Annotated in this window: 47 protein-coding genes (2 of these 47 only partly in view); 24 read left to right on the forward strand and 23 right to left on the reverse strand. The window is 71.2% G+C overall.

Annotated elements, in window-relative coordinates; all coding sequences use genetic code 11:
- From EJV46_RS23065 to ilvD, 3 genes are all read left to right on the forward strand, one after another.
- Positions 1 to 737: the 3' portion of an iron ABC transporter permease gene (locus EJV46_RS23065; protein WP_206020807.1), read on the forward strand. 232 nt of this gene lie to the left of the window's left edge; only the last 737 of its 969 coding nucleotides appear in the window; its start codon lies beyond the left edge, outside the window; it ends in the stop codon at positions 735 to 737.
- A gap of 4 nt (positions 738 to 741) precedes the next feature.
- The gene (locus EJV46_RS13440) at positions 742 to 1,491 is read left to right on the forward strand and encodes an ABC transporter ATP-binding protein (RefSeq protein ID WP_408893550.1); all 750 of its coding nucleotides are present in this window, start codon (positions 742 to 744) and stop codon (positions 1,489 to 1,491) included.
- Positions 1,492 to 1,556: 65 nt separating this feature from the next.
- Positions 1,557 to 3,413 carry a dihydroxy-acid dehydratase gene (gene ilvD / locus EJV46_RS13445; RefSeq protein ID WP_131549147.1) on the forward strand — a complete coding sequence of 619 codons (1,857 nt, stop codon included), beginning with the start codon at positions 1,557 to 1,559 and terminating at the stop codon, positions 3,411 to 3,413.
- Positions 3,414 to 3,505: 92 nt separating this feature from the next.
- On the opposite strand, the gene EJV46_RS13450 is transcribed toward ilvD, so the two are convergent.
- From EJV46_RS13450 to EJV46_RS13470, 5 genes are all read right to left on the reverse strand, one after another.
- Entirely contained in the window at positions 3,506 to 4,252 is a 747-nt protein-coding gene (locus EJV46_RS13450) for a hypothetical protein (RefSeq protein WP_131549148.1), read from the reverse strand.
- A 10-nt stretch (positions 4,253 to 4,262) separates the two neighbouring features.
- A complete protein-coding gene (locus EJV46_RS13455; RefSeq protein WP_131549149.1) occupies positions 4,263 to 5,834 on the reverse strand; it encodes an MDR family MFS transporter in 1,572 nt (523 codons plus the stop codon).
- 8 nt (positions 5,835 to 5,842) lie between these two features.
- The gene (locus tag EJV46_RS13460; RefSeq protein ID WP_165585519.1) at positions 5,843 to 6,943 is read right to left on the reverse strand and encodes an HlyD family secretion protein; all 1,101 of its coding nucleotides are present in this window, start codon (positions 6,941 to 6,943) and stop codon (positions 5,843 to 5,845) included.
- A gap of 172 nt (positions 6,944 to 7,115) precedes the next feature.
- Positions 7,116 to 7,334, reverse strand: coding sequence for a hypothetical protein (locus tag EJV46_RS13465; protein ID WP_131549151.1), 219 nt, complete (start codon positions 7,332 to 7,334; stop codon positions 7,116 to 7,118).
- A gap of 33 nt (positions 7,335 to 7,367) precedes the next feature.
- Positions 7,368 to 9,266, reverse strand: a complete 1,899-nt coding sequence (locus EJV46_RS13470; protein WP_165585520.1) for a molybdopterin-dependent oxidoreductase — start codon at positions 9,264 to 9,266, stop codon at positions 7,368 to 7,370.
- Between the two features lie 119 nt (positions 9,267 to 9,385).
- Here EJV46_RS13470 and EJV46_RS13475 point away from each other — a divergent pair, with 119 nt between their 5' ends.
- From EJV46_RS13475 to EJV46_RS13490, 4 genes are all read left to right on the forward strand, one after another.
- Positions 9,386 to 10,252, forward strand: a complete 867-nt coding sequence (locus EJV46_RS13475) for a hypothetical protein (protein ID WP_131549153.1) — start codon at positions 9,386 to 9,388, stop codon at positions 10,250 to 10,252.
- A 53-nt stretch (positions 10,253 to 10,305) separates the two neighbouring features.
- Entirely contained in the window at positions 10,306 to 10,692 is a 387-nt protein-coding gene (locus EJV46_RS13480) for a YciI family protein (RefSeq protein ID WP_131549154.1), read from the forward strand.
- Positions 10,689 to 11,939, forward strand: coding sequence for an RNA polymerase sigma factor (locus EJV46_RS13485; protein ID WP_131549155.1), 1,251 nt, complete (start codon positions 10,689 to 10,691; stop codon positions 11,937 to 11,939). Before EJV46_RS13480 ends, EJV46_RS13485 begins: the two co-directional genes overlap by 4 nt.
- A 76-nt stretch (positions 11,940 to 12,015) precedes the next feature.
- Positions 12,016 to 12,420: a glyoxalase/bleomycin resistance/extradiol dioxygenase family protein gene (locus EJV46_RS13490; protein WP_131549156.1), complete on the forward strand. Its 405-nt coding sequence runs from the start codon at positions 12,016 to 12,018 to the stop codon at positions 12,418 to 12,420.
- A 1-nt stretch (position 12,421) separates the two neighbouring features.
- Here the strand turns inward: EJV46_RS13490 and EJV46_RS13495 are convergent, their stop codons facing one another.
- On the reverse strand, positions 12,422 to 15,661 hold the full coding sequence (locus EJV46_RS13495; RefSeq protein ID WP_131549157.1) for a PAS domain-containing protein: 3,240 nt from the start codon (positions 15,659 to 15,661) through the stop codon (positions 12,422 to 12,424).
- A 205-nt stretch (positions 15,662 to 15,866) separates the two neighbouring features.
- Here EJV46_RS13495 and EJV46_RS13500 point away from each other — a divergent pair, with 205 nt between their 5' ends.
- Positions 15,867 to 17,171, forward strand: a complete 1,305-nt coding sequence (locus EJV46_RS13500; protein WP_131549158.1) for an NAD(P)/FAD-dependent oxidoreductase — start codon at positions 15,867 to 15,869, stop codon at positions 17,169 to 17,171.
- 126 nt (positions 17,172 to 17,297) lie between these two features.
- Here EJV46_RS13500 and EJV46_RS13505 read toward each other — a convergent pair whose 3' ends face one another.
- The 8 genes from EJV46_RS13505 to exbB all read right to left on the reverse strand — a co-directional run bounded on the left by EJV46_RS13505 (position 17,298) and on the right by exbB (position 29,401).
- Complete coding sequence (locus EJV46_RS13505) at positions 17,298 to 20,390, reverse strand: efflux RND transporter permease subunit (protein ID WP_131549159.1); 3,093 nt, start codon at positions 20,388 to 20,390, stop codon at positions 17,298 to 17,300.
- A gap of 1 nt (position 20,391) precedes the next feature.
- Entirely contained in the window at positions 20,392 to 23,586 is a 3,195-nt protein-coding gene (locus tag EJV46_RS13510; protein WP_131549160.1) for an efflux RND transporter permease subunit, read from the reverse strand.
- The gene (locus EJV46_RS13515) at positions 23,583 to 25,061 is read right to left on the reverse strand and encodes an efflux RND transporter periplasmic adaptor subunit (RefSeq protein ID WP_131549161.1); all 1,479 of its coding nucleotides are present in this window, start codon (positions 25,059 to 25,061) and stop codon (positions 23,583 to 23,585) included. The genes EJV46_RS13510 and EJV46_RS13515 overlap by 4 nt, the downstream gene beginning before the upstream one ends.
- Before the next feature lie 19 nt (positions 25,062 to 25,080).
- Complete coding sequence (locus EJV46_RS13520) at positions 25,081 to 26,499, reverse strand: efflux transporter outer membrane subunit (RefSeq protein ID WP_131549162.1); 1,419 nt, start codon at positions 26,497 to 26,499, stop codon at positions 25,081 to 25,083.
- 209 nt (positions 26,500 to 26,708) lie between these two features.
- Positions 26,709 to 27,332, reverse strand: coding sequence for a pyridoxamine 5'-phosphate oxidase family protein (locus EJV46_RS13525; protein WP_131549163.1), 624 nt, complete (start codon positions 27,330 to 27,332; stop codon positions 26,709 to 26,711).
- Positions 27,333 to 27,374: 42 nt separating this feature from the next.
- Positions 27,375 to 28,151 carry an energy transducer TonB gene (locus tag EJV46_RS13530; protein ID WP_131549164.1) on the reverse strand — a complete coding sequence of 259 codons (777 nt, stop codon included), beginning with the start codon at positions 28,149 to 28,151 and terminating at the stop codon, positions 27,375 to 27,377.
- Positions 28,148 to 28,573: a TonB system transport protein ExbD gene (gene exbD, locus EJV46_RS13535; protein ID WP_131549165.1), complete on the reverse strand. Its 426-nt coding sequence runs from the start codon at positions 28,571 to 28,573 to the stop codon at positions 28,148 to 28,150. The genes EJV46_RS13530 and exbD overlap by 4 nt, the downstream gene beginning before the upstream one ends.
- A gap of 6 nt (positions 28,574 to 28,579) precedes the next feature.
- The gene (gene exbB / locus EJV46_RS13540) at positions 28,580 to 29,401 is read right to left on the reverse strand and encodes a tonB-system energizer ExbB (protein WP_131549166.1); all 822 of its coding nucleotides are present in this window, start codon (positions 29,399 to 29,401) and stop codon (positions 28,580 to 28,582) included.
- Positions 29,402 to 29,771: 370 nt separating this feature from the next.
- On the opposite strand from exbB, the gene EJV46_RS13545 reads away from it, so the two are divergent.
- Positions 29,772 to 30,170, forward strand: coding sequence for a RidA family protein (locus EJV46_RS13545; RefSeq protein WP_131549167.1), 399 nt, complete (start codon positions 29,772 to 29,774; stop codon positions 30,168 to 30,170).
- 5 nt (positions 30,171 to 30,175) lie between these two features.
- Positions 30,176 to 31,129, forward strand: coding sequence for a tripartite tricarboxylate transporter substrate binding protein (locus EJV46_RS13550; protein ID WP_131549168.1), 954 nt, complete (start codon positions 30,176 to 30,178; stop codon positions 31,127 to 31,129).
- A gap of 32 nt (positions 31,130 to 31,161) precedes the next feature.
- Here EJV46_RS13550 and EJV46_RS13555 read toward each other — a convergent pair whose 3' ends face one another.
- Positions 31,162 to 31,557: a carboxymuconolactone decarboxylase family protein gene (locus EJV46_RS13555; RefSeq protein ID WP_131549169.1), complete on the reverse strand. Its 396-nt coding sequence runs from the start codon at positions 31,555 to 31,557 to the stop codon at positions 31,162 to 31,164.
- Between the two features lie 203 nt (positions 31,558 to 31,760).
- Between EJV46_RS13555 and wrbA the strand changes: the two genes are divergently transcribed.
- From wrbA to EJV46_RS13595, 8 genes are all read left to right on the forward strand, one after another.
- Complete coding sequence (wrbA, locus tag EJV46_RS13560) at positions 31,761 to 32,360, forward strand: NAD(P)H:quinone oxidoreductase (RefSeq protein WP_131549170.1); 600 nt, start codon at positions 31,761 to 31,763, stop codon at positions 32,358 to 32,360.
- 111 nt (positions 32,361 to 32,471) lie between these two features.
- Positions 32,472 to 33,929: an amidase gene (locus EJV46_RS13565; RefSeq protein WP_131549171.1), complete on the forward strand. Its 1,458-nt coding sequence runs from the start codon at positions 32,472 to 32,474 to the stop codon at positions 33,927 to 33,929.
- Between the two features lie 75 nt (positions 33,930 to 34,004).
- The gene (locus EJV46_RS13570; protein WP_165585521.1) at positions 34,005 to 34,703 is read left to right on the forward strand and encodes a class I SAM-dependent methyltransferase; all 699 of its coding nucleotides are present in this window, start codon (positions 34,005 to 34,007) and stop codon (positions 34,701 to 34,703) included.
- Positions 34,704 to 34,861: 158 nt separating this feature from the next.
- Positions 34,862 to 35,815 (forward strand): tripartite tricarboxylate transporter substrate binding protein, encoded by a 954-nt coding sequence (locus EJV46_RS13575; RefSeq protein ID WP_240782566.1) that lies wholly within the window; start codon positions 34,862 to 34,864, stop codon positions 35,813 to 35,815.
- Positions 35,812 to 36,282 carry a tripartite tricarboxylate transporter TctB family protein gene (locus EJV46_RS13580; RefSeq protein ID WP_165585522.1) on the forward strand — a complete coding sequence of 157 codons (471 nt, stop codon included), beginning with the start codon at positions 35,812 to 35,814 and terminating at the stop codon, positions 36,280 to 36,282. Before EJV46_RS13575 ends, EJV46_RS13580 begins: the two co-directional genes overlap by 4 nt.
- Before the next feature lie 4 nt (positions 36,283 to 36,286).
- Entirely contained in the window at positions 36,287 to 37,792 is a 1,506-nt protein-coding gene (locus EJV46_RS13585; RefSeq protein ID WP_131549175.1) for a tripartite tricarboxylate transporter permease, read from the forward strand.
- Between the two features lie 63 nt (positions 37,793 to 37,855).
- The gene (locus EJV46_RS13590) at positions 37,856 to 39,208 is read left to right on the forward strand and encodes an LLM class flavin-dependent oxidoreductase (RefSeq protein ID WP_131549176.1); all 1,353 of its coding nucleotides are present in this window, start codon (positions 37,856 to 37,858) and stop codon (positions 39,206 to 39,208) included.
- A gap of 9 nt (positions 39,209 to 39,217) precedes the next feature.
- Positions 39,218 to 40,576 carry an LLM class flavin-dependent oxidoreductase gene (locus EJV46_RS13595; RefSeq protein WP_131549177.1) on the forward strand — a complete coding sequence of 453 codons (1,359 nt, stop codon included), beginning with the start codon at positions 39,218 to 39,220 and terminating at the stop codon, positions 40,574 to 40,576.
- A gap of 205 nt (positions 40,577 to 40,781) precedes the next feature.
- Here the strand turns inward: EJV46_RS13595 and EJV46_RS13600 are convergent, their stop codons facing one another.
- The 3 genes from EJV46_RS13600 to EJV46_RS13610 all read right to left on the reverse strand — a co-directional run bounded on the left by EJV46_RS13600 (position 40,782) and on the right by EJV46_RS13610 (position 43,242).
- A complete protein-coding gene (locus tag EJV46_RS13600; protein WP_131549178.1) occupies positions 40,782 to 42,110 on the reverse strand; it encodes a sorbosone dehydrogenase family protein in 1,329 nt (442 codons plus the stop codon).
- Complete coding sequence (locus tag EJV46_RS13605; protein WP_240782545.1) at positions 42,107 to 42,661, reverse strand: DUF2231 domain-containing protein; 555 nt, start codon at positions 42,659 to 42,661, stop codon at positions 42,107 to 42,109. The genes EJV46_RS13600 and EJV46_RS13605 overlap by 4 nt, the downstream gene beginning before the upstream one ends.
- Before the next feature lie 74 nt (positions 42,662 to 42,735).
- Positions 42,736 to 43,242 (reverse strand): hypothetical protein, encoded by a 507-nt coding sequence (locus EJV46_RS13610; RefSeq protein ID WP_131549179.1) that lies wholly within the window; start codon positions 43,240 to 43,242, stop codon positions 42,736 to 42,738.
- Positions 43,243 to 43,500: 258 nt separating this feature from the next.
- Here EJV46_RS13610 and EJV46_RS13615 point away from each other — a divergent pair, with 258 nt between their 5' ends.
- A complete protein-coding gene (locus EJV46_RS13615; RefSeq protein ID WP_165585523.1) occupies positions 43,501 to 44,100 on the forward strand; it encodes a nitroreductase in 600 nt (199 codons plus the stop codon).
- A 145-nt stretch (positions 44,101 to 44,245) separates the two neighbouring features.
- Positions 44,246 to 44,794, forward strand: a complete 549-nt coding sequence (locus EJV46_RS13620; protein ID WP_165585524.1) for a Yip1 family protein — start codon at positions 44,246 to 44,248, stop codon at positions 44,792 to 44,794.
- On the opposite strand, the gene modA is transcribed toward EJV46_RS13620, so the two are convergent.
- Both modA and EJV46_RS13630 read right to left on the reverse strand, forming a co-directional pair.
- Positions 44,788 to 45,570 (reverse strand): molybdate ABC transporter substrate-binding protein, encoded by a 783-nt coding sequence (modA, locus tag EJV46_RS13625; protein WP_131549182.1) that lies wholly within the window; start codon positions 45,568 to 45,570, stop codon positions 44,788 to 44,790. The two genes, EJV46_RS13620 and modA, sit on opposite strands and share 7 nt — an antisense overlap.
- 61 nt (positions 45,571 to 45,631) lie before the next feature.
- Complete coding sequence (locus EJV46_RS13630; RefSeq protein WP_206020808.1) at positions 45,632 to 45,967, reverse strand: winged helix-turn-helix domain-containing protein; 336 nt, start codon at positions 45,965 to 45,967, stop codon at positions 45,632 to 45,634.
- 165 nt (positions 45,968 to 46,132) lie between these two features.
- Here EJV46_RS13630 and EJV46_RS13635 point away from each other — a divergent pair, with 165 nt between their 5' ends.
- The 3 genes from EJV46_RS13635 (at position 46,133) to EJV46_RS13645 (ending at position 51,399) form a co-directional block, all read left to right on the forward strand.
- On the forward strand, positions 46,133 to 48,250 hold the full coding sequence (locus tag EJV46_RS13635; protein WP_131549183.1) for a molybdopterin-dependent oxidoreductase: 2,118 nt from the start codon (positions 46,133 to 46,135) through the stop codon (positions 48,248 to 48,250).
- An 87-nt stretch (positions 48,251 to 48,337) separates the two neighbouring features.
- Positions 48,338 to 50,860: a heavy metal translocating P-type ATPase gene (locus EJV46_RS13640; protein WP_131549184.1), complete on the forward strand. Its 2,523-nt coding sequence runs from the start codon at positions 48,338 to 48,340 to the stop codon at positions 50,858 to 50,860.
- Positions 50,861 to 50,904: 44 nt separating this feature from the next.
- On the forward strand, positions 50,905 to 51,399 hold the full coding sequence (locus EJV46_RS13645) for a CinA family protein (protein ID WP_131549185.1): 495 nt from the start codon (positions 50,905 to 50,907) through the stop codon (positions 51,397 to 51,399).
- Position 51,400: 1 nt separating this feature from the next.
- On the opposite strand, the gene EJV46_RS13650 is transcribed toward EJV46_RS13645, so the two are convergent.
- Positions 51,401 to 53,533, reverse strand: coding sequence for a heavy metal translocating P-type ATPase (locus EJV46_RS13650; protein ID WP_240782546.1), 2,133 nt, complete (start codon positions 53,531 to 53,533; stop codon positions 51,401 to 51,403).
- Positions 53,534 to 53,724: 191 nt separating this feature from the next.
- Between EJV46_RS13650 and EJV46_RS13655 the strand changes: the two genes are divergently transcribed.
- Entirely contained in the window at positions 53,725 to 54,699 is a 975-nt protein-coding gene (locus tag EJV46_RS13655) for a tripartite tricarboxylate transporter substrate binding protein (protein WP_131549186.1), read from the forward strand.
- A gap of 66 nt (positions 54,700 to 54,765) precedes the next feature.
- Here EJV46_RS13655 and EJV46_RS13660 read toward each other — a convergent pair whose 3' ends face one another.
- Together EJV46_RS13660 and EJV46_RS13665 are read right to left on the reverse strand one after the other, a co-directional pair.
- Positions 54,766 to 56,367 (reverse strand): amidohydrolase, encoded by a 1,602-nt coding sequence (locus EJV46_RS13660; RefSeq protein ID WP_131549187.1) that lies wholly within the window; start codon positions 56,365 to 56,367, stop codon positions 54,766 to 54,768.
- 66 nt (positions 56,368 to 56,433) lie between these two features.
- On the reverse strand, positions 56,434 to 57,671 hold the 3' portion of the coding sequence (locus EJV46_RS13665; protein ID WP_131549188.1) for an ABC transporter substrate-binding protein. Its footprint extends 358 nt past the window's final position; the window shows 1,238 of its 1,596 coding nt (coding positions 359-1,596); its start codon lies beyond the right edge, outside the window — the gene reads right to left on this strand; the stop codon is at positions 56,434 to 56,436.

Below are 57,671 nucleotides of genomic sequence, written 5' to 3' on the forward strand. Positions count from 1 at the left end.
ATCTGCTCGGCAGCGCGGGCGGGGCGGCGGTGGGCGCGACCGTCGCGCTGCTGGTCGTGCTGCCCGTCCCGGCCGCGCTGGCCCTGCCGCTGCTCGCCTTCCTGGGCGCCTGGGGCGCGACCTGGCTGGTGCTGGCCATGGCGCGGCTGACGGGGCGCGCCTCCATCGCGGCGCTGCTGCTGGCCGGCGTCGCGGTCGCGGCCGTGCTGGCGGCGCTGCGCTCGTTCCTCATGCTTGCGCTGTCCGACGAGACGGTGAGCCTGCAGGCGGTGCTCTCCTGGGCATTGGGCGGGGTGCAGACCCCCTCCTGGCCGGAGCTCGCGCTGCTGGCGGCGCTGACGGTCGCGGCGGTGGCGCTGGGCCAGTCGCTGTCGCGCGGGCTGGACCTGCTCGGCCTCGGCGAAGGCGTGGCGGAGAGCTTCGGCCTGCCGGTGCGGCGCTTCGTGGCGCTGGCCGTGCTGGCGGCCGCCTTCATCGTCGCGGTCTCGACGGTCTGGGGCGGGCTGGTCGGCTTCGTGGGGCTGATGGCGCCGCATATCGCGCGCTGGCGGCACGGGCCGCTGCATCGCGGGCTGATGCCGCGCGCGGCGGCGATCGGGGCGGGGCTCGTGATGCTCTGCGACGGGCTGGCGCGGGCCGTGCTGCCGCCGGCGGAGATCCCGCTCGGGCTGGTGACGGCGCTGATCGGCGGGCCCTTCTTCCTCCTCGTCCTGGCGCGCGAGGTGCGGCGTGGCTGAGGTGGTGCTGGAGGGCAGGGGGCTCCACTTCACGGCCGGCGGCTCGCCCCTGGTGCATGGCGTCTCGACGGCGCTGGCGCGCGGTGCGGTGCTCGGCATCATCGGCCCCAACGGCGCCGGGAAGTCCACGCTGGTGAAGCTGCTCATCGGCCAGCTCTCGCCCGCTTCCGGTGGCGTCACGTTGATGGGCCGCCCGCTGCCGGACTGGCCGCGCCGCGAGCGCGCCGCCCTGATCGGCCATCTGCCGCAGCATTTCGAGCCGCATTGGGATTACCGGGTCGACGAATTGCTGCGCCTCGGCCTGGACCGCGCCGGCCGGAACGCGCCGGGGCTGGAGGCGCTCGCCGGGCATTTCGGCCTGGGCGCCATCCTGAAGCGCCACTGGTCCACCCTCTCCGGCGGCGAGCGCGCGCGGGCGCTGGCCGCCGCCGTGCTGGCGCCCGACCCGCCCGTGGTCCTGGCCGACGAGCCGGCCGCGGCCCTCGATGTGGGGCAGGCGGCGTCCCTGATGGCCCGGCTGCGCCGGCTCGCGGATGGCGGCGCGGCGGTGGCCGTCGTGGTGCACGACCTCAACCTCGCGGCCCGCTGGTGCGACCGGCTGCTGCTCATGGAATCCGGCCGGGCGGTGATCGAGGCGGACCCGGCCGAGGTGCTGCAAAGCCCCGAGCTGGACCGCGTCTTCGCCACCCGCTTCCAGCGCATCCCGCTGCCCGACGGCGGCATGGTCCTCGCCCCTGGCGAGTCCACCGGATAGCCCTGGCCAGCGGGCATCGCTATATGAATCGGCTGATCCAAGACAACGCCAGGACTTTGCCCCGCATGCCCCAGTATCGTTCGCGCACCACCACCCATGGCCGCAACATGGCCGGCGCCCGCGGCCTCTGGCGCGCCACCGGCATGAAGGACGGCGATTTCGGCAAGCCCATCATCGCCATCGCCAACAGCTTCACGCAGTTCGTCCCGGGCCATGTCCATCTGAAGGACCTGGGCCAGCTGGTCGCGCGCGAGATCGAGGCGGCCGGCGGCGTCGCCAAGGAATTCAACACCATCGCGGTCGATGACGGCATCGCCATGGGCCATGACGGCATGCTCTACAGCCTGCCCTCGCGCGAGCTCATCGCCGATGCCGTCGAGTACATGGTCAACGCCCATTGCGCCGACGCGTTGGTCTGCATCTCCAATTGCGACAAGATCACGCCCGGCATGCTGATGGCCGCGATGCGCCTCAACATCCCCACCATCTTCGTCTCCGGTGGCCCGATGGAGGCCGGCAAGCTCGTGCATCGCGGCAAGAAGCGGAAGGTGGACCTGATCGACGCCATGATCGTCGCCGCCGACAGCAGCGTCACCGACGAGGAGGTGGAGGCCATGGAGCGCTCCGCCTGCCCGACCTGCGGCTCCTGCTCGGGCATGTTCACCGCCAATTCCATGAACTGCCTGACCGAGGCGCTGGGCCTGGCGCTGCCTGGCAACGGCACGGTGCTGGCCACGCATGCCGACCGCAAGCGCCTCTTCCTCGAGGCCGGCCGCCGCATCGTCGAGATCACGCGGCGCCACTACGAGACCGATGACTTCTCCGTGCTCCCGCGCGAGATCGCGACCGTCGCGGCCTTCGAGAACGCGATGACGCTCGACATCGCCATGGGCGGCTCCACCAACACGGTGCTGCACCTGCTGGCCGCCGCGCATGAGGGCGAGGTGCCCTTCTCCATGGCCGATATCGACCGGCTCTCGCGCCGCGTGCCGGTGCTGTGCAAGGTCGCGCCCTCGGTCGCCGACGTGCATGTCGAGGACGTGCACCATGCGGGCGGCATCATGGCCATCCTGGGCGAGCTGGAGCGCGGCGGGCTGATCGACACCACCGTCAGCCGCGTGGACGCGCCGACGCTCGGCGAGGCTCTGGAGAGCTGGGACGTCCGCCGCACGGTGGACAACACGGTGCCGGAGTTCTTCTGCGCGGCGCCCGGCGGCGTGCCGACCCAGGTCGCCTTCTCGCAGTCCGAGCGCTGGGAAGAGGTGGACATGGACCGCGAGACCGGCGTCATCCGCGACATGGAGCACGCCTTCTCGAAGGATGGCGGCCTCGCCGTGCTCTACGGCAACATCGCGGCCGAGGGCTGCATCGTGAAGACGGCCGGCGTGGACGCCGCGATCCTGAAGTTCACCGGCCCCGCGAGGGTCTTCGAGAGCCAGGATGCGGCGGTCGAAGGCATTCTGGGCGGCGCGGTGAAGGCCGGCGAGGTCGTGGTGGTGATCTACGAAGGGCCGCGCGGAGGGCCGGGCATGCAGGAGATGCTCTATCCGACGAGCTACCTGAAGTCGAAGGGTCTCGGGAAGGTCTGCGCGCTGGTGACGGACGGGCGGTTCTCGGGCGGCTCGTCGGGCCTGTCGATCGGGCATGTTTCGCCGGAAGCCGCCGAGGGCGGGCCGATCGGGCTCGTCGAGACCGGCGACCTGATCGAGATCGACATTCCCTCGCGGACCATTCAGCTCGCGGTGTCCGACGAGGAGATGGCGCATCGCCGGGCGAAGATGGAAGCGAAGGGCGAGGCGGCCTGGCACCCGACCGAGCCGCGCAAGCGCAACGTGACGACGGCGCTCAAGGCCTATGCCGCGCTGGCGAGCAGCGCGGCGAGGGGTGCGGTGCGCGATCTGTCGGCGCTCAAGCGGCGCTGAGAGCGCGCGGCTCGGCTCCTGCGCGTGGTGCGGCGATTAGGGCTTGGTTGTTGAGGTGCGCGCTGAAACGTCCCACCGTTATCGTGGCGCCTTCAGCGCTTCCCGAGCTGTTCCATGACCTTGCGAACTGCGTGGAAGATGATTTCTTGATCAGACGAGCCGCCGGAACGAGGTGGGGTATTCGCAAGCCGCTCCACCGACACAGGAGGGAACCGACGTCGATGCAGCGGGTTCTCGCCGTTCCAATAGACGAGCCATAAGCTACTACCCACGCGGTCCAGGAAGCGGATAATCCGCTGCATCTCGATGAGATTTGTTGCTGCGAATAGCTCCGCCGCTTCTGCTCTCGCGGCGATGCTGTGGGCATAGACCTGGTTGCGGATGGGACGGTAAATCGCTTCAAATCGTCGCCGGTAGTGATCGCAGGCCCGACGGAGCGCGCGGAAATCCTTCGGCAACGGGACGTAGATGTTCTTGAGGTAATCACAGAGCCATTCATCCGCGTTGGCACTTCCTCGTCGCTTCCGGTCAGCTAAGCGGGATTCGGCGAATATTGCACCACTGTTGCTCTGCGCGCCCTTAACCAGCTTGTCGAGAGAGAAGCGAGCGTCCGTTTGGTCGAGAATGCGACCGAGCGTGATGAACAGCGTCGTCTGATTGGTTGCCTGCACGAGGTTCCAGAACTCGGGCGCATGGTTCAGCCGCTCGAGGAGCGTGGAGTCTTGCGAGGCGAAGCGATTGATCGCCGTCATTGCAAAAAAGCAACGCGTGACCACTACCACATTCGCCTGATAGGCGCTGAGCTGTGCCTCAAACTCGGCTTCATCGGGCGGGGCCAAGGAGATCACGTTAGCGGACCCGCGCCCCCGGTGGCTTCTGCCTGAGCGTCAGCCCCGGCAGCACCGCCAGCAGGCAGGCCAGCCCCACCGCGACGAAGGCGTCGCGGAAGCCCATCAGCCCCGCCTGCGCCTCCACCATCCGCATGAGGAAGTCGTGCGCGGCGTCGCGCCGCACCACCTCCGGCAGCCCGCCCTGCGTGTAGAGGTTTTCGAGCAGCCGCCGGACCTCCATCGTCGCGGTCCCGCCATCGATATAGGCGTTCAGGCCCTCGGCGTGCAGCTGCGTGCGCCGCTCCAGGTAGACGGCCAGCAGGTTCGTCCCGAAGGCGCCGCCCAGCATGCGGAAGAAGTTGATGCTGCCCGCGCCCTGGCCGAGCAGCGAGGGCGGCAACGCCCGCATCGCTCCCACGTTCATGTTGGGCATGGTCAGCCCGAGCCCGACGCGCCCGATCAGGATCCAGATCGCGAGCTGCCAGAAGGAGCTGTCCGTGCCGACGCCCGAGATCAGCCAGCTCGAATAGGCGAAGAGCAGAAGGCCGAGGCACACCGGGAGCCAGGGAGGCAGGAAATCCGCCAGCCGCCCGGCGAGGAGAAAGGCGAAGGCCACGGCGAAGCCCGCCGGCATCAGGATCAGCCCGGAGCGCGTGGGCGTATAGCCCTGCACCACCTGCACCAGCAGCGGCAGCAGGTAGGTCGAGCCGAAGATCGCGCCGCCGTAGATGAAGGCGACCATCGCCGCGCCGGTGAAGCCCCAGTGGCGGAACAGCCGCAGATCCATCAGCGGCGAGCGCGCGAAGCCCTGCCAGGTGACGAAGGCCAGCGCCGAGAAGCCCGCGATCGTGAGCTCGACCGTCACGCGGTCCGAGCCCCAGCCGTGCTGCTGGCCGTTGGTGAGGCCCGAGAGCAGCGTCGTCATGGCGAGGGCCAGCAGGATCGCGCCCGGCCAGTCGAAGGCGCGCGTCCCGGCCGAGAGGCGGCCGGGCATGAAGGCCATGCCCATGACCAGCCCCAGCAGCGCCGTCGGCAGCGAGAGGAAGAACACCGCATGCCAGGAATAGTGGTCCACCAGCACGCCGCCGAGCGTCGGCCCGATGGCGGGCGCCATCACCACGCCGAAGCTGAACAGCCCCATCGCCGTGCCGCGTCGCTCGGGCGGGAAGACGAGGAAGATGATCTGCATGGAGAGCGGCTGCAGCAGCCCCGCCGAGCCGCCCTGCAGCACGCGGCAGACGACCATGACGGTCGTGTCCGTCGCGAAGCCGGCGAGCAGGGAGGTGACCACGAAGATCGCGATGGAGCCGACATAGGTGATCTTGAAGCCGAAGCGGTCCACGGCCCAGGCGTTCACCAGCATGAAGCCGGTATTGGCGGCCAGGAAGCCGGTCGCGAGGAGCTGCCCTTCCTCCTGTCCCATGCCCAGCGCGCCCATGATGTCGGGCAGCGCAACGACCACGATGGTGGAGGAGAGGATGCAGGAGATGGTGCCCGTCAGCGCCGTCAGCGTCACGTACCAGCGGTAGGCGGGGCCGAAGCGAGCGAACATGGCCTCGATGGAGGCGCCGCCGCGGGCCGGTTCACTCACGCGCGCCCCTATTCATTGGCCTCGGCCTCCACCCGGACCAGCATGCCGGGGCGCAGCACGCCTGCCGGAGGCGGCGGGTCGAGCCGCACGCGGACCGGCAGGCGCTGGGTGATGCGGGTGAAGTTGCCGCTCGGATTGGGGCTCGGCAGCAGGGCGAACTCGCTGGTCGCGGCCTCGATGACGCGGTCCACCACGCCAGGAAACTCGCGCCCGGGCCAGGCGTCCACCGTCACGCGCACCGGCGTGCCCGGACGGAAGAAGCGGACCTCCGTCTCCTTCACATTGGCCTCGATGCGGATCTGCGCGGGGTTGTGCACCAGGATGATGCGCTGCCCGGCCAGGACGTATTCGCCTGGGTCCACGAAGATGCGGTCCACCACGCCGTCGAAGGGCATGCGCATGGTGCGGTCGGCAAGGTCCAGCGCGGCGCGGTCGCGCGTCGCGGTCAGCTCGCGCTCCTGTGGGCCGAGCGCCTCGAGCTGGCGGGCGATGACCTGCATCTCCTCGCGGGCGGCCAGTGCCGCGGCCATCAGCGCATCGGCGTTGCGGATCTCGGCGGCGGCGGAGATCACCCGCTGGCGGGAGGTGTCGAGGCCGGCGCGCAGCCGCTCCACGCTTTGCCGCGTTCCGCTGCCGCTGGCGATGAGGCTCTGGGCGCGGGCCAGCTCCGCCTCGGCGAAGACGCGCTCCGCCTCGGCGGCGGGCAGGGCGGCCCGGGCGGAGTCCAGCTTGGCGATGGCGGCCTCATGCGCGCTGGCGCTGGTGCGGTCCACCATGGCGAGGCGCGCCTCCAGCTCGGCCCGGCGGGCGCCGATGCCGGCGATGCGGGCGTTCAGCTCCTCGACGGCCAGCGCGGATTCGCGGCCGTCCATCTGCACGAGGAGCGCGCCCTCGCGCAGGCTGTCGCCGGCGACGGGCGGGATCTGCGTCACCCAGCCGGGCACGCGGCTGGCGAGGGTGATCATGTCCGAGGCCACGCGGGCGTCGTCGAGCACGACATGGTGGAACTGCCAGTGCAGCCAGCGGAAGCTCAGGCCCAGGCCGGCGAGCACGACCAGAACGAAGGCCGCTGCCCGAAACAGGCGACGCCGCGGTCTGTCCCGCCTCACCTGATCGACGCCTTCCTGCGCAGCGCGCTTGGGCGGCCCGATATCCATCTTCGACGTTTCCCAGCCTCCGGCAGTCCGGCGGCAACTCGAGTTCGTGAGCATAGGATGAAATTTCGTGGGCCGCCAATCCGTTGGCGGGTTACCTCGCCGTCAGGTCACGCGCCGCGCCGGCTCAGCCTCCCGCGGGAATGAGCTCCATCCGGCAGGGGATGGCGCCGGTGTTCACCGAGCCGCTGATCGGGTCCGCGGGCCCGGTGTAGGACAGCGCGGCGTTCACGTTCACCTCCAGCACGCCGAATTCCGGCCCGGGCCGCTCCGGCAGCCACCAGCCCACGCCGGTGGTGAGCACGCCGGGCTGTGTGCGGTCCGAGACCTGCACGCGCAGCCGCACCGGCCCCTTGCCGCCCTGCGTCTCGACCTTGATTTAGTCCTCCTCGGCGAGGCCGTATTCCGCGGCCGTCACCGGGTTCACATAGACCTTGGGATCCGGCGAGACCTTCCGGGCCCAGGCCTGCTCGCGGAAGCGGGAGTGGTGATAGGTCTTCTCCCGGATCCCGGTCTGCAGCCGCAGCGGGAAGTCGGGATCTTTCTCCACCACGCGGTCGAGCGGGGGCATGTAGTCGGGCAGGGGATCGAGGCCGAAGCGCTCCAGCAGGGTGGACCAGAGCTCGATCTTGCCGGTCGGCGTCGCGAACTTCTGGTTCTCGAAATCGCCCATGCGGTAGGGGAATTCGAGGAATCCCTTCTCCTTCAGCGCGTCGAGATCGATGTTGGAATCGCCGATGAGGAAGCGGTTGAACGCCTCGGGGGTCTTCCAGGGCAGCAGCTCGGCCTCGACGGCGCCCAGCGCGCGCATGCGGTCCAGCAGGCCCGCCGCGATGGTCAGGTCGCAGCGCGCCTCGCCCTGTGGCGCGCCCACGGCGGCCGTGTAGGTGATGCATGGCCCCTTGGCGGTGAGCGTGACCTCCTCCTCCTCCAGCCCGGTGGTCTTGGGCAGGACGAGGTCGGCCATGGCGGCGGTGGGCGTCATGGTCTGGGCGGCGACGGCGAAGAAGTCGAGCGAGCGCAGCGCGTCCAGCGTGCGCCGCGTGTCGGGATACATCACCGTGATGTTCACCCCGCTCGCATAGAGCGCGCGCACCGGATAGGGCTCGCCGGTCAGCATGGCGTCGAGGACGGAGCTGTTGTGGCAGGCCGTCTGCCAGCCCAGCGGCCCGGCCCAGAGCGGGTACTTGTCGGCGCCGATGGTCTGCTTCTCGACCTCCTCGGGAAGGCGGAAGCGGCTGTCGTGGATCAGGTCCATCCAGGTCCGGAAGCCGGCCGGCCGCTTGGCGCGGCGATTGCCGCCGGGCCGGTCGAGATTGCCGCTGATGGCCACCAGCGCATGGAAGGCGCGGAAGGTCTGCACGCCGTTGCTGGCGGCGTCGATCCCATGGCCGGAGACGAAGCAGGAGGGGCCGTCGGCGTACATCTCCGCCGCGCGCTGGATGTCGGCGGCCGGGCAGCCGGTGATGTCCGCGGCCACCTCGGGCGTATAGCGCGTCGCGCGTTCGGCCAGCTTCTCGAAGCCGTGGGTGTAGCGCGCCACGAAGTCGCGGGCGTAGAGGCCGTTCAAGATGAGGTGGCGGACCATCGCCATGGCGATGGCGCCGTCCGTGCCCGGCTCCGGCCGGAGCCAGAGGTCGGCGATCTCGGCCGCCTGGGTGCGGAAGGGGTCGATCACGATGATCTTCCCGCCGCGCGCCTGCATTTTCTTCACCTCGATCCATTGCGGCGGATCGGCCATGGCCGGGTTGCGGCCGACGATGAGCAGGCAGCGGGCGGCCTCCACCTCCTCGCCCCCCTGGATGGAGAGGCCGGTGACCTTGTCGCTCACCCCGCGGCATCCGCCGCAGAGATCCTGATTGATCATCCAGTTGGGCGAGCCCAGCGAGCGCATCAGCAGCGCCATGATCGGCCCGCGACTGAAGGCGGCGCCGCTGACCGCGCCGACGAGCGACTTCGGGCCGTATTTGCCGCGGACCTCGGCCATCCGCCGCGCCATCTCGTCCAGCGCGGAGTCCCAGCTCACCTGCTCCCATTGGCCGGAGCCGCGCGGACCCACCCGGCGCAGCGGGTGGCGCAGGCGGCTGTCCTGGTAGGTCTGCTCGGGAAGCGCCCTGATGCCCTTGACGCAGAAGGCCCCGCGCGAGACGGGGCTGGCCGGGTTCGGCGCCACCTTCACCACCCGGCCGGCATCGTCGACGGTGAGGATCGAGCCGCAATAGGCGGAGCATTCCCAGCAGGTGCTGTGGACGGTCCTGGGGGAGGCGATCTGGTTCATCGGACAGCTTCCTGCGAAGGCTTCGTACATTGCGGCACGTCGCGCGGGCATGGGCAAGCAGCTTGCGATCCGGCGGGCCGGAGGCGATCCTGGCCGGAGAAGATCCCCGGGAGGCTGGCGTGCTCAGGACGGTGCGGCGACTGGCGATGACCGCCGCGCCATTGCTCTGCCTTCTCGCCGCGGAGGCCCGGGCGACGCCGGAGGTCGCGGCGGCCTATCGGGCCATGGAGCCGCTCTGGCGGCAGGTCCTCGCCGCTTCACTGCGTCGGGCTACCTGGTCCGCGCGGCGCGCGGAGTTGGAGGACGAGGCGCACTGGGCCACCCTCTCGCCGGGGGATCGCCTCGCCGTGCTCGCGACCGAGACCGAGCGGCTGCGGCGGGAGCTGGCCCATCGCCGCGCCGTCCCGTCCCGGACCGAGCGCCTCGGCGAGGGATGCGTCGGCCCCTTGCGCGGCTGCCGCGTCCTGGCCGGCGGGGTGCTGCGCGGCGAGGACGGGATGGAGCTGCGATGGCAGTTCCAGCGCGGCTTCACGCCCGAGACGGGCACCACTGGCGGCCTGCTGGTCTTCGAACGGCGCGGCCGGGAGCTGCACCCGCTCACCTGGTCCTTCGAGGGCTACGACTGGCAGGCGCCCCGGCTCGTCGAGCATGACGACGGCCTTCTCCTGGCCGCGAACGGCTTCCGGGCCGGCAGCGGGCACGGCAATGCGGACCTGCTCTATCGCCGGTCCGGCGACGCCTGGCGCGAGGTCGAGCTGGAAAGCTGGAAGCTGGCCCTGCCGCGGCACCTGCCCGCGGGACTCGGCGTCCTGAAGGGCGTCGACTACGATTTCGCCCGCATGACCGCGCGCATGTCGCTCTGGCGCGACGCCGACGGCCATTGCTGCCCGACCGGCGGCCAGGCCCTCGCCGATCTGCGCCTCGACGGCGACCGGCTCGTGCTGGTCCGTCTCCGGCGGATCGGCCTTGACGATTTTCCCGGATGAGGATGTCGGCGCGCGGCCTCCTCCTCCGTCCTTGAGCCAGGAGGCCCCGCCGCATGCTCTATGCCATTCTCTGCTACGATTCCGAGGACGTGGTCTGGGCCTGGACCAAGGAGGAGGAGGCCGCCGCCATGGCCCGCCTCGGCACGGTGCAGGAGAAGCTGGCCGCGCAGGGGCGGCTCGGCCCCGTCGCGCGGCTGCTGCCCACGACCTCGGCCATGACGCTGCGCAAGGGGCGGGAACAGCTCGTCATCGACGGTCCCTTCGCCGAGACGAAGGAGCAGCTGCTCGGCTTCTACATCGTGGATTGCACGGATCTGGAGCAGGCGCTGGAGACGGCGAGGGAGCTGGCCGCCGCCAGCGGCACGGCTGGCGCCTTCGAGATCCGGCCGCTCGCGATCTTCCGGCCCGGAGGCCAGGTGAAAGGAATGGAGGGCGGGTGACGGACCTCGCCTGGATCGAAGCCGCGCTGGTCTCGGCCCGCCCCAAGGCGGTGGGCGCGCTGCTGCGCCACTTCCGCGACCTGGACACGGCCGAGGAGGCCTTCCAGGACGCCTCGCTGCGGGCGCTGAAGCACTGGCCGGTGAACGGCCCGCCGCGCGACCCGACGGCCTGGCTCATCATGGTCGCCCGCAACGCCGCGATCGACGGCAAGCGGCGGCGGGCGCGCGAGGCGCCGCTGCCCGAGGACGAACGGCTCTCCGACCTGGAGGACGCGGAGTCCCCGCTCGCGGAACGCCTTGACGAATCCGACTACCGCGACGACGTGCTGCGCCTGCTCTTCATCTGCTGCCATCCGGCGCTGACCCTGGCGCAGCAGATCCCGCTCGCGCTCCGCATCGTCTCCGGCGTGCCGGTGCGCGAGATCGCCCGCGCCTTCCTCGTGGGCGAGGCCGCCATGGAGCAGCGCATCACCCGGGCCAAGGCCCGCATCGCCGCCGCCGCGCTGCCCTTCGAGACGCCGGGCGCGGCGGAGCGCGCCGAACGCCTCGGTGCCGTCGCGACCATGGTCTATCTCATCTTCAACGAGGGCTATTCCGCCGCCGGGCACGATCGCGCGGCAAGCGATCGGGCCGCCCTGGCCGGCGAGGCCATCCGTCTCGCGCGGCTGCTGCTGCGGCTGTTCCCGACCGAGCCCGAGATCATGGGCCTGACCGCGCTGCTCCTGCTGCAGCAGGCCCGCACGCCGGCCCGCTTCGACGCGGGGGGCGCCGTGATCCTGCTGGAGGAGCAGGATCGCGGCCTGTGGAACCGCGCCATGATCGCCGAGGGCCTCGCCCTCATCGACAAGGCGATGCGCCACCGCGCGCCCGCGCCCTACCAGGTCCAGGCCGCCATCGCCGCCCTGCACGCCCGCGCGGCGCGGCCGGAGGAGACGGACTGGCCGCAGATCGACCGGCTCTATGCCGCGCTGGAGCGCATGCAGCCCTCGCCGGTGGTGACGCTGAATCGCGCCGTTGCGGTGTCGAAGACGCGGGGCGCAGCGGCGGCGCTGGAGATGGTGGAGCCGCTGGGCGACCGGCTGTCCGGCTACTTCCCCTTCCATGGGCTCAAGGGCGCGCTGCTGCGCGAGCTCGGCCGCATCGACGAGGCGCGCAGCGCCTTCGGGCGGGCGATCGCCCTGGCCGGCACGCTGGCCGAGGCCGCGCATATCCGCACGCATCTCGACCGGCTGGCGAAAGATTCCTGACCCGGGATGTCGGATCGGGACCCCTCGCCGCGTCCTTGGGCACGGCGCCGGAAGCCCGGACACAAAGGAGAAGACCATGAATGACGGCCAAAGACTGCCCGAGGTGAAGGGCGGCATCGCCCCCTATCTGATGGTGGAGGGCGCCATGAAGGCCGCCGAATTCTACCGGACGGCCCTGGGCGCCGAGATCGCCGGCGCCATGCCGCCCGACGGGAGCGGCCGCACCATGCATGTCCACCTCTACATCAACGGCGGCTCGCTGATGATGACCGACCCCTGGCCCGAGCACGGCCATCCCGCGAAGGAGCACCACGGCACCACGCTGCACCTCCAGGTGGAGGATGTCGATTTCTGGTGGGAGCGCGCCGTCGAGGCGGGAATGACGATCACCATGCCGCTGGCCGTCCAGTTCTGGGGCGACCGCTACGGCCAGCTCAGGGACCCCTTCGGCGTGAGCTGGAGCCTGGCCTCGCGCGGCTGACTCAGCCCGGCTTCTTCCGCGCCGCCTCCAGCACCCGCGTGATCTCGGCGCCGCCATAGGGCTTGCTCAGGAGGTGGACATTGGCCTGGCCGGCCATGGCGGGCCGCTCGTTGTAGCCGGTCGCGAAGATGACCCCGATCTCCGGCCGCGCCGCGCGCACAAGGGCCGCGACCTCCGTGCCCGGCATGCCGGGCAGCCCGATATCGGTGAAGAGCACGTCGAGCGGCGCGCCCCTCTCGATGACGGCCAGCGCCTGCTTGCCGTCGCCGGCCTCCAGCACCTCGTGGCCGAGCTTGCGAAGGAGCTCGGCGGTGCTCATGCGGATGATGAGGTCGTCCTCCACCAGCAGGATCCGCAGGCCGTCGGCCCCCTTCGAGGACGCCTCGGCGGCGCGGCGGGCCGGCTCCGGCCTTCGCGGCGGCCGGCTCGACAGCACCTGCCGCACCTTCCGGGCCAGCGCGTCGAGCGTATAGGGCTTGGACAGCAGCTCCACCCCCGGATCGAGCCGGCCGCCATGGACGATGGCGTTGTCGGTGTAGCCGGAGGTGAAGATCACCGCGATGTCGGGCTGGCGCTCGGCGGCCTTGCGCGCCAGCTCGGTGCTCTTCATCGGCCCCGGCATCACCACGTCGGTGAAGAGCAGGTCCACCTTGATGCCGCTCTCGATCACCGTGAAGGCACTGGCCGCATCGCGCGCCTTCAGCACGCGGTAGCCGAGGTTGGTCAGCACGGCGACGGTGGTCTCCAGCACCTGCTCGTCGTCCTCGGCGACGAGGATGGTCTCCGTCCCGCCGGCGACCGGGCCGTGGTCGCTGCCGGGCACGATGTCCTCGCGCTGGTCGGCGCGCGGCAAATAGAGCTTCACGGTCGTGCCCTGGCCGAGCTCCGAATAGATCTTCACATGCCCGCCGGACTGCTTCACGAAGCCGTAGACCATGGAAAGGCCGAGGCCGGTGCCCTTGCCTTCGGGCTTGGTCGAGAAGAAGGGCTCGAAGGCCTGCTGCGCGACCTCGGCCGGCATGCCGGAGCCGGTGTCGGTCACCGCCAGCACCACGTATTGCCCCGGCTCCACCTCGTCGTTGTGGCGGACGTAATAGTCGTCCAGGAAGGCATTTCCGGCCTCGATGGTGAGCTTGCCCCCGCCCTCCATCGCGTCGCGCGCGTTGATGGCGAGGTTGAGCAGCGCGGTCTCGATCTGCGTCGGATCGATCATCGTGTTCCACAGCCCGCCGGAGACGACGGTTTCGACCTCCACCGTCTCGCCCAGCGCGCGGCGCAGCATGTCGTCCATGCCGGTGATCAGCCGGCCGATGTTCATCACCTTGGGCGCCAGGGGCTGCCGGCGGCCAAAGGCCAGCAGCTGGCTGGCGAGCTTGGAACCGCGCGCGACGCCGGCCAGCGCGTTGCCGACGAGGCGGCCGGCCCGCTGGTCCTCGCCGATCTCGCGCGCCAGCAGCTCGAGGTTGCCCGAGATGACCTGCAGCAGGTTGTTGAAGTCGTGCGCGACGCCGCCGGTGAGCTTGCCGATGGTCTCCATCTTCTGCGACTGCTGCAGCGCCGCCTCGGAGGCCTTCAGCGCGGCCGCGGCCTCATGCTCCGCCGTCACGTCCCGGCCGACGCCGTGGATCAGCCCGCCATCGGGGACGGCGGTCCAGGAGAGGATGCAGGTGCCGCCCGCCTTCACCCGGAAGCGGTTCTGGAAGCCGATGGTCCGCGCCCCGGCCGCGAGGCGGTCCATCTGGCCGATGGTGGGCGCCCGGTCCTCCGGATGCACGAAATCCAGCAGCGGATGGCCCAGCGCCTCCTGCTCGGTCCAGCCGAGCAGGCTCGTCCAGGCGGGGTTCACGGCCAGGATCGTGCCGTCGAAGCGCACCACGATCATGAGGTCGGTCGAGAGGCGCCACATGCGGTCGCGCTCGGCGGTGCGCTGCTCGACCTGCTGCTCCAGCGTGTCGGCGAGGTCGGACAGCGCCTCGCCCGCGGCGCGCTCGTCCTCGATGTCGGTGTTGGTGCCGATCCAGCGCCGGACCTGCCCGTCCTCGCCGCGGATCGGCAGGGCGCGCGACAGGTGCCACCGCCAGGTCCCGTCGGCGCGGCGGAGCCGGAACTGGGTCTCGTAGATCTCCTCCGAGGCGACGGCCTCGGCCCAGCGCTCCTCGGCGCCGGCCATGTCCTCCGGATGGACGATGCCGGCCCAGCCCTTGCCGTCCAGCGAGCCGGGCGCGGCGCCGCTGTATTCGTAGACCTTGACGTTGAACCAATCGAGCCGGCCGTCCGGCAGCGCGGTCCAGACGTGGTTCGGCATGGCCTGGGCGAAGGTCTCGAACTGCGCCTCGCTGGCGCGCGCCGCCCGCTCGGCGGCCACCCGGTCCGTCGCGTCGAGCCCCTGGACGAAGAGGCCGAAGATCGCCCCCGCCCCATCGCGCAGCGGCTGGTAGACGAGGTCGACATGCCGCAGCTGCGGGGCGGCGCCGGGCCTGCGCTGGAGCCGCATCGCGAGGCCGGCGCCGGAATAGGCCACGCCCGAGGCATAGACCTGATCCATCAGGCCGAAGAAGCCCTGGCCCTCCAGCTCCGGCAGCGCCTCGCGGATCGGCAGGCCCACCACCTCGCGATGGCCGACGAGCTGCTGGAAGGCAGGGTTCGCGAGCTCGAAAACATGGCGCTCGCCGGTCAGCACGGCGATGAAGCCGGGGGCCTGCTCGAACATCTGCCGCAGCCGCTCGCGCTCGCCGCTGAGCCAGCGGGCGGCGCGCACCTTCCCGCTGGTCTCGACGAGGTGGCAGATGACGCCGCCGGGCCGGCCGCTCTCGTCGATCACCGGCGAGTAGTAGAGGTTCATCCAGACCTGCTCGGCGGTGCCGTGGCGGTACAGGACGAGCTCCCGGTCCTCGTATTCCAGCGTGCCGCCGGCGAGGCCGACCTTCATGACGTTGTCGTTGAAGGCCGCGACCTCAGGCCAGCCCTCGCGCACCTTGGAGCCCAGCAGCTCCGGGTGGCGCCGCCCCGCGAAGCCGGCATAGGCGTCGTTGTAGATCATGACGCCGTCCTCGCCCCAGAGCAGGACCATGGCGATGGGCGAGCGCAGCATGAGCGAGACGGTGCTGCGCAGGCTCTGCGGCCAGCCGGCGATGGGCCCGATGGCGCTGGCGGCCCATTCGAAGCGCTCCACCAGATTCCCCATCTCGCCACCACCGGCGAGGAAGTTGTGGTCGGCGATGTCCGGACGTTCTTCCGCCATACGGGGGGTCAGAGCCTTTGCGCGAGTTTGCCGCTCTCCCCGCGGCGCGGCGACAAGCTGGATCGGCATGGGAATTCGCGCAAGCCGGAGGCGGTGTCCAGGAGGCGCGTCGAGGCGCTTCCCGGTTTCCTTTCCATGAAGCCCCGGCCCGGAGCATCTTTCCCCGGGGCCGCCGCCACGCCATCTGCGGGACTGGAGGTTCCTCATGCATCGCATCGTCATCGTCGGCGGGGGCGCGGCCGGGCTCGAGTTGGCCACGCGGCTCGGCAGGCAGTACGGCCGGGGCGACCGCGCCGGCATCACGCTGGTGGAGCGCGCGCGGACGCATCTGTGGAAGCCGCTGCTGCACGAGGTCGCCGCCGGCAGCCTGGACCGGGCGCAGAACGAGCTCGACTACCTCGCCCAGGCGCACTGGAACCACTTCACCTACCGCTTCGGCGAGATGACCGGCCTGGACCGCGAGGCCCGGGAGATCGAGCTCGGCCCCACCTTCGACGAGGAGGGGCGCGAGATCACGCCCGCGACCCGCCTGGGCTACGACACGCTCGTCATGGCCGTGGGCAGCGTCACCAATGATTTCGGCACGCCGGGCGCGGCCCGGTACGCCATCCCGCTCGACACGACGGATCAGGCGAGCCGCTTCCACCGCCGCCTCATCAACGCCTGCCTGCGCGCCAATGCCCAGGAGGAGCCCGTGCGGCCGGGGCAGCTCCATGTCGCCGTCATCGGCGCCGGGGCCACCGGCACGGAGCTGGCGGCCGAGCTCCACCGGACCGTGCGCGCGGTGGTGGCCTATGGGCTCGACCACATCGTGCCGGAGCGCGACATCCGGATCGTCCTGGTGGAGGCGGCGCCGCGCATCCTGCCCGCCCTGCCCGAGCGCATCGCCGGCGAGACCATGCGCCTGCTGCGCGAGCTGGGCGTGGAAGTCCGCACCGGCACCCGCGTCGCCGAGGTGCGCGCGGAAGGGATCGTGCTGGCCGATGGCGGCTTCCTCCCCGCGGAGCTCATCGTCTGGGCGGCGGGGGTGAAGGGGCCCGACTTCCTGCAGGGGATCGGCGGGCTCGAGACCAACCGCATCAACCAGCTCGTGGTGGAGCAGACGCTGCGGACGACGCGCGACCCCGCCATCTTCGCGATCGGCGACTGCGCCGCCTGCCCGCAGCCGGGCCGCGACCAGCCCGTGCCGCCGCGGGCCCAGGCGGCGCACCAGATGGCGTCGCACATGATCGGGCTGGTGGAGCGAATCCTGGAGGGGAAGCCGCTGGAGCCCTTCGTCTATCGCGACTTCGGCTCGCTCGTGTCGCTGGGGAGGTACAGCACCGTGGGAAGCCTCATGGGCGGGCTGCTGGGGCGCAGCTTCTTCGTCGAGGGGCTTTTCGCCCGGCTGATGTACCGGTCGCTGTACCAGATGCATCTGGCGGCCCTGCTCGGCAAGGCGCCGACCCTGTGGCGCTACTGGCTGTCGCTCTTCTCGCAGCGCCCGGCGCCGACGGTGAAGCTGCACTGATTTGTGCCCTCAGGCGCCGGGCGCGGGCCCGCCGCCTCGGCTTCGCCGCGCCACTGGAACACCAGGCCTGGCTGTGGTGTGGGCGGCGCCGGCCGTTTTGCGGCCGGATCAGGAAGGAAGGGCCTGCTACTCCGCCGGCAAGGGCGGCGCGGCGATCCGCTCGCGCTTCCCGCCCGCCAGGCTCTCCAGCGCCAGGTACACCACGGGCGTCGTGTAGAGCGTCAGCAGCTGCGACAGCGCCAGGCCGCCGATGATCGCGATGCCGAGCGGCTGGCGCAGCTCGCTGCCCGGCCCGGTGCCGATCGCCAGCGGAATGGCGCCCAGCAGGGCGGCGAGCGTCGTCATCAGGATGGGGCGGAAGCGCTCGCGGCAGGCCTCCAGGATGGCCTGCTCGCCCGGCTCGCCGCCCTCGCGCTCGTGCTGGAGCGCGAAGTCCACCATCATGATTGCGTTCTTCTTCACGATGCCCATCAGAAGGATCACGCCGATCAGCGCGATCACCGTGAAGGGCGTGTTCGTCAGGATCAGGGCCAGCAGCGCGCCGATGCCGGCCGTCGGCAGGGTGGAGATGATGGTCAGCGGGTGGATCAGGCTCTCGTAGAGAATGCCGAGCACCAGGTAGATGCTGACCAGCGCCGCGAGGATGAGCAGGGTCTGGCCGGTCTGGAAGGAGCGGAAGACGCGCGCATTGCCGGCGAACTCGCCGCGCACGGTGGCCGGCATGCCGATGGCGCGCTGCGCCTGCTCGACCAGCGCCGCCGCCTCGCCCAGCGCCACGCCGGGCGCGAGGTTGAAGGTGATGGTCGAGGCCGGGAACTGCCCCTGGTGCATGATGGAGAGCGGCGCGCTCGACCGCTCCAGCCGCGTGACCGCGCTGAGCGGCACCTGGCCGCCGCTGCCGGACACGTAGATGTCGTCCAGCTGGCGGGGATCCTCGGTCAGGCGCGGGTCGATCTCCATGATGACGCGGTACTGGTTGCGCGTGCGGTAGATCACGCTCACCTGCCGCTGCGCGAAGGCATTGTTGAGCGTCTGGTTGATCGCCTGGATGCTGAGGCCGAGGCGCGCGGCGGCGTCGCGGTCCACCACCAGCCGCGAGACCAGCCCCGCGCGCTCCTGGTCCGAGGAGACGTCGGCGAGCTGCGGCACGGTCCGCAGCTGCCGCACCAGCCGTTCCGACCAGGTCTGCAACTCGTCGAGGTCGGGCGCCAGCAGCGCGTATTGGAAGGAGGCATTGCCGGCGCGGCCGCCCACGTTGATGTCCTGCACCGAGCGCATGAAGGTCTGCGCCCCGGGGATTCGGTTGAGCGGCCCGCGCAGCCGGTTGATGATGTCGTTGGCCGTGACGCCCGGCCTTTCGGATTCCGGCTTCAGCGAGATGAACATCCGGGCCGTGCTGCCGGAACCGCCGCCGCCGCCGCCCACCGAGACGCCGAGCGAGGCGACGCCCGGATCGGCCATGATGATGTCCACCGCCCTTTGCTGGAGGCCCATCATGGTCTGGAAGGAGGTGTCGGGCGCCGCCTGCACGGTGCCGGCGATCAGCCCGGTATCCTGCGCCGGGAAGAAGTCCTTGGGCACGATGATGTAGAGCCAGACCGTGAGGCCGACGAGGCTCACCGTGAAGAGCAGCATGATCGCGCGGAACCGCAGCACGACCTTCAGGCTCGCCATGTAGCCCTCGATCGTCGCGGCCATGACCCATTCGAAGGCGCGGCCGAACCAGCCCGGCCTGCGCTCCACGCCGGAAGCCATGCGCGCGGCGACCATGGGCGTGACGGTCAGCGAGATGACCGCCGAGAAGGCGACGGCGACGGCCAGCGTGACGGAGAATTCGCGGAACATCCGCCCCACGATGCCCGGCATGAAGAGCAGCGGGATGAAGACCGCGATCAGCGAGAGGGTGATGGAGACGACCGTGAAGCCGATCTGCCGCGCGCCCTCGAGGGCGGCTTCCATGGCGGGCATGCCCTTCTCGCGCAATCGGGTCATGTTCTCGATCATGACGATGGCGTCGTCCACGACGAAGCCGACCGAGATGGTCAACGCCATCAGCGAGAGGTTGTCGAGCGAGTAGCCCAGCAGCCACATCACCGCGAGGGTGCCCAGCAGCGAGAGCGGCACGGAGATGGCCGCGGCGAAGACCGCGGCCCGGCGGCGCAGGAAGGCCGCCACGACCAGGACGACCAGGACGATCGAGATGACGAGCGTGAACTGCACCTCCTCCACGCTGGCGCGGATGGTCTCGGAACGGTCGCGGATGGTGTGGACGTGCACGCCGTTCGGCAGCCAGCGCTGCAGGTCGGGCAGCAGCTTCTGGATGTTGTCCACCACCTCGATCACATTGGCGTCGGGCTGCTTGTAGATGACGGCGATGACGGCCGGCCGGCCATTGTAGCTGCCGCCCTGCCGCCGGTCGCGCACGCCGAGCTCGACATGGGCGATGTGGGAGAGGCGCATGATCGCGCCGTCCTGCGCGCGTAGGATGAGGTTGGCGTAGTCCTGCGCCTGGTCGATCCGGTCGTTGATCGAGATGGCGCCGCCCTGCTCGGTGCCGTCGATGAGGCCGGTCGGCTGGGTGATGTTGGATCTGGTGACGGTGCTGCGGATGTTCTCCAGCGAGATCCCGGCCGAGGCCGCGGCGGCGGGGTCCACCTGGATCCGGATGGCCGGCTGCTCCGCCCCGGTCACCTGCACCTGCGCCACGCCGTCGATCCGGGCGATGCGCGGCGAGACGATGCTGTCCACCGCGTCGTAGACCGCGCCCGGCGCCAGGGTGTCGGAGGTGACGGCGAGGATCAGGATGGGCGCGTCGGCGGGATTGGCCTTGCGGAAGGTGGGCGGGTTCGGCAGGCCGGCGGGCAGGTCGGTCCCGGCGGCGTTGATCGCCGCCTGCACGTCCTTCGCCGCGTCGGAGACCGAGCGGTTCAGGTCGAACTGCACGACGACCGAGGTGCTGCCGAGCGAGGAGCGCGAGGTCATCTCCGAGACCCCGGCGATGGCGCCCAGCCGCCGCTCCAGCGGCGCCGCGACGGAGGAGGCCATGACCGCGGGATCGGCGCCCGGCTGGCTCGCCGAGACCACGATGGTCGGCAGGTCCATGCGCGGCAGCGGCGCGACCGGCAGGCCGAAATAGGCGACCATCCCGGCCAGCGCCAGGCCCACCGAGAGCATCACCGTCGCGATGGGCCGCCGGATGAAGGGCTCGGAGATCGACATGCTATTCCGCCGGCGCGCCGTGCGGGGCCGGCGGCGCGGCGGCCGGCCGGCCTTGCAGGCGGGTGCGGAGCTGCTCCAGCGCCAGGTAGATCACCGGCGTGGTGTAGAGCGTGATGACCTGGCTCAGCAGCAGGCCGCCGATCACCGAGACGCCGAGCGGCAGGCGCAGCTCGCTGCCCGGCCCGCCGCCCAGCACCAGGGGCACGGCGCCGAGGAGGGCGGCCATGGTCGTCATCATGATCGGGCGGAAGCGCAGCACGCTCGCCTCGTAGATCGCGTCGCGCGGGGAGCGGCCGTGATCGCGCTGCGCCTCCAGGGCGAAGTCGATCATCATGATGGCGTTCTTCTTCACGATGCCCATCAGCAGCACGATGCCGATGAGCCCCACCACCGAGAGGTCCAGCCCCATGCCCCAGAGCGCCAGCAGCGCCCCGATGCCGGCCGAGGGCAGGGTGGAGAGGATGGTGATCGGATGGATCACGCTTTCGTAGAGGATGCCCAGCACCAGGTAGATCACGACCACCGCGGCCAGGATCAGGTAGGGCGAGCTGCGCAGCGAGGTGTTGAACTCCGCCGCGTCGCCGGAGAACTCGCCGGTGATGGTGTCGGGCAGGCCCATGGCGCGCTCGATCCGCTCGATCTCCTGCACCGCGTCGCCCAGCGAATAGCCGGGCGCCAGGTCGAAGCCGATGGTGACGGCGGGGAACTGGTCCTGGCGGGTGACGGTGAGCGGGCCGGCGCGGCGACTGATGGTGGCGATGGCGCTGAGCGGCACCTGGTAGTTGCCGGCGGCGCTGGCCGAGGTGGCGGTCACGGTGGCGCCCGAGGTCACCTGGGTGGCGCCGGTGCTGCCGCCCTGGCCGCTGGAACTGCCGGGCACGCGCAGCAGGCCGATCAGCGAGGGATCGTCGCGGATCTCGGGCGTCGTCTCCAGCACCACGCGGTACTGGTTGGACTGCGCGTAGATGGTGGAGATCTGCCGCTGGCCGAAGGCGTCGTAGAGGATGTCGTCCACCGCCTGCATGGTGACGCCGAGCTGCGCCGCGCGGTCGCGGTCGACCTCGACATGCACGCGCAGCCCGCCGTCGCGCTGGTCGCTGGTGAGGTGGCGCAGCGCCGGCGCCTGGGCCAGCCGCTCCACGAGCCGCGGCGCCCATTCGCGGAGCTGGACGGGGTCGGAATCGGTGAGCGTGTAGAGGTATTGCGTGCTGGCGATGCGGGCGCCGATCTGGATGTCCTGCACGGCCTGGATTCGCGTGTCGACGCCCGCTATGGCGGCCAGGCGCGGCGCCAGCCGGTCGGCGATCTGCTGGGCATTGGCATCGCGGTCGGCGCGCGGCTTCAGGATGGCGGTGATGCGCCCGGCATTCGCCGCCGTGTTCACCGTCCCCGCGCCCGCGACGGAGGTGACGCCCGCCACGTCCGGATCCTGCTGCACCGCCGCTGCCACCTGCTGCTGAAGGGCGACGACCCGGGCGAAGGAGGCGTCCTGCGGCGCCTCGGTGGTGATCACCAGCAGCCCGGTGTCCTGCGCGGGGAGGAAGCCCTTGGGCATGACGATGTAGAGGCCGACCGTGCCGGCGATGGTCGCCGCCGTCAGCGCCAGCATCAGCCCCTCGTGCCGCAGCACCCAGCGCAGGCTGGTGGCGTAATGCTCGCGCATCCAGTCGAAGCCGCGCTCGAACTGGCGCGAGAGCCAGCCCGGCCGGTCCTCCCCGGCCGGGCGCAGCATGCGGCCCGTCATCATCGGCGTCAGCGTGAGCGAGACCACCATCGAGACGATCACGGCGATGGTCAGCGTGAGCGCGAATTCGCGGAAGAGGCGGCCGACCACGCCGGACATGAACAGCAGCGGGATGAAGACGGCGATCAGCGAGACGGTCAGCGAGACGATGGTGAAGCCGATCTGCTTCGCGCCCTTGTAGGCGGCGGCGAGGGGGGATTCGCCCTCCTCGATCAGGCGCACGATGTTCTCGATCATCACGATGGCGTCGTCGACCACGAAGCCCGTCGCGATGGTCAGCGCCATCAGCGACAGGTTGTCCATGGAGAAGCCGCAGACCGCCATGACGCCGAAGGTGCCGATGATCGACAGCGGCAGGGCCACGCCGGGGATGAGCGTCGCGCGCGCCGAGCGCAGGAAGAGGTAGATCACCGCCACCACGAGGATCACCGAGAGCACCAGGTGGAACTGCACCTCGTGCACCGAGGCGCGGATGGTCTCCGTCCGGTCGGCGACGACGGTGAGCGTGATGCCGCCCGGCAGCGCGCCCTGCAGCTGCTCGAGCTGCGCGCGCACGCGGTCCACGGTCTCCACGATATTGGCGCCGGGCTGGCGCTGCACGTCGATGAGCACGGCGCGCTGCCCGTTGAACCAGGCGGCGTTCAGCGTGTTCTCGAGACCGTCCACCACGGCGCCCACGTCGGAGAGCCGCACGGGCGCGCCGTTGCGGTAGGCGATCACGAGATGGGCGAAGGCGGCGGCCGAGCTGATCTGGTCGTTCGCCATCACGGTCGAGGCCTGGTGCGGCCCGTCCAGCGAGCCCTTGGGCCCCGCCTGGTTCGCGCCCACGACGGTGCTGCGGATATCCTCCAGCGACAGTCCGTAGGAGGCGAGCCGGCGCGGGTCGGCCTGGATGCGCACGGCCGGGCGCATATTGCCCTGCACCGTCACCCGGCCGACGCCGGTCACCTGCGAGAGCCGCTGGGCCAGCAGCGAATCCGCGGAATCCGAGACGCGGTAGATGGGGATGGAATCCGAGGTCAGCGCCAGCGTCATGATCGGCGGATCGGCCGGGTTCACCTTCGCATAGGTGGGCGGGTAGGGCAGGTTCTGCGGCAGGGTGCCGCGCGCGGCGTTGATCGCGGCCTGCACGTCCTGCGCGGCGTCGTCGATGTTGCGGTCCAGGTTGAACTGCAGGGTGATGCGGCTGGTGCCCGGGCCGCTGATCGAGGTGACGGAGGTCAGCCCCGAGATCTGGTTGAGCTGCCGCTCCAGCGAGGCCGCGATCTGCAGCGAGATGGTCTCGGGCGAGGCGCCGGGAAGCTGGGTGCTCACCTCGATCGTCGGGAAGTCCACCTCCGGCAGGGCGGAGACGGGCAGCTTCATGTAGCCGAAGAGCCCGGCCAGCAGCACCGCCACCGCGAGGAGCGAGGTGGCGACGGGCCGGGTGATGAAGGGCGCGGAGACGTTCACGGCGTCGTCGCGGCCGGGCGCTGCCCGCCCTGCGGCGGGGCCTGTCGGCCCTCGCCCGAAGTCCCGTCGCCGCGGCGGCCCTGGCGGGCCTCGCCCGAGGCGGGGTTGCCGGCGCCGGCCTGGCCTGGAGGCCCGCCGGCCGCGGGGCGCTGTCCAGCCTGGCCGCCGGGGAAGCGGCGGCCGCGCGTCGGCGCCACATAGGCCGGCACCACGGGCTCGATCACCTGCACCTGTGCCCCGGCATTCAGCCGCAGCGCGCCGGAGGTGACCACCTTCTCGTCCGGCTGCAGGCCGCGCGTCACCACGGCGTCCGTTGCGTTGATGAAGCCCGTCGTGATCGGGCGCTGCTCGACCGTGTTGTCGTCCTTCAGCACGAAGGCATAGGTGCCGTCCGGCCCACGCTGCACCGCGACGAGCGGGATCGTCAGGGCTTCGCGGATGGTGGCGGCCAGCATCCGCACGTTCACGAAGGCGCCGGGCCAGAGAAGCCGCTCGGGATTGGGGAAGGTGGCCTTCAGCTTGATGGTGCCGGTGGTCTGGTCCACCTGGTTGTCGGGCGTGAGCAGCGTGCCGGTGGCCCGCGTCGAGCCGTCGGCCGCGACGACGATCACCTCGACCGGCCCTTCGCGCATGGCGGTCAGGATGCGCGGCAGGTCCTGTTGCGGCAGGGTGAAGAGGACGCTGATCGGGTCGACCTGCGTCACGACCACGAGTCCGTTGGCGTCGCCCGAGCGCACGAGGTTGCCCTGGTCCACCTGGCGCAGGCCGACGCGCCCGTCCACCGGCGAGCGGATCGTCGTGTAGTCGAGCTGGATGCGCGCGGTGTCGACCGCCGCCTGGTCGGCCTGCACCAGCGCCTCGTTCTGGGCGACGAGGGCGCGCTGCGTGTCGAGCTGCTGGCGCGAGGCGCCGTTGTTGCGCGAGAGGTCGACATAGCGCTGCAGGTCGAGCCGAGAATTGGCCAGCACCGCCTGGTCCTGCGCCAGCTTGGCCTCGGCCTGGGCGACGGCGGCGGCATAGGTGCGCGGGTCGATGCGGGCCAGCACGTCGCCGCGGCGGACCTCCTGGCCCTCGGTGAAGGCAACCTCGACCAGGATGCCGTCCACCTGCGAGCGCACGGTGATGGTGTTGAGCGCCTGCACGGTGCCGAGCGCGTCGAGCAGGACGGGCAGGTCCTTCCGCGTGGCCGGCGCCACGGTGACCGGGACGGCGCCGCCGCCGAAGCGGCCGCGCGCGCCGCCGGGCCCCTGCTGGGCCGGCTGGCCGGAGAACTTGGCGGAGAGCTGCGGCCAGTAGTACCAGGCCGCGCCGCCGGCGCTGCCCAGGATCAGCAGCCAGACGAGCCAGCCCACCCAGCGGCGGCGCGGCCGTGCCGGCGGCCCGGCCTCCGGATGGTCGGGAGCGGGCAGGGCCGGGCGGACCGGCGGCGCGGGCAGCGCCTTCACGGGCTCGATGGGGAGGGGCGTATCGGGCATGGGTGGCTTCCCTGGGGCCTCAGGACCATCCGCCGCCGAGCGCGCGGAAGAGTCCGACCGCCGCCTGGAGCTTCAGGAGCCGAACCTGCGTGAGCTGGTTGCGGGTGTTGAAGAGGGCCTGCTGCGTGTTCAGCAGGGTCAGGAGGTCGATCGTCCCCGCGCGCAGCTGCGCCTCGGAGATGGCATAGGCGCGCTCGGCGCTGCGGGTCGCCGAGGCCTGGAGGGCTTCCTGGTCCGTCGTCTCGCGCAACGCCACGATCGCGCTCTCCACATCCACCAGCGCGGCGACGATCGCCAGCCGGTAGTTCTCCAGGATCTCCTCGGCCTGGGCCTGGGTCAGCCGGTACTGCGCCCGGAGCTGGCCGAGCTGGAAGATGGGCTGGGTGAGCCCCGTGGCCAAGGAATACAGCGCCGAGCCCGGCCGCAGCAGGTTCTCGATCGCGATGTTCTGGAAGCCGCCGCTGGCGGTCAGCGTGATGGAGGGGAACATGGCCGTGCGGGCCTGCTCCACGCTGGCCTGGACGGCGGCGAGCGTGGCCTCGGCCAGCCAGACGTCGGGCCGGCGCTGCATCACCTCGGAGGGAAGGCCGGGCCGTGGGGCCGGCACGCGGATATCGGCCAGGGCCATTCTCGGCCGCGCCACGAGCTCCGGGGTCTGCCCGGTGAGGGTACCCAGCGAGTAGGTGTTCTGGTCGATCGACTGGCGCAGCGGCGGGATCGCGGCGCGCTGCTGCTCCACCAGGGTCTGCTGCTGCGCGATGTCGAGCCCCGTGCCCGTGCCGGCGGCGAGCCGCTGCTGCAGCAGCGTCAGAATGCGCTGCGCCGCCTCCAGGTTGGCCTGCTGGATGGCGAGCTGCTCGCGCGAGGCGAGGATCTGGAAATAGGTGTTTGCGACCGAGGCCTCGGTGGTCACCGCGACGGCGGCCACGTCGAAGCGGCTGGCCCGTGCGTTCTGCTCGGCCGAGACCACCCCGGCGCGGTTCTTGCCCCAGAAGTCGATCTCGTAGCTGGCCTGCAGGCCGGTCTGGAACAGCTCGCGCTGGACGAAGCGGCGGCCGCCCGAGCCGGACAGGTTGACCGCCGTCGCGGTCTGCACGGGCGACTGGCTGCGCGTGGCGCTGCCGGTCAGGTTCCCGGAGGGCAGCAGCGCCTGGCCGGCGATGCGGACCTGGGCATCGGCCTGCCGGACGCGCGCGATGGCGGCGCGGATGTCGAAATTGGCCAGCACCGCGCGCTCCATGAGGGCGTCGAGTTCGGGCGAGCCGAAGCCGCGCCACCAGAGCGGATCGGGCCAGTTGGCCGGCTCGGCCGTCGCCGAGGCGAGCTGCGGGGGCAAAGGGATTCCGGAATCGGGACGGGGCCGGAAGGTCGAGCAGCCGGCAAGCGGCAAGACCGCAAGCGCCAGCGAGGCGCGGCGGGACAGGAATCGGGGTGGCATCACGGCGCCCTTATGCAGGCATCGCGCATGCGGCGCAGCAACTGTTACCCTTTGCAAATATTGCCAACAATGGCGTCACCTCCGCGCGCGGGACCGCCCTGGCGGGGCGCGCAGGGCTGGGCGCCGAATACCCCGGCCGGGGCCCGGCGACACCATCAACGGCCAGGAACCTGGCAAGCCTGTGGCGGTTGCCCGGCGGCTGGACGGTCTCAGGCGCGCGGCGGCTCCAGGCTGCCGACCTCGGCGCGATGTGCGTCGTCCCGCGGCAGGGCGTCGCGGATATAGTCCCTCGCCTTCCAGGCGGGCGGCGGCGGCGCATGGCCGGGCGCCGGGGGATGCGGGCTCGGCGCGACAAGCCGCATCTCGGGGATGTAGCGCGGGCAATTGGGGTAGACGTAGTCGGCCTCGAAGCGGATCACGGACTTTGCGCCGGCATGGCGCGCCAGCGCCTCCGGATCGCGCAGCAGGGTGGCGTCGCCGGTGAGCCGGGTGCGGTTGGCCGTCGCATCGAACCTGATGAAGAGCAGCCCGACCCGCGGGCTGCACAGGATGTTGCCGGCCGTGCGGTACATGGAATTGCCGTCGTATTCCGGCCATTCGAGCGCCGAGGGCCCGACCACCTTCACGAAGCCCGGCGCGCCGCCCCGGAAGCTGCAATCCACCGCCTCTCCATGGGCGGTCGCGATGAAGAAGAAGGGCACGGAGGTGAAGAGCGCGATCTCCTCCGGCCAGAAGTCGCGATGCTTGCGGCGGCTCTCCAGCGCATCCGCGACCCTTCGGCCGTCGAAGGCATCCTGCAACTGGCGCATGCCGTCGTGGTACATGGAACTCATCGGCGTCCTCCCCGGGGAGGAGCCTACATCATCGCGCGGCCCTCAGCGCAGCGAGAACCGCACCGGCACGGTCAGCGAGATCGGATTGCCCGTGACCTCCTCCGGCGGCGGGGGCAGCGGCGAGGCGCGCCGGGCCAGCTCCAGCGTCTCCTCGTCCAGCGCGTGGTGGCCGGAGGTCCGCGCGATGCGGGCGGCCAGCACCTGGCCGGCGCGGTCCATGGTGAAGTGCAGGTGGACCACGCCCTCCTCGCGCCGCGCGCGCGCGGTCTCGGGATAGCGCCGGACCGCCTGAAGCCGCGCCATGAGCCGGCCCTGCCAGCTCGAGACCCCGCCGCCGCCGGCGCGCGGTGCCGTGGCCGTTCCCGGGCTGGCGGGCGCCGCGACGGGCGCCGGCGCGGCCACCTCGGAAGGCGGCGCCTGGCTCGTCACGGCCTGCGGCTGGGGCGGGCGGGGCCGGGGCGGCCGGCGCTGCGGCGGGGGCGGCGTGGGGGGTGGAGGCGGGGTCGGCAGCGCGACCTCGGGCGTCACCTCGGGCGGCGGCGGCTCCGGCGGCGGGGGAGGGGGTTCCTCGGCCTGCGGCGGAGGCGGGGCGGCGTTCGCCTCTTCCGGCTCCGGGACGGGCTCCTCGGCGGGCGGCGCGGGGGCGAGGTCGATCAGGACGGCATCGGTCGCCGCCAGCCGCTCCAGCGGCCTGTGCTGGACCAGCATCGCCGCCACGCCGCCGGCGTGCAGCGCCAGGACGACGGCGAGGGCGGCGCTCCAGCGCGGCTTCGTCTCGCCCGCGCCGGCGCCGCTCCAGGAGAGGCTGGCGCCGCTCACGGGTTCTGGCTCGCATCCAGCCCGACGAGGGCGAGCTTGAGGTAGCCGGCCGTGCGCAGCAGGTTCATCGCCTCGGTGAGCTCGCCATAGGGCACGACCGTATCGGCGCGCAGGAAGACGCGCTGGTCGCGATCGTTGCCGGAGGCCTCGTCGAGCGCCGCGCGAAGTCCCTCGCGGGAAACCGGCGCATCGCCCAGGGCGAGGGTGAGGTCGGAGCGCAGGGTGAGGAAGATCGGCTTGTCCGGCCGCGGCTGCTGCGTCGCGGTGCTGGAGGGCAGGTCCACCGGCACGTCCACCGTGGCGAGGGGGGCCGCGACCATGAAGACGATCAGCAGCACCAGCACCACGTCGATGAAGGGCGTGACGTTGATGTCGTGGGTCTCGGCGAGCTCGTCGTCGCCGCCGCCAAGCTGGAAGGCCATCGCTGCTTACTCCGCCACCATCCGGACGTGCCGGCGGCCCGGATGGTCGAGCTCGCGCGAGAGCAGGCGCATGGTCTCGGCCACGCTGTCGGCCAGCAGCGCCTTGTGCGCCGTCACGCCGCGCGCGAAGGCATTGTAGAGGATCACGGCCGGAATGGCGGCGACGAGGCCGATGCCCGTCGCCAGCAGCGCCTCGGCGATGCCCGGCGCGACGATGGCGAGGTTCGTCGTCTGCGCGCGCGAGATGCCGATGAAGCTGTTCATGATGCCCCAGACCGTGCCGAAGAGGCCGACGAAGGGCGCGACCGAGCCGATCGAGGCCAGCAGGCCGGTTCCCCGGGAGAGGTGGCGGCCCGCATTCGCGACGATGCGCTCCAGCCGCCAGCCCACGCGCTCCTGCACGGCCTCGCGCTGGGCACCCTCGCTGGTAGCGACCTCGACGGCGGCGGTGCGGGCGAGCGCGGCGCAGGCGCCCGGCCGCTCCGCCAGCGCGCGGGCCGCGTCGTTCAGGTCCTTGGCATGGGCCAGGACGGCCAGGCCCGCCCGGGCGCGGCGATTGGCGCCCATCAGCTCGAAGGTCTTGGCGAGGGCGACGGTCCAGGTCAGCACGGAGGCCAGGGCCAGGCCGGCCATCACGAGCTGCACGACGATGTCCGCATGGGCAAACATGCCCCAGGGCGAGAGGTCGACGGGCAGCATGGCGCGCGCGGCGCTGGCCGGCGCGGCGGCCGCGCCGGGCACCGGATCCTGCGCATGGGCCTGTCCGGCAAGGATCGCCTGTGCGGCAAGGAACGACAGCCCGACGGGGGCCAGGACTCGCTTCAGCATGACAGTCACTTTCCTAGGCTGGCGTCGCCGCGCGCCGGCAGGCCGGTGAAGAGAAGCGGCAGGGCCGATCCCGCCGGGAAGACGCCTTGCGCCCAGGCATCCCGGGGTCGGAGCCGCCATGCAGTCAGCGCGAAACCGTCGCGGGAGGACATTGTGTGGTGCAATCTCGCCAGATGCTGGTGGGTGCCCCATGGCCCCTGCCGGGATCGGCACCGGTAACGCAACTGAGAGTCGTTCGCAATAGCGGGGAGATTCTCCTTTTTTTCATCCGGCGCAGGCGGGGCCGGGCGGCGAGGCGCCGCCCTGGACTTGTCCTGCGCCACAACCCCCGCCGATACTCCTTATAAGCACCATCCAGAAGGAACGTTCCATGCCCAAGACCCAGATCACCTCACCGAAGATCGGCAAGCCCAGCGGCCATTTCGCCCATGCAACCGTCGTCGAGGCGCGCGGCCGCATCGTGTTCGTCTCCGGCATGCTGGCGAAGGATTCGGAGGGGAAGATCGTGGGCGTGGGCGACATCGAGAGGCAGACGATCCAGGTCTGCGAGAACATCAAGGCGGCGATGGAGGCCGCGGGCGGCACGCTCGACGACATCTGCCGCGTCGATGTCTTCGTGCGCAACATGGAGCAGTTCGACATGATCCATAAGGTGCGTCGCCAGTACTTCACCGGCTCGCCGCCCGCCTCGACCATGGTGGAGACGCCGAAGATGACGACGCCGGACGCGCTCATCGAGATGAGCGCCATCGCCGTGCTGCAGGATTGAGCACGATGCGCCGCCTTCTCCTCGCCCTTGCCGCGGCCGCGGCGCCCATGCTGGCGCAGGCCCAGGGGGCACCTCCCGGCTTCACGCCGGGCCGTCCGCTGCAGCTCCTGGTCAGCTTTCCGCCCGGCGGCGCCACCGACCTGCTCGCGCGCGCCATCGCCCAGGCCATGGGCCACGAGCTCGGCCAGAACATCGCCGTCATCAACCGCGACGGCGGGGCCGGCTCGGTGGGCGCGGCGGCGCTCGCCCAGGCGCGCCCGGACGGCTACACGCTCGGCTTCACGACCTCGACCTCGGTGGGCCTCCAGCCGCATCTGAACCCGAGCCTGCCCTACCGGCTGAACTCCTTCACGCCGATCTGCCAGACCTTCGAGCTCGTCTTCGCCCTCGCCGTCTCGCCCGAGAGTCCCCATCGCACGGCCGCCGACCTCGCCGCCGCGGCACGGGCGCGGCCGGGCGCGCTCTCCTTCGGCGTGAACGGCACGGGCAGCGCCGCGCATCTCGCCATGGCGGAATTCCTGCGCGCCGCGAATGTGCAGATGCTGCACGTGCCCTATCGCGGCGACGCGCCCGTCGTGCCGGCGCTGCGCAGCGGCGATGTCGCGGCCGGATCGCTGGCCGCGAGCCTCGCGGATTCGCAGGGGCTGCGGATGCTCGGCATCTTCTCGAACGCGCCGAACCCGTACTTCCCGAACGTGCCGACGCTGCCCTCGCAGGGCTTCGCGGCCACGCAGTCGGTGATCGGGGGCGTGCTGGCGCCGGCCGGGCTCGAGGCTCCGGTCCGCGCCGCGCTGGAGCGCGCCTGCGAGGCGGGGCTGCGCTCGGAGGGCTACCGCACCGTGGCCGAACGGCTGCGCGAGCGCGTCGCCTATCTGGACGGCGCGGCTTTCGGCGCGGCCATCGAGGCGGACGTCGCCTCGAAGCGCGCGCTCCTGGATGCGCTGGGAATCCGCCCGTAGCGCCGATGAGGGGCCCGGCTTCCGCCGGCCCCTCAGATCGCCCCCTGCTCCTTGAGCACCTGCTCGGCGAGCCGCAGCGCGTCGATCGCGGCCGGGAAGCCGCAATAGGCGACGGCGTGGGTGAAGACCTCGCTGATCTCCTCGGCCGTGCAGCCATTGTTCAGCGCGGCCACCAGGTGGATGCGCAGCTCGTGCGGATGGTTCAGCGCGCAGATCATCGCGAGGGTGATCAGGCTGCGCTGCTTGCGGTCCAGCCCCGGGCGGGTCCAGAGCGTGGCATAGGCCATCTCCTCGGAGAGCGCGCGGACGGCGGCGTTGAACGGGTTGGTGCCCTTGTCGCGCGCCTCGGTATAGGCGCTGCCCAGGATCTCGCGCATCTCGGCGCGGCCCCTCGCGCGCAGGGCTTCATGGGCGGCGTTCTCGTTCATGGTGTTTCCCTCCGGTGATCCGGCCAAGGGTAGGGGCTTCCCCCCGGGCCGCAAGCGACGGCGGAAGGCGCCGGCCTTGTCTCTCCCATGCGCCTTGTCTCTCCCATGCGCCTGGTCTCTCCCATGCACGGGATTGGAAAACGGCGCGGCCTCCCAAGATTGCTTCCTGGCGGGGCTCTCCCTCGCCCAACCGGGAGGTCGCTATGGCCAAGGTTCTGGTCCTCTACTACTCGTCCTACGGACATATCGAGACGATGGCCGGCGCCATCGCCGAAGGAGCCCGGGCGGCGGGCGCCCAGGTCGACATCAAGCGCGTGCCGGAGACGGTATCCGCGGATATCGCCAAAGCGGCCCACTTCAAGCTCGACCAGGCCGCGCCCGTCGCGACCGTCGCCGAACTCGCCGATTACGACGCGATCGTCATCGGCACCGGCACGCGCTTCGGTCGCATCTCCGCGCAGATGGCCGCCTTCCTCGATCAGGCCGGCGGGCTCTGGGCGCGCGGCGCGCTGCACGGCAAGGTCGGGGCCGCCTTCACCTCGACGGCGACCCAGCATGGCGGGCAGGAGACGACGCTCTTCTCGATCATCACGAACCTGCTGCATTTCGGCCTGGTCATCGTAGGCCTGCCCTACAGCCATCAGGGCCAGATGACGTTGACCGAGATCGTCGGCGGCGCGCCCTACGGCGCCACGACCATCGCGGGCGGGGACGGCTCGCGCCAGCCGAGCGAGATCGAGCTGGCCGGTGCCCGCCATCAGGGCGAGCTGGTCGCGAAGACGGCGGCGAAGCTCTTCGGCTGAGCCCGCATCCGGTTCCCGGCCGGCAGGGATGAGCGAGTTGAGGGGGCGGCCCGCGCTCTTCCAGCGGAACCGGGCTGTCGCATGGCGCCAAGCGATGCCAGACTTCCTCGCATGCATGACCATCTGATCCGCCTGACGGCCACGGAAGCCGTTTCCCGCCTGCGGCGCCGCGAGGTCTCGCCGCTTGAGCTCATCGACGCCGCCGAGGCGCGCATCGCCGCCGTCGAGCCCGAGGTGAACGCGATGCCCACCCTGTGCTTCGACCGCGCGCGCGACCATGCGAAGCGGCTGATGGCGGGCGAGGGGCGCGCGCTGGAGGGCAAGGCCGGATGGCTCGCCGGCCTGCCGGTCTCGATCAAGGACCTGACCGACGTGGCCGGCGTCCGCACCACCTACGGCTCGCCCATCTTCAAGGATCACGTGCCCAGGGACTCCCACCCCGTCGTGAAGCGCATCGAGGCGCATGGCGGCATCGTCATCGGCAAGTCCAACACGCCCGAATTCGGCGCCGGCGGCTCCACCTTCAACGAGGTCTTCGGCCGCACCCGGAACCCCTGGAACACCTCGCTCACCTGCGGCGGCAGCACGGGCGGCGGCGCCGTCTCGCTCGCGACGGGCGAGACCTGGCTGGCCCAGGGCACCGACCATGGCGGCAGCCTGCGCCGCCCCGGCACCTATTGCAGCGTGGTCGGCCTGCGGCCCTCCCCGGGGCGGGTGACGCGCGGGACGGTGAACAACCTCTTCTCCACCCTGTCCGTCCAGGGGCCCATGGCGCGGAACGTGCCGGACCTGGCGCTCCTCCTCGATGCCATGGCCGGCTGGTGCCCGCTCGATCCGCTGACCTACGACGCGCCGTCCCGCTCCTACGCCGATGCCGTGGCCGCGGCGGCGGCCGAGCGCCCGAAGCGCATCGCCTTCACCGCCGATTTCAACGGCCAGCTGCCCATCGACCGCGAGACGCGCGAGATCTGCTCCAGGGCCGTGCGCGCCTTCGAGGCGGCCGGCTGCATCGTCGAGGAGTTCGCGCCCGACCTCGCGCAGCTCGGCGAAGCCTTCCTCATCCTCCGCAGCCAGGCTTTCGTCGTGGACCGCGAGGCCCAGCTCCAGACGCATCGCGCGCTCATCAAGCCCGACATCATCTGGAACACGGAGCGGGGCCTGAACGCGACGCCGAGCCAGCTCGCCTGGGCCGACCGCGAGCGCGCCGCCTTCTGCCGCCGCATGGCCGCGATGTTCTCGACCTACGACATCTTCGTCACGCCGGGCGCCGCCACGCCGGCCTTCGACGTGATGCTGCGCAACCCCGAGACCATCGCCGGCGTGAAGCTGGAGAACTACATGGCCGGCTCCATGATCAACGCGGCCATCACGCTGGCCGGCTGCCCCGCCGTCGCGGTGCCCTGCGGCTTCGACCAGTACGGGCGGCCCGTGGGCCTGCAGGTGGTCGCCCCGCCGCGGCGCGACGAGATCGCCCTGCAGGCGGCCGCCCTGTTCGAGCAGGCCAGCGGGCTGGCGAGGATGGTGCCGATCGATCCGCGCCCGGGCACCGTGCCGCCGCCGGAGGCGTAGGCCGCCAGCCGGACCTCATTGCCGGCCGGGTTGACCCTGGATAGTTTGCCCGCAACGGATGGCGGTGCGGGTCACGTGGACACTCTGAAGCAATCGGTCGAGGTCGTGGCGGAGGCCTGGAAGGGCAGCCCTTATTACGACGCGGCCGACCCCTATACCTACGTCTGGTGGGAGGACGACTTTCCCTTTCATCCCCGGTTCCGCCAGCTGGACCTGACGGCCACGCTGGAGCTGGCCTGCGGCCATGGACGCCATTCGGAGCGGGCGGCCGCCCTCGCGCCGCGCCTGGTGCTGATGGACATCCTGCAGGAGAATATCGACTTCTGCCGCACCCGCCTCGCCGGGCGGCCCGGCATCGAGTTCCACCGCAACACCGGCTACGACTTCGCCCCCATCGGCGACGGAGAGATGACGGCCGTCTTCAGCTACGACTCCATGGTCCATTTCAGCCCGGACATCGTGCGGTCCTACATCCTCGACACGGCGCGGATCCTCGCGCCCGGCGGACGCGCGCTCTACCAGCATTCGAACTACGACGCCCCGACCGACCGGCATTACGGGCAGAATCCGCATGCGCGGAACCGGATGACGGAAGCCATGCTGCGCGGCTTCGCCGCCGAGGCGGGGCTGGAGATCCTGTCCACCCGCGCGCTGCCCTGGGGCGGGGTGGAGGATCTGCGCAACGCATCGCTCCAGGCCGGCACTCCGCCCTCCTCGCCGGAGGTGGTGCCGGATCTCGATCGGCTGACGCTGCTCCAGAAGCCGGCGCGCTGAAGGCCCGATAGATCGCGCCTGCCGCCTGGACGATCGGCCGTTCGCGGCCGCCCGCCTCGCATTGACCCGCCGATGGGCCAGACATAGCCTGTGCGCCAGGGAAGATACGGCATCACGGCCAGGACGGTTTGCCGTCGGGAGTCGATGACGTGAAGAAGATGCTTGCCGGTCTGCTGTGCCTCTGCGCCCTCGTGGCTTCCGGGCCGATCCATGCGCAGGAATACCCCACCCGCCCGATCCGCTATCTGGTGCCCTGGGGCGCCGGCGGCATCACCGACACCATCTCGCGTCTTTATAACGAGCGCGTCTCGGCTATCCTGGGCCAGCCCATCGTGCACGAATACCGCCCGGGGGCCGCCGGCCGCATCGGCACGGGCGAGCTCGGCCGCGCGGCGCCGGATGGCTACACGATCGGCATGGTGAATGCCGGCCAGCTCACCATCCACCCGAACCTCTATGCGCGACTGCCCTACGACCCTGACCGCAGCTTCGTGGTCCTGGGCATGATGGGCATGTCGCCCATGGCCCTGGCCGTGCCGGTCAGCTCCCCCGTGCGCTCGGTCGCCGATTTGCGGGCGCTGTCGCAGCGGCGCTCGCTGAACTTCGGGACGGCCGGGATCGCGGGCCCGCACCACCTCGCCGTCGAGCTGCTGCGCAAGACCGGCGTCACCGGCGTGCCCGTCCATTATCGCGGCGGCGGCGGCGAGATCATGGCGGCGATGACGAACGGCGCGCTCGATGCCAATTTCGACACCGTCTACCAGCAGAACATCTTCCGGACCGACGGCCGCTACCGCATCCTCGCCGTCACCTCGCGCGAGCGCATGCCGCAGATTCCCGACGTGCCGACCTTCGCCGAGGTGGGCCATCCCGAGATCAACCTCGAGACCTTCTACGCCACCGCCGCGCCTTCCGCCGTTCCGGCGCCGATCCTGGCGAAGCTCGTCGCCGCCTATGCCCAGGCGGCGCAGGCGCCGGAGATCGTGGCCTGGCTCCGCGAGATGGCGCTGACCAACGTGCACCTCTCGCCGGCCGAGCTCGCCCAGTACATCCGCGAATGGCGCGAGCGCTGGCGGGTGGTGATCGAGGAGCAGAACATCCGCGTCCAATGAAGGGCGGGCGCCGCAACCTCCGCGATCAGATCGCCGGGGTGCTCTTCATCGCGGTGGGTGCCGCGATCGCCTGGAAGGCGCAGTCCTACCGGGTGGGACCGCCGTCCGATTCCGGCCCGGGCTTCTTCCCCTACTATCTCGGCCTGCTGCTGGCCGGGCTCGGCGTCGCGATCACCGCGGTGGCGAGCTTCACGCAGGACCCGGAGGCCGAGCGCTTCGGCTTTCGCCCGCGCACCTTCCTCGGCGTGCTGCTGCCGGTCGTCGTCTTCGGCGCGATGCTCATGCCGATGGGCCTCGTCGCCTCGGCCTTCGTGGCGGTGCTGCTGTCGAGCTTCGCGAGCCGCGAGGTGACCTGGCGCGGCGCGCTGGTGAATTCGGTGACGCTGTCGGTCATCGTGCTGCTCGGCTTCGCCCTCATCCTGAAGATCCAGATTCCGGTCTGGCCGCAATTCCTCGTGCAGCGCTGACCGCATGGACCTGCTGAGCAACCTGTCGCTGGGCTTCGCCACGGCCCTGTCCCTGCAGAACCTGCTCTATGCCTTCACGGGCTGCCTGCTCGGCACGCTGATCGGCGTGCTGCCCGGCCTCGGCCCGGTGGCGACCATGTCGATGCTGCTGCCCGCGACCTTCGCGCTGCCGCCGACCTCGGCGCTGATCATGCTGGCCGGCATCTATTACGGCGCGCAATATGGCGGCTCGACCACGGCCATTCTGGTGAAGCTGCCGGGCGAATCCTCCTCCGTCGTGACGGTGCTGGACGGGCACGAGATGGCGCGGCGGGGCCGTGCCGGCATCGCGCTCACCACGGCCGCTGTGGGCTCCTTCTTCGCGGGAACCGTGGGGACGCTGGTCATCGCCGCCTTCGCCGTGCCGCTCGCCTCCGTCGCGCTGAAGTTCGGCCCGCCCGAGTATTTTTCCCTCATGGTGGTGGGGCTGATCGGCTCCGTCGTGCTGGCCTCGGGCTCGGTGCTGAAGGCCATCGCCATGGTGGTGCTGGGCCTTGCCCTCGGCCTCGTCGGCACGGACACCCAGAGCGGCGTGGAACGCTTCACCTTCGAGGCCGACGAGCTGGTGGACGGGCTGAACTTCGTCGCCATCACCATGGGCGTCTTCGGCCTCGCCGAGATCATCGCCAACCTGGAGAAGCAGGGCCCGGTGGCCAGCGAGGTGACGCGCGTCTCCACCCTCTTCCCAACCCGCCAGGACTGGCGGCGCATGTGTCCGGCGATCCTGCGCGGGACGGGCATCGGCAGCACGCTCGGCATCTTCCCGGGCGGCGGGCCGGTGATCTCCTCGCTGACCTCCTACCTGGTCGAGCGGCGCGTCTCGAAGAATCCCGGCGAGTTCGGCAAGGGGGCGATCGAGGGCGTGGCCGGGCCGGAATCGGCGAACAACGCGGCCGCGCAGATCAGCTTCATCCCCATGCTGACGCTGGGCATCCCGTCGAACATCGTCATGGCCATGATGGCGGGCGCGATGATGATGCACAGCATCCAGCCAAGCCCGCAGGTGATGACGCGCAACCCCGATCTCTTCTGGGGGCTCATCGCCTCCATGTGGATCGGCAACGTCATGCTGCTGGTGCTGAACCTGCCGCTGGTCGGCATCTGGGTGAAGTTCCTCACCATCCCCTACCGCTTCCTCTATCCGGCGATCATCGTCTTCTGCTGCGTCGGCGTCTTCTCCGTGAACAACATGGTCTTCGACATCTACCAGGCGGCCTTCTGGGGCGTGGTGGGCTATGCGTTCCTGAAGCTGCGGCTGGAGCCCGCGCCCATGCTGCTCGGCCTCGTCCTCGGCCCCATGATGGAGGAGAATTTCCGCCGCGCCCTGGTCCTCTCGCGCGGCGACTTCCACATCTTCGTCTCGACGCCGCTGGCCTGCGTCTTCCTCGGCCTCGCGGTGCTGCTGCTGATCGTGCTGGCCTCGCCCGCGCTGCGGAAGAAGCGGGAGAAGGCCTTCCATGAGGAGGACTGACTCGTTGCGTGGCCATCACGAGCTGCGGCAGAGTGGGGCCGCGCCGTCGCCCAGGAGCGCCGAATGACCGTTGCGGACCGCCAGATCCACCTGTCCTTCTCGGTCCACCTGACCGGATCGCATCCGGCGGGCTGGCTGCACCCGACCACGGAGGACGGCTCGGACGTCAGCATCCGCTCCTACCGTCACCTCGCGAATCTGGCCGAGCACGGCCTCTTCGACCTCTTCTTCATCGCCGACACGCCGGCCCTGCGCATCGACAGCCTCGACGTCTGGTCGCGCTACCCGCTCTTCACCAACGTGCTGGAGCCGCTGACCTGCCTGGCCGCGCTGGCCGGCTCCACCGAGCGCATCGGCCTGGGCGGCACGGCGACGACCAGCTTCAACGAGCCCTACAACGTTGCCCGGCAATTCGCCTCGCTCGACCATATCAGCGACGGGCGGGCGGCCTGGAACGTGGTGACCAGCGCCAACAACTACGCAGCCCGCAACTTCGGCCATGCCGCGCTGCCGCCGCATGCCGAGCGCTATTCCCGCGCGCAGGAATTCGTGCGGCTCGTCCTCAAGCTCTGGGACACCTGGGAGGACGACGCCTTCGTCTACGACCGCCAGGAGGTGCGCTTCTACGATCCGGCGAAGCTGCATCCTATCCATCACGAGGGGAAGCACTTCAGGCTCGACGGCGGGCTCAACATCCAGCGCACGCCGCAGGGCCGGCCCGTCATCATCCAGGCCGGCGCCTCGGACGCGGGCAAGGAGCTGGCGGCCGAGACGGCGGACCTCGTCTTCGGCTCCGGGACGAACCTGGAGAAGGCCCGCGCCTACTACGCCGACCTCAAGTCGCGCATGGCCAGGTACGGCCGCTCGGCGGAGGAGCTGAAGGTGCTGGCCGGCGTCTCGGTCACCGTGGGCGAGAGCGAGCAGGAGGCGATCGACAAGGTCGAGACGCTGAAGGCCCTGCTGCACCCCGCCGTCGCCACGCAGCGGCTGGGCATGGACCTGGAGACCGACCTCTCCGACCTGCCCTATGACGCGCCCATCCCCGAGGACCGCATCCCGAAATCGGCCAACCTGCACACGGCCTATTTCGCCGAGATCGTCCGCATGATCCGCGAGGAGAAGCTGACTCTCCGCCAGGTCGCGCAGCGCTACTCGCGCGGCTCCGCCGGGATCCGCGGTACGCCGAAGCAGGTCTGCGACCAGCTGGAGGAATGGTTCCACGGCGGCGCGGCCGACGGCTTCATGTTCAGCCTGCCCATCCAGCCCGCGGGGCTGGAGGACGTGGTGCGCCTTGTCGTGCCCGAGCTGCAGCGCCGCGGACTCTTCCGCAAGGAGTACAAGGGCGCCACGCTGCGCGACCATCTGGGACTCGCGCGCCCGCCCGGGCCGGGCCGCCGCGCGCTGGCTGCCGAGTAGGAGAGGGCCATGGCCGACCGGAAAAAGATGCTGCTGGCGGTCATGGCGAGCGGCGCCGGCTCGCACATCGCCGCCTGGCGCCACCCGGAGACGGATGCCGGCGCCGGCGTCGGCATCGCCGCCCATGTGGAGATGGCGCGGCTCGCCGAGCGCGGGCTGTTCCACATGTATTTCGTCGCCGACACGCCGGCCGCGCGCACCAGCAAGCTCGACATATACAGCCGCATGCCGATCTTCATGAACCAGCTGGAGCCGCTGACGCTGCTCTCGGCTCTCGCCGTGACGACGCGGCACATCGGCCTCGGCGGGACCGTGAGCGCGAGCTTCTACGAGCCCTACAACCTCGCCCGGCAATTCGCCTCGCTGGACCAGATCAGCGGCGGCCGCTCGGCCTGGAACATCGTCACCTCGGCCAACGACTACGCAGCGCAGAATTTCGGCCTCGACCGGCTGCCGCCGCATGGCGACCGCTACAGGCGCGCCGACGAGTTCACCGACATCGTGCTCAGGCTCTGGGACAGCTGGGAGGACGACGCCTTCATCCGCGACAAGGAGTCGGGCTACTCCTTCGATCCGCGGAAGCAGCACGCCGTCCATCACGAGGGCCCATACTTCAAGATCCATGGCGCTCTGAACGTCCAGCGCTCGCCGCAGGGCCGTCCCGTGATCATCCAGGCCGGCGCCTCCGAGGCGGGCATGGATTTCGCGGCCAAGGTCGCCGAGCTGATCTTCGGCGCCAACGAGACGCCGGCGGAGTCGAAGGCCTTCTACGACCAGCTCAAGGCGCGCGTGGGGAAGTTCGGCCGCTCACCGGAGGCGCTGCGGCTGCTGGCGGGCATGCCCGTCATCCTCGGCGAGAGCGAGCAGGAGGCGGAGGACAAGTACCAGACGCTCCAGGCCCTCATCCACCCCGATGTCGGCCGCGCGCGGCTGTCGATGGACCTGGAGGCCGACCTCTCCGGCCTGCCGCTGGACGAGCCGGTGCCGGAGGAGCTGATCCCTGCCTCGGCCAACTTCCACAAGAAGTTCTACGACAACATCGTGAACATGATCCGCATCGAGAAGCTGACGCTGCGGCAGATGTACCTGCGCTACGAGCGCGGCCGCCGCACGTTGCGCGGCACGCCCGCGCAGATCGCCGACGCGCTGGAGGAATGGCACGCCGCCGGCGCCTGCGATGGTTTCATGATGATGTTCCCCATGCTCAAGGACGGGCTCGGGATCTTCGTGGACCAGGTGGTGCCGGAGCTTCAGCGTCGCGGACTGCTGCGGACCGGGCAGGACGGCGTGACGCTGCGCGACCAGCTCGGCTTCGCGCGCCCGCCGCATCCCGCGGCCCGGGCCGCGCCGGAGCGGGCCGCAGAATAGCTTCGACGGGAACAGGGCCAGCGACGAGGACGGAGCGCCTTTCGCCCACCGGACGATCCGTGTTGGCGGCCCGCCAGCCACGGTTCGACGACGGGGCGAGCGGTTCAGCGTGCTCCGGGGCGGTTCGCCCCAGCCGGGCGATGGGCGGCGTGGGCTGGCATGATGGATCGGGCGGGCGATCTGGCGACCCGCGCCGCTGTTTTCTTCACGGGAGAGGCCGCCCTCCGCCGACGGGCGACGGTTGCGGCGTCGGGTTGGCGGCGATCCTCCAGACCGTGCCGGTCAGGTCATCGGCGACGATCAGGGCGCCGCGGGGGTCCACCGTGACTCCCACCGGCCGGCCCCGCGCGTTTCCCTCGCCGTCGAGGAAGCCGGACACGAAATCGACCGGGTCGCCGGAGGGCTGGCCATCTCGGAACGGCACGAAACTGACCCTGTAGCCGGAGGCCACACGGCGGTTCCAGCTGCCATGCTCACCGATGAAAGCCCCCTCGGCGAAGTTCGCTCCCATCGCCGGTGTGGAGAAGGCCAGGCCGAGCGCCGCCACATGCGATCCAAGGCTGTAGTCCGGCCGGATCGCCGAGGCCACCCTCTGGGGATCCTGAGGCTGCGCACGCCGGTCGACGTTCTGGCCCCAGTAGCTGTAGGGCCAGCCGTAGAAGCCGCCCTCGCGCACCGCCGTCAGGTAGTCCGGAACGAGGTTGGGCCCGATTTCGTCCCGTTCGTTCACGACGGCATAGAGCCTGTCCGTGCCGGGCTGGAAGGCAAGGGCCGTCGGGTTGCGCAGGCCGGTGGCATAGGGGCGGTGGGCGCCGGTCTGCGCATCGATCTGCCATATCATGGCGCGATCGACCTCCGCGGCCATTCCACGCTCGGTGATGTTGCTGTTGGAGCCGATGCCGACATAGAGGAAGCGGCCGTCGGGGCTCGCCGCCAGCGCCTTTGTCCAATGGTGGTTGATCGCCGAGGGCAGCTCCGAAACATGAGTCGGCGGCCCGCGGGCTTCCGTCTGGCCATCGACATAGTCGAAGCGGACCAGCGCATCCTGGTTGGCGACGTAGAGGATGCCGTTGACCAAGGCGAGACCATAGGGCGCATTGAGGTTGGCGGCGAAGATTCCGCGCGTCTCGTAGACGCCGTCGCCGTCGGCGTCGCGCAGCAGGGTCAGCCGATCGCCGCTACTCGCGGTGCCGCGGCCGAGGCTCTTGATGAAGCCTGCGATGAAGTCCTTGGGCCGGAGCGGCGGCGCATTGCCGCCCGCGCCCTCGGCGACGAGGATATCGCCATTCGGAAGGACGAGGGTCTGGCGGGGGACCCGCAGATCCGTGGCGATCGCCTGAATGCTGTAGCCCTGCGGCACCGTCGGCCGGTCGTTGCCCCAGGCCGCGGGTCGAGGGATCGTCATGTCGGGCAGGAGGCCACGCTCCGGGGCGGGCAGGTCAGGGTTGGCGCCACGCTGCATGGGGGCGGGCTCGTTGTCGCAGGCGGCCAGGGCGAGCGTTGCCATGCCGATCAGAAGGGAGCGGTGCATCATGTCGCCTTTCCGGGGCGGGAGCGGGAGTACCCCATCCAGGCGGCGGCGACGGCCAGAACCGTCGTCACGACCGAGAGATAAAGCCCCTCCGGCATGGTTGCCCAGGCGTCCTTCGCGTGGACGAGGGCATTGATGAAGCCGAGCACCCACATGGCGAGCAGCACGGCGAAATAGAGCGCCAGTCGCCCCCGATGCGCCCTCCCGCCTCGCAGCAGATCGACCAGCGCCCAGATCACCGCGAAGGCGCCGACCAACAGGCCTCCGGCAATGAGCCAGGAGGAAAAATTCGCCCATTGCAGCTCGAAGCTCCTGCCGTAGGCCACGTCGCTGAGAAGCGCGCCGAGAAACAGCGGAAATGGAAAGGCGAGGAGTATGGCATGGAGGGGATGAAGGGGCGGCAGTGCCCCCGGGGCGGATACCGCGACCACGGCGTATCCCTTCTCGCTGAATCCGACGGCGGCGCGCCATCGGCTCAGGAAGAACGAACGGGCGGCGCGCGTGGTTTCCGCAGGAACGCGGAAACTTGGTTGCGCGGCGCCAGCGCGATGCAATCCGGATTAGAAGCCTTCAGCAGGGCGAGCGTTCCGGCCCTTCGCGACGCGAGCGACGGTCAGAACATCTTCGATCAATGCAGGACCGCCCCCTCCGGCCGCCCCATCGCCGCCACCGGGATCGCCTGCCGCGGCAGCCGGTGCCCGGCCGCCGACATCATGGCCGCGAAGCGCTGCGCGCCCCGCAGGGCCGGCGCCACGGAGCCGGGCGGCACCCAGTCGGAGATGACGTCCAGCGCGGCGAGGGTGTCCGCGTCCTGCATCGCATTCACGAGCCGCAGCATCGCCACCTCGTCGGCCCCGAGGGAGGGGCAGCGGCAGCAGCGCACCTCGATGATGCGCTGCGCCGCGCTGCCGACCACCGACATCAGCAGGTCGAACCCCACCGCGCCGGCCGAGGCCACGCCGGCCAGGCGGAACATCTCGCGCCAGTCCGGGTGCGGCGTGCCCGGGCGCATCACCGGCGCGACCCAGGCGCGGAGCGCCGCCACGACGAAGAGCTCCTCCGGCCCGAGATCGAGGATGGCCCGCTCGCCCGGAGCGGGACGATGGTCGGGGTTGCAGGGGTCCATGCGCGACACGACCTCAGTTCTTCTTGGCCGGCTCGACCGGCGCCGGCCGGGCCGGAGGCTTGTCCGAAGCCGGCTGCGCCGCCACCGCGCCCGGCAAGGCGAGCAGAAAGGGCGAAAGGGGGGCAGAGCGCATCGTCATGTCTCCTGACTGGCCCCCGAACGATATTGCGACTGAGAGTGATTCGCAAATAGAATCCGCCTGACCCAATTCACGCAACGGACGGGATGGCCCTTCCACCCCATCCTCCCATGTCGGAAGCTGCCCCCATGCCGGACAACATCGCCCCCCTTCCTGCTGTGCCCGCCGATCTGCTCGCCCGGAGCTCGGTGCCCGCGCGGCTGCTCCGGGCCCCCGCGCCGGACAGGTCGGCGCTGGACCTCGCCGTCTCGGCCGCCCTCCGCGCGCCGGACCATGGCGGGCTGCGGCCCTGGCGCTTCGTCTTCATCCAGGGCGAGGACCGCGGGGCGTTGGGCGACCTGCTCGCCGCCTCCATGCGGGCCCGCGCGCCCGACACCCCGGCGGAGCGCCTCGAGGTCGAGCGCGCCAAGCCCCTGCGCGCGCCGCTGGTGGTGGCGGCCGGCGCCGCCATCAACCACGAGCGCCCCGGAGTGCCGCCCTGGGAGCAGGAGGCCTCCGCGGCCGCCGGCATCATGAACTTCCTGAACATGCTCGATGCCCAGGGCTTCGGCGCCTGCTGGCTCTCCTCGCCGTCGCTGAAGGATCCGGCGGTGAAGGCCGCGCTGGGCTTCGCCGAAGGGGATTCCCTGCTCGGCTGGATCTATGCCGGCACGCCGGGCGAGGACCGCCCGCGGCCATCCCGTCCGGGACCGGACGCCTTCCGGCGGGACTGGGCGCCCGGCCGGTAGGGCGCGGGCGGCCAGTCCCGGCCCGCGTCACGTCTGTCGCGCGGGCGCGGATTCCGCCCCGGAACCGCTTGCTCCGGCGCGGAGCCGCCGCACAGTATCGCGCGGCGCCGACGGACGGCGCGGGGACGTATCGGGGGGACCGCGAATGGACATCGTGTCGCGCGCCAAGGGTCTGCTGACCCAGCCGCAGGTGGAATGGAACGTCGTGGCCGCGGAGCCGGCCGATGTCGGCGGGTTGTTCACGAAATACGTGGTGCCGCTCTCGGCGATCCCGGCGATCGCCGGCTTCATCGGCGCCTATCTCATCATCGGCGCCGCGGTCGGGATCGGGACGCTGCTGGTCGGCGGCATCGTCAGCTACATCCTCGGGCTGGTCGGCATCTTCGTGCTTGGCAAGATCATCGAGTTCCTGGGTCCGAAGTTCGGCGGGCCGGAGGACGGCATCGCGGCGATGAAGCTTGCGGCCTATGCGCCCACCGCCTCCTGGGTGGCGGGCATCTTTCTGCTCCTGCCGGTGATCGGCGCGGTGCTGGCGCTGATCGGCGCGCTGTACAGCATCTACCTCTTCTACCTCGGCGCCCCCATCGTCGCGCGCGTGCCGCCGGATCGGGCGATCCCCTTCACGATCGCCGTCTTCGTGGTGGCACTGCTGGTCAACCTGCTGATCGGCGCCGTCGTCACGATGCTCTACTGACTCTCGCCGCGCAGGGTGAAGCCGAAGCGCCGCCAGAGGGGCGCCGCCTCGGGGCCGGACAGGAAGGCGAGCAGCCCCCGCGCCCGGGCATTGCCCTCGGCGCGGCGCAGCAGCGCGAAGGGGTAGGTGACCGGCGCGTGGCTCTCCGCCGGAAAGGCGCCGATGACGCGCAGGCCCGTGCCCGCCGCCGCATCCGTCGCATAGACGATGCCATAGGGCGCCTCGCCGCGCTCCACCAGCAGCAGCGCGGAGCGGACATTGTCGGCGCGGGCCAGGCGCGGCGCGATCGCGTCCCACTGGCCCATCCAGGTCAGCGCGGCCTGGGCGTAGCGGCCGACGGGCACATGCGCCGGGTCGCCGGTCGCGAGGCGGCCATTCGTGCCGAGCAGGCCGAGCAGATCGGTCCCCCGGGTCAGCGTGACGGCCGGCGCGGCACCGGCGGGCGCCACCAGCACCAGCGCATTGCCGAGCGGGCTCACGCGCGTCGCGTTCACGAGGAGGCCGCGTTCCTGCAGATAGTCCATCCAGGGCTCGTCCGCGCTCAGGAAGAGGTCGGCGGGCGCGCCCTGCTCGATCTGGCGGGCCAGCGCGGAGGAGGCAGCGAAGGAGAGGCGCGGGGCGGCATGGCCGCGATTCTGCCACTTCCGCGCAATGGCGCGCAGGGCATCCGTCAGGCTGGCCGCGGCGAAGACGGTGACCGGCGCTTCCTGGGCGCCTGCGGCCAAGGGGGCGGCCAGCAGCCCGGGCATGGCCAGGGCAAGAAGGCGGCGACGCATGCAGATCCCCCTGATGTCCTCCGCTGCGTTATACTTCTCCATTGATAGCGTGCAAGGAGACTCAGGCGGGCGGTGGCCCCGCCGCGCGCTGGGCGGCCGCTTCGACCTCGCGATAGCGTGCGATCAGCGCGCGCCCGGCCTCGGTGAGGGCCGCGCCGCCGCCCTTCTGGCCGCCCGGCGCCCGCGTCACCACCGGCGCGCCGATCGCGGCATCCAGCGCCTCCACCAGCCCCCAGGCACGCGGATAGGACATGCCGAGCTTCCGCGCGGCGGCGGCGATGGAGCCCGTCTCGGCGATGGCATCCAGCAGCGCGATCTTCCCAGGGCCGACCTTGCCGCCCGAGGCCAGGTCGAGGCGGATGCTCACGCGCAGGGGAAGTGTGGAGGGATCGGACACGCCCGCATTGAAGCCCGGCCGCCCGCCGCTGTCAGCACCGCGGCCCTCCGGCCGGCGGGCGGGAGCGGCGGCCGGAAAGTCATGGCCGGGAGCGGAACGCGAAGCCGGTCTGGATCAAGGCGCCCCGAGCATGCAGTGTGGCAGCCGTATGACCAGGACACCGGCATGAGCCTCCAAGCCCAAGGACGCGGCGTCTTCCGCAACTCCGTCTGCCCGCACGACTGCCCCTCGACCTGCGCGCTGGAGGTGGAGGTCATGCCCGGCGCGCAGCGCATCGGCACCGTGCGCGGGGCGGCGGCCAACAGCTACACGGCCGGCGTGATCTGCGCGAAGGTCGCCCGCTATGCCGAGCGCCTGCATCATCCGGAGCGCCTGACGCGCGCGCTGCTGCGCACCGGCCCCAAGGGCTCCGGCCAGTTCCGCGAGATCGGCATGGAGGAGGCGCTGGACCGCGTGGCGGAGCGCTTCGCCGACGTCACGGCGAAACATGGCGCCGAGGCCGTCTGGCCCTACTACTTCGCCGGCACCATGGGCCTCGTGCAGCGCGACGGCATCAACCGGCTGCGCCATGTCATGCGCTATTCCCGCCAGCGCAGCACCATCTGCAGCACGATCTGCGAATCCGGCTGGATGGCGGGCGTGGGCAGGTTCACCGGCCCCGACCCGCGCGAGATGGCGAGGTCCGACCTCATCGTCATGTGGGGCGGCAATCCCGTCGCGACGCAGGTGAATGTGATGACGCACATCGCCCGCGCCCGAAAGGAGCGCGGCGCGCGCCTCGTCGTCGTCGATCCCTACCGCACGGGCACGGCCCAGGCCGCGGACCTGCATCTCCCTTTGCGCCCCGGCACCGACGGGGCGCTGGCCTGCGCGGTGATGCATGTCGCCTTCCGCGACGGCTTCGCCGATCGCGACTACATGGCCAGCCACTCCGACGCCGATCCGGCGCTGGAGGCGCATCTGGCCGGACGCGGCCCGGAATGGGCCTCGGCGATCACCGGCCTTTCCGTCGAGCTCATCGAGGCCTTCGCGCGCGAATACTGCGCCACCGAGCGCGCCTATATCCGCTGCGGCTACGGCTTCTCCCGCTCGCGTAACGGCGCGGCCGGCCTGCATGCGGTGACCTGCCTGCCCACGGTCACGGGCAAGTGGCGGCACGAGGGGGGCGGCGCCTTCTGGAACAATCGCGGCATCTATCACTGGGACAAGACGCTCATCGAGGGGCTGGACCGCAGGGACACCAGCATCCGCGAGATGGACATGTCCCGCATCGGCGCCGTGCTGACCGGCGACCGCCAGGAGCTCGGCGCCGGCCCGCAGGTGCACGCGCTCCTCATCCAGAACGTGAACCCCGTGACGGTCGCGCCCGACAGCAACCGCGTGCGCCGCGGGTTTCTCCGCGAGGATCTCTTCGTCTGCGTGCATGAGCAGTTCATGACCGAGACGGCCCGCATGGCCGACCTCGTTCTGCCGGCGACCATGTTCCTGGAGCACGACGACCTCTACCAGGCCGGCGGCCACAGCCATATCCAGATCGGCCGGAAGCTGATCGAGGCGCCGGGCGAGGCGCGGTCCAACCACGATGTCCTCGCCGGGCTGGCCCGGCGCCTCGGCGCCGGACATCCCGGCTTCGACATGACGGCGATGGAGGTGGCGGATGCCACGCTGCGCGCCTCCGGCTGGCCGGGCGCGACCGAGGTGATGGAGAACCGCTGGGTCGATGCCCAGCCGGATTTCGCGGCGAGCCACTTCCTCCACGGCTTCGGCCACGAGGACGGCCGCTTCCGTTTCCGCCCCGACTGGGCCGCGATCGGCCCCGATCATGCGCGGATGCCGAAGCTGCCCGACCACATGGCGGCGATCGACGAGGCGGATTCCAGGCATCCCTTCCGCATGGTGACGGCCCCGGCGCGGCAATTTCTCAACACGACCTTCACCGAGACCCCGACGGCGCGGAAGCGCGAGGGCCGTCCCACCGCGCTCATCCATCCCGAGGACGCCGGAAGACTCGGCGTCGAGGAGGGCGGCCGCGTGCGCCTGGGCAATGCCCGCGGCGAGGTGATCGTGCATGCGAAGCTCTTCGACGGGCTGCAGCCGGGCGTCATCGTGGTCGAGAGCGTCTGGCCCAACGCGGATTTCGAGGGCGGCATCGGCATCAACGCCCTGACGAGCGACGATCCGGCTCCGCCCGCCGGCGGCGCGGTGTTCCACGACACCGCCGTCTGGATGCGGGCCATCGCGGCGCGGGCCGAGGCACCGCCGCCGGCCCTCGCGGCGGAGTAGCGCCCGCCACATCCGACGCCGGCCCACTTGACCTTCCCATATGGGGAGGCCCCATCTCCGGCCGGCTGAACTTTGAGGAGCGGCGAGATGGCCGAATGCGCCTGCGGGCAAGACCATGGCGCGGCACCCCGAACCGCGATCGACCCGGTCTGCGGCATGGTGGTGGACCCCGCGAAGACCGGGCATCACGCCGAGCATGCCGGCCAGTCCTATCACTTCTGCCGTGCCGCCTGCCTGGCGAGGTTCGAGGCCGATCCCGGCCGCTATGCGAGGAAGGCAGGGACGACCGCCTTCTCCTGCGAGGCTGAGCATCACGCCCCGGCCCAGGCGGCGGCGAAGGATCCCGTCTGCGGCATGACCGTGGACCCGGCGAAGACGCCACATCACGCGCGTCATGCCGGCACCGAGTATCATTTCTGCTCCGCCGGCTGCCGCACCAGATTCGCCGGCGACCCGGAACGCTACCTCACGCCGAAGCCGCAAGCCGAGCCGGTCGTCCCCGGCGCCATCTACACCTGCCCGATGGATCCCGAGATCCGCCAGGAAGGCCCCGGAACCTGCCCCATCTGCGGGATGGCGCTGGAGCCCGAGATGCCCACGGCCGATGCCGGCCCCAATCCCGAGCTCGTCGATTTCACGCGCCGCTTCTGGATCGGTCTGCTCCTGACGCTGCCCGTCTTCGCGCTGGAGATGGGGGGGCACCTGCTGGGCGGGCATCTGGTCGCGCCCCGGACCGGCAACTGGATTCAGCTCGTGCTGGCGACGCCGGTCGTGCTCTGGGCCGGCTGGCCCTTCTTCGAGCGCGGCTGGAAGAGCCTCGTCACGCGCAACCTCAACATGTTCACGCTGATCGCGATCGGCACGGGCGTCGCCTGGGCCTACAGCGTGATCGCGACCGTGGCGCCCGGCATCTTCCCGGCCGCTTTCCGTGGGCATGACGGCGCGGTCGCGGTGTACTTCGAATCGGCCGCGGTCATCACCGTGCTGGTGCTGGTCGGCCAGCTCCTGGAGCTCCGGGCGCGGGAGCGCACCGGCGGGGCCATCCGGGCGTTGCTCGACCTTGCGCCGGCCAGGGCGCGCCGCATCGCGGCCGACGGCTCCGAGGCCGAGATCGACCTGGCCGAGGTCCAGGTCGGCGACCGCCTGCGGGTCCGGCCGGGCGACAAGGTGCCGCTGGACGGCGAGGTGCTGGAAGGCGCCTCCTATCTCGACGAAAGCCTCGTCACCGGGGAATCCGCGCCGGTCGCCAAGGCGCCGGGCGCGCGGGTCATCGGCGGCACGCTGAACGGGCAGGGCGCCTTCGTCATGCGCGCCGACCGCGTGGGGCAGGACACGGTGCTGGCGCGGATCGTGCGGATGGTGGCCTCGGCGCAGCGCTCCCGCGCGCCGATCCAGCGCCTGGCCGACCGGGTGGCGGGCTGGTTCGTGCCGGCGGTCATCGCGGTCGCCATCCTCGCCTTCGCGGCCTGGGCGGCCTGGGGGCCGGAGCCCCGCCTGGCCCACGGGCTGGTGGCGGCCGTGGCGGTGCTGATCATCGCCTGCCCCTGCGCGCTCGGCCTCGCCACGCCCATGTCCATCATGGTCGGCGTGGGCCGCGGCGCCCAGGCCGGCGTGCTCATCCGCGACGCCGAGGCGCTGGAACGGATGGAGCGCATCGACACGCTGGTCGTGGACAAGACCGGCACGCTTACCCAGGGACGCCCCGAGGTGGTGGCGCTGATCCCCTCCGGCCTGGAGGAGGCGGAGCTTCTGCGCCTCGCCGCCGGCCTGGAGCGGCCCAGCCAGCACCCGCTCGCCGAGGCGGTGGTGCGGGCCGCGCAGAAGCGTGGCCTCGCCATCCCGGCCGTCGAGGGCTTCGACGCCCCCACCGGCCGCGGCGTGCTCGGCCGCGTGGAGGGCCGCGCGCTCGCCATCGGCAATGCGCGGCTGATGGCCGAGCAGGGCGTGGACGTCTCCGGCATCGCCGCTGAGGCGGAGCGGCTGCGCGGCGAGGGCTCCACCGTCTTCTTCGTGGCGGCGGAGGGCAAGGCCGCGGGCCTGATCGCCGTTGCCGATCCGGTGAAGGACAGCGCCGCCGGCGTCCTCGCCGGCCTCGCGGCCGAGGGCGTGCGCGTCGTGATGCTGACCGGCGACAGCCGCGCCACCGCCGAGGCCGTGGCCAGGCGTTTGGGCATCGCCGAGGTCGAGGCCGAGGTCCTGCCCGAGGACAAGCAGCGCATCGTCGAGCGGCTGAAATCCGAGGGCCGGCACGTCGCCATGGCCGGCGACGGCGTGAACGATGCGCCCGCGCTGGCCGCGGCCGAGGTGGGCATCGCCATGGGAACCGGCACCGATGTCGCCATCGAGAGCGCCGGCGTCACCCTGCTGGGCGGCGATCTCGCGGGGATCCTGCGCGCGCGGCGGCTGTCGCGGGCGGTCATGCGCAACATCCGGCAGAACCTGTTCTTCGCCTTCGTCTACAATGCGGCGGGCGTGCCGATCGCGGCGGGCGTGCTCTATCCGATCTTCGGCCTGCTGCTCTCGCCGGTCATCGCGGCGGCGGCGATGGCGCTGTCCTCGGTCAGCGTGGTGGGCAATGCGCTGCGCCTGCGCGCGGCGAAGATCGACTGATCGCCGATTGCGCCGCACACTCGCGGGAAGGAGAGCGAGACCGCATGGACAAGCTGTTGATGATCGCCGCGCCGCTGGGCGAGCGCCTGCGCCGGCGCAAGGAGACGGTCGCCGTCTCGGAATCCTCCGCGGGCGGGCTGATCTCGGCCGCGCTGCTCGCGCAGGCCGGCGCCTCGGCCTATTTCCTCGGCGGCGCGGTGACCTATACCGGCCCCGCGCGCCTCGGCCTGGTCGGCATCACGCCCGAGGACATGGCGGGGATGCGCTCTTCCAGCGAGCCCTATGCCATGCTGCTCGCGCGCCGGATGCGCGAACGGCTGGGCGCGACCTGGGGCCTGGCGGAGACCGGCGCGGCCGGTCCCACGGGCAACCGCTACGGCGACGCGGCCGGCCACAGCTGCCTCGCCATCTCCGGGCCCGTCGAGATCGTGCGGACGCTGGAGACCGGCATGGCGGGCCGGTGGGAGAACATGCTGGATTTCGCGGCGGCGGCCATGGCGCTGCTGGGCGAGGGGCTGGACGCCGCCGGACAGGGCTGAATCAGGGCTTCCAGCGCAGCAGACGGAGCGCGTTGAGCGTCACCAGCACGGTGGCGCCCGTATCGGCCAGGATGGCCGGCCACAGCCCCGTGATCCCGGCCAGCGTGGTCAGGAGGAAGGCGCCCTTCAGCCCGACCGCGACGGCCATGTTCTGCTTCACATTGGCCATGGTGGCGCGCGAGAGCGCGACGAGCTCGGCCACCCCCGTTACGCGGTCCTTCAGCACGGCCGCGTCGGCCGTCTCCAGCGCGACATCGGTGCCGCCGCCCATGGCGATGCCGACCGAGGCCGCGGCGAGGGCCGGCGCGTCGTTGATGCCGTCGCCGACCATCGCGACGGGGCCGAGGGCCCTGAGCGCGGCGATCTCCCGCAGCTTGTCCTCGGGCAGCAGCTCCGCCTTCGCCTCCAGGCCCAGCCTGGCGGCGATGGCCGCCCCGGTGCGCGCATTGTCGCCCGTCAGCATGACCGGCCGCACGCCCAGCGCCGCGAGCGCCGCCATGCCGGCGGCCGCATCCGCGCGCGGTTCGTCGCGGAGCGCGATCAGGCCCAGCGGCGCGTTGCCGATGAGCGCGACGGAGACCGTCTTGCCCTCGCCCTCCAGGCGCTCCAGCGTCGCGGCGAGCGGGCCGGACACCGGCGCATGCCGCGGGCTGCCGACCATCACCACCCGCCCGGCGACCACGGCCTGCACCGCCTTGCCTGGGGTGGCCGAGAAGCCGCGCGCCGGCGGCAGGCTCAGGCCGCGCCGGCCGGCCTCGGCCAGGATCGCGCGGGCCAGCGGATGCGCGCTGCCCTGCTCCACCGCCGCGGCCAGGGCCACGAGTTCGTCCTCGGAGCGGCCCTCGGCGGGGATCAGGTCCGTCACGCGCGGCCGCCCCTCGGTCAGCGTGCCCGTCTTGTCGAAGGCGATGTGGCACGCGGCGCCGATCGCCTCCAGCGCCGCGCCGCCCTTCACCAGCAGCCCGCGCCGCGCGCCGGCCGAAAGCCCCGAGGCCATGGCCGCCGGCACCGAGATCACCAGCGCGCAGGGACAGGCGATCAGCAGCACGGCGAGGCCGCGATAAAGGCTGGTCGCCCAGTCCCAGCCCAGGAGCGGGGGCGTCGCCAGGATCACCAGCAGCGCGACGATCATCGCGCCCGGCGTCCACCAGGCGGAGAACCGCTCGATGAAGCGCTGTGTCGGCGCGCGCGAGGCCGAGGCCTCCTCCACCATGCGGATGATGCGCGCGATCGTGTTGTCGGAGGCCGCATGCGTGACGCGCAGGCGCAGGGCGCCTTCGGCATTGATGGAGCCCGCGCGCACCGTCTCGCCGGGGCCGCGCGCCACCGGCACGCTCTCGCCCGTGACGGGGCTCTCGTCCAGCGCGGAGCGGCCCTCCTCGATGGTTCCGTCGCAGGCGACGCGGTCGCCGGGACGGACCAGCACGAGATCGCCGACCGCGAGGCGCGCGGCTGGGACCTCCTCCGTGCCGCCGGCGGCGGTCACGCGCAGCGCGGTCCGCGGCATCAGCGCGGCCAGCGCGCGGATTCCGGCCCGCGCGCGCCCGGCGGCGATCGTCTCCAGCATCTCGCCCAGCGCGAAGAGCAGCACGACGACGGCCGCCTCTTCCGCCGCGCCGATGAGGACGGCGCCGATCGCGGCCGTGCACATCAGCGTCTCGATGGAGAAGGGGCTGCCCATGTGGGCCAGCGCCAGGGCCCGCCGCCCGAAGGGGATCAGCGCCACCGCCGTGGCCGTGACGAAGAGCGGGTCGGTCAGCCGCTCCGGCAGGACCAGCGAGAGCAGGGTCGCCGCGCCCACCAGCCCGCCCAGCAGCCAGGTGAGCTTCGCCTTCCCGGTCGCCCACCAGGGCTTCTCCGCCTCGGCCGGGTCGTCATGGCCGTGATGCGAATGGCCCTGGTGCTCGTCGGGGGCCGCCGCCGTGGCCAGCGGCGTCGCGGTGAAGCCGAGGGCCGCCACCTGGCGTTCCACCTCCTCCGGCCGGGCGGTGGACAGCGAGGCGGTCAGGCGCTCCGCCATCAGGTTCACCTCGATCCCCGAGATGCCCGGCATCTTCTCGAGCGCGCGGGTGAGGCTGGCCACGCAGCCCGCGCAGTCCATGCCCTCCACGCGCCAGACCAGCTTTTCCGACATCGGCGAAACTCCGGGAGAACCCAAGCCTCCCTTAATTGGTGGCGCAAGGCCATGTCCGCCAGGAGCTCCGGCGCCGCCGGGACCTCTGCGGCGAAGCCGCGAGCCGTGGGCGTTCCCTCCGGCATTCCTCTCGACTAGGCTGGGAGCGCCGCAACGTCTCCGGCCTCGTGAAGGCGCTCTCGGAACAGCCCATGATCCATCCCTCCCGTCGCGCCCTGGGTCTCGGCGCGGCCGCCCTGCCCATGACGGCCCGGGCGCAGGCGGCCTGGCCCACGCGCCCGGTGCGCCTCGTCGCGGCCTTTGCCGCCGGAGGCGGGGTGGACCTGCTCGCCCGGATCGTGGGCGCCCAGTTCGAGCGCGGCTTCGGCCAGCCCTTCCCGGTGGACAACCGCACGGGAGCGGGCGGGCAGGTCGGCACCGACGTTGTCGCGAAGGCGCCGGCGGACGGGTATACGCTGCTCGCCACCTCCTCGGCCGCGCATGGCGTGGCGCCGGGGCTCTATCCGAACCAGCCTTATGACGCGATCCGTGACTTCACGCATATCGGGCTGATTGCCAGCGGCCCCATCGCCTTCCTGGTGAATGCCCGGTCGCCCTATCGCACGCTGGCCGATTTCATCGCCGCGGCCAGGGCAAAGGGCGCGCCGATGACCTTCGGCTCGGGCGGGACGGGCAGCCTCGCCCATCTCACGGGCGAGATGGTCCATCGCCGCCTCGGCATCGAGATGACGCATGTGTCCTATCGCGGCAGCGCGCCGGCGCAGGCGGATCTGGTCGCGCGCAACATCGATGCCATCCTGGACAACCTCTCGACGCATGCGGCGCTGATCCGGGCGGGAACGCTGCGGGTGCTGGCGGTGGCCTCGCGCGAGCGCACCCCCGGCGCCCCGGACGCGCCGACCTTCGCCGAGCTCGGCTATCCGGATCTTGTCGCCGCGGCCTGGTTCGGCCTCTGCGGCCCTGCGGGGATGGCGCCGCCGCTCGTGGCGCGGCTGAACGCGGCCCTGCGGGAGGCGACGGCCAAGCCCGAGGTGCAGGCGCAGATCGAGCAGCTCGGCCTGCGCGCGGAAGGCGGCATGTCGCCCGCGGAATACGGCGCCTTCGTCGCGGGCGAGGTGGCGCGCTGGCGCGAGGTGGTGCGGATCGCCGGGGTCAGGATCGAATAGGCCGGAACGGCGCCGGGGCGCGGGGCCCCGGTGGACGGGTGCGAGGGGGGCGAAGCCCCCCTCGTCTCAGAGTTCCTCGCCGGCGCCGGTTCCGCTGACCGGCGTGGGGATGCACCATTCCTCGCCGCGCGCCGTCGAGACGTATTCCGGCCACCAGAGATCGACCGGCGGCACGAAGTCCTTCGGCAGGAGCGGGCCCACCCATTTGCCGCCGCCGACGCCGCCGCCCGTGCGCTCCTTGAACTCCGCCTGCGCGGCTGCGAGCGCCTCCGGCAGGGTCGCGAGGTCGACCAGCGTCAGCGCCATCGTCTTGCCGGCGACGAACATGCCCGGGTCGATCGCGGCGGGCAGGCCGCCCAGCGCGTTGAAGGCCCAGTTCGGATAAGCATAGCCCTTGGTCGGCGGGCGCATGCGCGGGCGCGCGGCCAGCAGGCGCACCGTCGGCGCGTGCCAGGAATATTCGACATAGTCGTCGGCGCTGAGATGCTTCTGCCAGGCGGGCAGGCCGCCGCGCAGCCGGGCTTCGTTCTCCTCGGGCGGCATCAGGCGCGTCACCGTCTCGATGAAGGGATCCTCCATGGGCTCGAGGCCCAGGTTCTTCTGGATCGCGCGGCCGAACTCCAGCGCCTCCTCCGAATAGGCCGGCGCGCCCACGGCCTGGAGGTTCTTCCAGGTGAGGTCGGTCATCGCCTGGTTGGGCAGGCCGACGCGCGTTTTGGTCACCCAGCGCACATGGGCCTTGCAGCCCGTCATCGCCGCGACATGCTTCGCGTTGTTCGCCAGCACGCGCCAGATCTGCTCCTGGATGCCGAGCGCGGAGGAGCGCCAGGAATACTGGATCTGCGAGAAGCGCGGCGGCAGGTTGTCCGAGGTCGCGCCGCCGTCGCCGAGCACGAATTCGTTCAGCGTCCAGGAGCCGGCATGCGGGAACATCGCCTCCTTGGTGTACTTGGTGGTCGTGTACATCAGGCACAGCGCGTCGAGCGCGCCGGGGCAGCGGGCCTGGGCATGCGCGCCCTCGATGGGCACCAGCGTCGGGTCGATCCAGGTCTCGGGCGAGGTCGCCTCGAAGCTGATCACCGCGCTCCAATAGGCGCCGAAATGCGTCTCGCCGGTGACGGTGTTGTAGGGCCAGGGATGCCAGACGACGGCGGCGTCCATGTCGTCGAAATAGCCCTTGGCCGCGTGGATGGGCTTGGAGCCGCAGACCTTCTCGGCCGGCTCGCCGAAGAGCTTCAGCGTGCCCGCCACGCCGTGCTGCTGCATGGCGGCCTTGGCGCCGAGGATGCCCGTCAGCGCGGCCGTGCCGAGCATCGAATGCGGGTCGGTATGGCCGGCAGCATAGGGGTGCACGCCCTCGCGCGGGGCCTGGTAGGGCACGACCTGCTGCGAATTGCCGGGCACCGCGTCGTATTCGGAGAAGCTGGCCAGCACCGGCCCGCCGCTGCCCTGCGTCCACTTGGCGGCGAAGGCGGTCGGCATGTCGCCTGAGCCTTCCTCGACCTCGAAGCCCTCGGCGCGCAGCAGCTCCACATAGTCGCGGACGGACTTGTATTCGCGCCAGGCCGGCTCGGCGTAGGACCAGATCTTCGCGTTGAAGGCGGAAAGCCGCTTCTCATTGGCGGCGATGTAGTCGAGCGCGCTTTGGCGCACCGCGTCGTTGGCCATGTCTCGTTCCTCTTGATGAATGATGCGGGGCCCGCCGGATGCGCATCCGGCGGGCCCTCACCTGCCTCAGGCCTGGCGACGGACGTTCCAGAAGGTGCAGAAGCCCGGATTCACGTCGCGGATGTCCGAACGGAAGGCGGTCGGCATCAGGTACTGGCCGGTCGGGTAATAGGGCACCTCGCGCATCGCCTCGACCTGGATGTCGCGGCAGATCGCCTGCTGGCTGGCGAGGTCGGGCGCCTCGAACCAGGCGTTCCGCAGTTCCTCGATCCTGGGCATTGTGGCCCAGCCGCCATAGCCAGCATCGCCGTTGCCGCGCAGCGCGATATGGCCCGCGGGGTTCAGCCAGTCGGTGCCCACCCAATTTGTCACGAAGGCGCTCCAGCCGCCCTCGGAGACGGGTCCGCGACGGTTGCGGCGCTGGAGCATGGCGTTGAACTCGACCGAGTAGACCTCGACGTTCATGCCCGCGCGCTGGAGGCTGTCGACCACCACGGGGCCCACGAGCGCGTTGGGCTCGGAGGTCGAGGGGATCATGAACAGCACTTTCTCGCCGTTATAGCCCGCGGCCTGGAGGTCGGCCCGGGCCTTCTCGACGTTGCGCAGGCCCATCAGGGGTTCGAGCCCGGCGGTGGAGGCCATCGGCGTGCCGTGGCCGAAGAAGCCGAGCGGCGTGTTGTAGAGGCTGGTCTCGGCCGGACCCACGAGCGCCTGCATGTAGGACACCTGGTCGATCACGCTCCAAAGCGCGCGGCGGATCGCGGGGTTGTTGAAGGGCGCCTGGGTGTGGTTCACGCGCACCATGCCCACGAAGCCGGTGGGATCGAGCACGCGGACCTGGACACGGCGGTTGCGGCGCATCAGCGGCAGCAGGGCGTGGAAGGCGTATTCCTGCCAGTCGGCCTCGCCTGCCAGCAGCGCATTGGTCGCCGTCGCGCTGTCGGGCATCACGGTCCATTCGACGCGGTCGAAGTTCACGACCTTGGGGCCGGCCGTCCACTCGCGGGGGCCGTCGCGGCGGGGCACGTAGCCTTCGAACTTCGTATAGACCACGCGGGCGCCCGGGATGCGCTCATCGGCCTTGAAGCGGAACGGACCGGAGCCGATGATCTCGGGCACCTGGCGGAAGGGGTCGGTATTGGCCAGGTGCTCCGGCATCATGGCGCAGACCGGCACCGAGGCCTTGCCGAGCGCGAGGGGCAGGAGCGGGAAGGGGCGCTTCAGGCGGAAGCGGATGGTCCGGTCGTCGGGCGCGCTGAGCTCTTCCGTCACGGCCATCAGGGCCTCGCCGAAGGGATCGCGCT

The sequence above is a fragment of the Roseococcus sp. SYP-B2431 genome, from assembly GCF_004336745.1.
GTDB lineage: Bacteria > Pseudomonadota > Alphaproteobacteria > Acetobacterales > Acetobacteraceae > Roseococcus.

Bases quoted from the DNA above. Each gene is read 5' to 3' on its own strand.
- EJV46_RS13595 (WP_131549177.1), top strand. From the start codon at position 39,218: ATGGCCGACCGGAAAAAGATGCTGCTGGCGGTCATGGCGAGCGGCGCC.
- EJV46_RS13600 (WP_131549178.1), bottom strand. From the start codon at position 42,110: ATGATGCACCGCTCCCTTCTGATCGGCATGGCAACGCTCGCCCTGGCC.
- EJV46_RS13635 (WP_131549183.1), top strand. From the start codon at position 46,133: ATGAGCCTCCAAGCCCAAGGACGCGGCGTCTTCCGCAACTCCGTCTGC.
- EJV46_RS13515 (WP_131549161.1), bottom strand. From the start codon at position 25,061: ATGCCCGATACGCCCCTCCCCATCGAGCCCGTGAAGGCGCTGCCCGCG.
- EJV46_RS13645 (WP_131549185.1), top strand. From the start codon at position 50,905: ATGGACAAGCTGTTGATGATCGCCGCGCCGCTGGGCGAGCGCCTGCGC.
- EJV46_RS13575 (WP_240782566.1), top strand. From the start codon at position 34,862: ATGCTTGCCGGTCTGCTGTGCCTCTGCGCCCTCGTGGCTTCCGGGCCG.
- EJV46_RS13620 (WP_165585524.1), top strand. From the start codon at position 44,246: ATGGACATCGTGTCGCGCGCCAAGGGTCTGCTGACCCAGCCGCAGGTG.
- ilvD (WP_131549147.1), top strand. From the start codon at position 1,557: ATGCCCCAGTATCGTTCGCGCACCACCACCCATGGCCGCAACATGGCC.
- EJV46_RS13650 (WP_240782546.1), bottom strand. From the start codon at position 53,533: ATGTCGGAAAAGCTGGTCTGGCGCGTGGAGGGCATGGACTGCGCGGGC.
- EJV46_RS13525 (WP_131549163.1), bottom strand. From the start codon at position 27,332: ATGAGTTCCATGTACCACGACGGCATGCGCCAGTTGCAGGATGCCTTC.
- exbB (WP_131549166.1), bottom strand. From the start codon at position 29,401: ATGCTGAAGCGAGTCCTGGCCCCCGTCGGGCTGTCGTTCCTTGCCGCA.
- modA (WP_131549182.1), bottom strand. From the start codon at position 45,570: ATGCGTCGCCGCCTTCTTGCCCTGGCCATGCCCGGGCTGCTGGCCGCC.
- EJV46_RS13615 (WP_165585523.1), top strand. From the start codon at position 43,501: ATGCCGGACAACATCGCCCCCCTTCCTGCTGTGCCCGCCGATCTGCTC.
- EJV46_RS13470 (WP_165585520.1), bottom strand. From the start codon at position 9,266: ATGAACCAGATCGCCTCCCCCAGGACCGTCCACAGCACCTGCTGGGAA.
- wrbA (WP_131549170.1), top strand. From the start codon at position 31,761: ATGGCCAAGGTTCTGGTCCTCTACTACTCGTCCTACGGACATATCGAG.
- EJV46_RS13495 (WP_131549157.1), bottom strand. From the start codon at position 15,661: ATGGCGGAAGAACGTCCGGACATCGCCGACCACAACTTCCTCGCCGGT.
- EJV46_RS13585 (WP_131549175.1), top strand. From the start codon at position 36,287: ATGGACCTGCTGAGCAACCTGTCGCTGGGCTTCGCCACGGCCCTGTCC.
- EJV46_RS13500 (WP_131549158.1), top strand. From the start codon at position 15,867: ATGCATCGCATCGTCATCGTCGGCGGGGGCGCGGCCGGGCTCGAGTTG.
- EJV46_RS13640 (WP_131549184.1), top strand. From the start codon at position 48,338: ATGGCCGAATGCGCCTGCGGGCAAGACCATGGCGCGGCACCCCGAACC.
- EJV46_RS13545 (WP_131549167.1), top strand. From the start codon at position 29,772: ATGCCCAAGACCCAGATCACCTCACCGAAGATCGGCAAGCCCAGCGGC.
- EJV46_RS13505 (WP_131549159.1), bottom strand. From the start codon at position 20,390: ATGTCGATCTCCGAGCCCTTCATCCGGCGGCCCATCGCGACGGTGATG.
- EJV46_RS13655 (WP_131549186.1), top strand. From the start codon at position 53,725: ATGATCCATCCCTCCCGTCGCGCCCTGGGTCTCGGCGCGGCCGCCCTG.
- EJV46_RS13550 (WP_131549168.1), top strand. From the start codon at position 30,176: ATGCGCCGCCTTCTCCTCGCCCTTGCCGCGGCCGCGGCGCCCATGCTG.
- EJV46_RS13565 (WP_131549171.1), top strand. From the start codon at position 32,472: ATGCATGACCATCTGATCCGCCTGACGGCCACGGAAGCCGTTTCCCGC.
- EJV46_RS13660 (WP_131549187.1), bottom strand. From the start codon at position 56,367: ATGGCCAACGACGCGGTGCGCCAAAGCGCGCTCGACTACATCGCCGCC.
- EJV46_RS13580 (WP_165585522.1), top strand. From the start codon at position 35,812: ATGAAGGGCGGGCGCCGCAACCTCCGCGATCAGATCGCCGGGGTGCTC.
- EJV46_RS13480 (WP_131549154.1), top strand. From the start codon at position 10,306: ATGCTCTATGCCATTCTCTGCTACGATTCCGAGGACGTGGTCTGGGCC.
- EJV46_RS13555 (WP_131549169.1), bottom strand. From the start codon at position 31,557: ATGAACGAGAACGCCGCCCATGAAGCCCTGCGCGCGAGGGGCCGCGCC.
- exbD (WP_131549165.1), bottom strand. From the start codon at position 28,573: ATGGCCTTCCAGCTTGGCGGCGGCGACGACGAGCTCGCCGAGACCCAC.
- EJV46_RS13520 (WP_131549162.1), bottom strand. From the start codon at position 26,499: ATGCCACCCCGATTCCTGTCCCGCCGCGCCTCGCTGGCGCTTGCGGTC.
- EJV46_RS13590 (WP_131549176.1), top strand. From the start codon at position 37,856: ATGACCGTTGCGGACCGCCAGATCCACCTGTCCTTCTCGGTCCACCTG.
- EJV46_RS13490 (WP_131549156.1), top strand. From the start codon at position 12,016: ATGAATGACGGCCAAAGACTGCCCGAGGTGAAGGGCGGCATCGCCCCC.